The 57,671-nt window shown below is 33.0% G+C and carries 52 protein-coding genes (1 of these 52 running past the window's edge); 27 read left to right on the top strand and 25 right to left on the bottom strand.

Annotated features, from left to right (window positions below):
* The 3 genes from QZ659_RS04715 to QZ659_RS04705 form a co-directional block, all read left to right on the top strand.
* Positions 1-2,681, top strand: partial view of a hypothetical protein gene (locus tag QZ659_RS04715; protein ID WP_291722623.1) — the 3' portion only. The gene continues 580 nt to the left of window position 1, outside the view; 2,681 of the gene's 3,261 nt are visible here — the last part of the coding sequence; its start codon lies beyond the left edge, outside the window; it ends in the stop codon at positions 2,679-2,681.
* A 195-nt stretch (positions 2,682-2,876) separates the two neighbouring features.
* Positions 2,877-3,734: a hypothetical protein gene (locus tag QZ659_RS04710; RefSeq protein ID WP_291722621.1), complete on the top strand. Its 858-nt coding sequence runs from the start codon at positions 2,877-2,879 to the stop codon at positions 3,732-3,734.
* 56 nt (positions 3,735-3,790) lie between these two features.
* On the top strand, positions 3,791-4,567 hold the full coding sequence (locus tag QZ659_RS04705) for a TIGR02757 family protein (RefSeq protein WP_291722618.1): 777 nt from the start codon (positions 3,791-3,793) through the stop codon (positions 4,565-4,567).
* Between the two features lie 3 nt (positions 4,568-4,570).
* On the opposite strand, the gene QZ659_RS04700 is transcribed toward QZ659_RS04705, so the two are convergent.
* Positions 4,571-5,728: a 5-(carboxyamino)imidazole ribonucleotide synthase gene (locus QZ659_RS04700; protein ID WP_291722615.1), complete on the bottom strand. Its 1,158-nt coding sequence runs from the start codon at positions 5,726-5,728 to the stop codon at positions 4,571-4,573.
* Between the two features lie 119 nt (positions 5,729-5,847).
* On the opposite strand from QZ659_RS04700, the gene QZ659_RS04695 reads away from it, so the two are divergent.
* From QZ659_RS04695 to rplS, 3 genes are all read left to right on the top strand, one after another.
* Positions 5,848-6,255, top strand: coding sequence for a hypothetical protein (locus QZ659_RS04695; protein ID WP_291722613.1), 408 nt, complete (start codon positions 5,848-5,850; stop codon positions 6,253-6,255).
* A 149-nt stretch (positions 6,256-6,404) separates the two neighbouring features.
* Positions 6,405-6,941, top strand: a complete 537-nt coding sequence (locus QZ659_RS04690; protein WP_291722610.1) for a DUF2452 domain-containing protein — start codon at positions 6,405-6,407, stop codon at positions 6,939-6,941.
* Positions 6,942-7,231: 290 nt separating this feature from the next.
* The gene (gene rplS, locus QZ659_RS04685) at positions 7,232-7,618 is read left to right on the top strand and encodes a 50S ribosomal protein L19 (protein ID WP_291722607.1); all 387 of its coding nucleotides are present in this window, start codon (positions 7,232-7,234) and stop codon (positions 7,616-7,618) included.
* 60 nt (positions 7,619-7,678) lie between these two features.
* Here the strand turns inward: rplS and QZ659_RS04680 are convergent, their stop codons facing one another.
* From QZ659_RS04680 to QZ659_RS04660, 5 genes are all read right to left on the bottom strand, one after another.
* Positions 7,679-8,563, bottom strand: coding sequence for a hypothetical protein (locus tag QZ659_RS04680; protein WP_291722604.1), 885 nt, complete (start codon positions 8,561-8,563; stop codon positions 7,679-7,681).
* A 438-nt stretch (positions 8,564-9,001) separates the two neighbouring features.
* On the bottom strand, positions 9,002-9,940 hold the full coding sequence (locus QZ659_RS04675) for a DMT family transporter (RefSeq protein ID WP_291722601.1): 939 nt from the start codon (positions 9,938-9,940) through the stop codon (positions 9,002-9,004).
* 89 nt (positions 9,941-10,029) lie between these two features.
* The gene (locus QZ659_RS04670; protein ID WP_291722598.1) at positions 10,030-10,629 is read right to left on the bottom strand and encodes a hypothetical protein; all 600 of its coding nucleotides are present in this window, start codon (positions 10,627-10,629) and stop codon (positions 10,030-10,032) included.
* A 97-nt stretch (positions 10,630-10,726) separates the two neighbouring features.
* Positions 10,727-10,939: a 50S ribosomal protein L32 gene (rpmF, locus tag QZ659_RS04665; protein ID WP_291722594.1), complete on the bottom strand. Its 213-nt coding sequence runs from the start codon at positions 10,937-10,939 to the stop codon at positions 10,727-10,729.
* A gap of 198 nt (positions 10,940-11,137) precedes the next feature.
* Positions 11,138-11,743 carry a YceD family protein gene (locus QZ659_RS04660; RefSeq protein WP_291722591.1) on the bottom strand — a complete coding sequence of 202 codons (606 nt, stop codon included), beginning with the start codon at positions 11,741-11,743 and terminating at the stop codon, positions 11,138-11,140.
* A 181-nt stretch (positions 11,744-11,924) separates the two neighbouring features.
* Between QZ659_RS04660 and QZ659_RS04655 the strand changes: the two genes are divergently transcribed.
* Positions 11,925-13,349, top strand: coding sequence for a metallophosphoesterase (locus QZ659_RS04655; RefSeq protein WP_291722588.1), 1,425 nt, complete (start codon positions 11,925-11,927; stop codon positions 13,347-13,349).
* 42 nt (positions 13,350-13,391) lie between these two features.
* Here QZ659_RS04655 and QZ659_RS04650 read toward each other — a convergent pair whose 3' ends face one another.
* Genes QZ659_RS04650 through QZ659_RS04640 form a run of 3 tightly spaced genes read right to left on the bottom strand, consistent with a single transcriptional unit; the run spans position 13,392 to position 15,817 of the window.
* Positions 13,392-13,910, bottom strand: a complete 519-nt coding sequence (locus QZ659_RS04650) for a thiol-disulfide oxidoreductase DCC family protein (RefSeq protein ID WP_291722584.1) — start codon at positions 13,908-13,910, stop codon at positions 13,392-13,394.
* 11 nt (positions 13,911-13,921) lie between these two features.
* Entirely contained in the window at positions 13,922-14,860 is a 939-nt protein-coding gene (locus QZ659_RS04645; RefSeq protein ID WP_291722582.1) for a phosphatase, read from the bottom strand.
* 54 nt (positions 14,861-14,914) lie between these two features.
* The gene (locus QZ659_RS04640; RefSeq protein ID WP_291722580.1) at positions 14,915-15,817 is read right to left on the bottom strand and encodes a mechanosensitive ion channel family protein; all 903 of its coding nucleotides are present in this window, start codon (positions 15,815-15,817) and stop codon (positions 14,915-14,917) included.
* Positions 15,818-15,928: 111 nt separating this feature from the next.
* Here QZ659_RS04640 and cobC point away from each other — a divergent pair, with 111 nt between their 5' ends.
* On the top strand, positions 15,929-16,549 hold the full coding sequence (gene cobC, locus QZ659_RS04635; protein WP_291722576.1) for an alpha-ribazole phosphatase family protein: 621 nt from the start codon (positions 15,929-15,931) through the stop codon (positions 16,547-16,549).
* A 45-nt stretch (positions 16,550-16,594) separates the two neighbouring features.
* Here the strand turns inward: cobC and QZ659_RS04630 are convergent, their stop codons facing one another.
* A complete protein-coding gene (locus QZ659_RS04630) occupies positions 16,595-16,933 on the bottom strand; it encodes a hypothetical protein (protein WP_291722574.1) in 339 nt (112 codons plus the stop codon).
* A gap of 375 nt (positions 16,934-17,308) precedes the next feature.
* On the opposite strand from QZ659_RS04630, the gene QZ659_RS04625 reads away from it, so the two are divergent.
* The 4 genes from QZ659_RS04625 to QZ659_RS04610 all read left to right on the top strand — a co-directional run bounded on the left by QZ659_RS04625 (position 17,309) and on the right by QZ659_RS04610 (position 24,870).
* Complete coding sequence (locus QZ659_RS04625) at positions 17,309-18,157, top strand: hypothetical protein (RefSeq protein ID WP_291722570.1); 849 nt, start codon at positions 17,309-17,311, stop codon at positions 18,155-18,157.
* 295 nt (positions 18,158-18,452) lie between these two features.
* Entirely contained in the window at positions 18,453-21,164 is a 2,712-nt protein-coding gene (locus QZ659_RS04620; RefSeq protein WP_291722567.1) for a DUF5686 and carboxypeptidase regulatory-like domain-containing protein, read from the top strand.
* 501 nt (positions 21,165-21,665) lie between these two features.
* Complete coding sequence (locus tag QZ659_RS04615; RefSeq protein WP_291722564.1) at positions 21,666-23,828, top strand: hypothetical protein; 2,163 nt, start codon at positions 21,666-21,668, stop codon at positions 23,826-23,828.
* Between the two features lie 19 nt (positions 23,829-23,847).
* Positions 23,848-24,870 carry a hypothetical protein gene (locus tag QZ659_RS04610; RefSeq protein ID WP_291722561.1) on the top strand — a complete coding sequence of 341 codons (1,023 nt, stop codon included), beginning with the start codon at positions 23,848-23,850 and terminating at the stop codon, positions 24,868-24,870.
* 146 nt (positions 24,871-25,016) lie between these two features.
* On the opposite strand, the gene QZ659_RS04605 is transcribed toward QZ659_RS04610, so the two are convergent.
* The 3 genes from QZ659_RS04605 to QZ659_RS04595 all read right to left on the bottom strand — a co-directional run bounded on the left by QZ659_RS04605 (position 25,017) and on the right by QZ659_RS04595 (position 28,324).
* Positions 25,017-26,549 (bottom strand): GH3 auxin-responsive promoter family protein, encoded by a 1,533-nt coding sequence (locus tag QZ659_RS04605; RefSeq protein WP_291722558.1) that lies wholly within the window; start codon positions 26,547-26,549, stop codon positions 25,017-25,019.
* 215 nt (positions 26,550-26,764) lie between these two features.
* The gene (locus QZ659_RS04600; protein ID WP_291722555.1) at positions 26,765-27,991 is read right to left on the bottom strand and encodes an NAD(P)/FAD-dependent oxidoreductase; all 1,227 of its coding nucleotides are present in this window, start codon (positions 27,989-27,991) and stop codon (positions 26,765-26,767) included.
* Positions 27,992-28,051: 60 nt separating this feature from the next.
* Positions 28,052-28,324 carry a hypothetical protein gene (locus QZ659_RS04595; protein WP_291722551.1) on the bottom strand — a complete coding sequence of 91 codons (273 nt, stop codon included), beginning with the start codon at positions 28,322-28,324 and terminating at the stop codon, positions 28,052-28,054.
* 133 nt (positions 28,325-28,457) lie between these two features.
* Between QZ659_RS04595 and QZ659_RS04590 the strand changes: the two genes are divergently transcribed.
* From QZ659_RS04590 to QZ659_RS04580, 3 genes are all read left to right on the top strand, one after another.
* A complete protein-coding gene (locus tag QZ659_RS04590) occupies positions 28,458-29,993 on the top strand; it encodes an AAA family ATPase (RefSeq protein ID WP_291722548.1) in 1,536 nt (511 codons plus the stop codon).
* A gap of 96 nt (positions 29,994-30,089) precedes the next feature.
* Positions 30,090-32,321, top strand: a complete 2,232-nt coding sequence (locus QZ659_RS04585) for a 7TM diverse intracellular signaling domain-containing protein (RefSeq protein WP_291722545.1) — start codon at positions 30,090-30,092, stop codon at positions 32,319-32,321.
* A 106-nt stretch (positions 32,322-32,427) separates the two neighbouring features.
* A complete protein-coding gene (locus tag QZ659_RS04580; protein WP_291722534.1) occupies positions 32,428-33,330 on the top strand; it encodes a histone deacetylase in 903 nt (300 codons plus the stop codon).
* Between the two features lie 223 nt (positions 33,331-33,553).
* On the opposite strand, the gene QZ659_RS04575 is transcribed toward QZ659_RS04580, so the two are convergent.
* Both QZ659_RS04575 and QZ659_RS04570 read right to left on the bottom strand, forming a co-directional pair.
* Positions 33,554-34,423 carry an alpha/beta hydrolase gene (locus QZ659_RS04575; protein WP_291722531.1) on the bottom strand — a complete coding sequence of 290 codons (870 nt, stop codon included), beginning with the start codon at positions 34,421-34,423 and terminating at the stop codon, positions 33,554-33,556.
* Positions 34,424-34,508: 85 nt separating this feature from the next.
* Positions 34,509-35,144 carry a TetR/AcrR family transcriptional regulator gene (locus QZ659_RS04570; RefSeq protein WP_291722529.1) on the bottom strand — a complete coding sequence of 212 codons (636 nt, stop codon included), beginning with the start codon at positions 35,142-35,144 and terminating at the stop codon, positions 34,509-34,511.
* A gap of 254 nt (positions 35,145-35,398) precedes the next feature.
* Between QZ659_RS04570 and QZ659_RS04565 the strand changes: the two genes are divergently transcribed.
* Both QZ659_RS04565 and QZ659_RS04560 read left to right on the top strand, forming a co-directional pair.
* Positions 35,399-36,535 carry a tetratricopeptide repeat protein gene (locus QZ659_RS04565; protein WP_291722525.1) on the top strand — a complete coding sequence of 379 codons (1,137 nt, stop codon included), beginning with the start codon at positions 35,399-35,401 and terminating at the stop codon, positions 36,533-36,535.
* Between the two features lie 176 nt (positions 36,536-36,711).
* Positions 36,712-38,286 carry a PglZ domain-containing protein gene (locus QZ659_RS04560; protein WP_291722522.1) on the top strand — a complete coding sequence of 525 codons (1,575 nt, stop codon included), beginning with the start codon at positions 36,712-36,714 and terminating at the stop codon, positions 38,284-38,286.
* A gap of 91 nt (positions 38,287-38,377) precedes the next feature.
* Here QZ659_RS04560 and QZ659_RS04555 read toward each other — a convergent pair whose 3' ends face one another.
* From QZ659_RS04555 to sufC, 3 genes are all read right to left on the bottom strand, one after another.
* Positions 38,378-38,869, bottom strand: coding sequence for a hypothetical protein (locus QZ659_RS04555; protein WP_291722519.1), 492 nt, complete (start codon positions 38,867-38,869; stop codon positions 38,378-38,380).
* 119 nt (positions 38,870-38,988) lie between these two features.
* On the bottom strand, positions 38,989-40,323 hold the full coding sequence (sufD, locus tag QZ659_RS04550) for a Fe-S cluster assembly protein SufD (protein ID WP_291722517.1): 1,335 nt from the start codon (positions 40,321-40,323) through the stop codon (positions 38,989-38,991).
* An 89-nt stretch (positions 40,324-40,412) separates the two neighbouring features.
* On the bottom strand, positions 40,413-41,192 hold the full coding sequence (gene sufC / locus QZ659_RS04545) for a Fe-S cluster assembly ATPase SufC (protein WP_291722514.1): 780 nt from the start codon (positions 41,190-41,192) through the stop codon (positions 40,413-40,415).
* Positions 41,193-41,431: 239 nt separating this feature from the next.
* Between sufC and QZ659_RS04540 the strand changes: the two genes are divergently transcribed.
* Positions 41,432-41,974, top strand: a complete 543-nt coding sequence (locus QZ659_RS04540) for an NUDIX domain-containing protein (RefSeq protein WP_291722511.1) — start codon at positions 41,432-41,434, stop codon at positions 41,972-41,974.
* Positions 41,975-42,340: 366 nt separating this feature from the next.
* Here the strand turns inward: QZ659_RS04540 and QZ659_RS04535 are convergent, their stop codons facing one another.
* The 5 genes from QZ659_RS04535 to QZ659_RS04515 all read right to left on the bottom strand — a co-directional run bounded on the left by QZ659_RS04535 (position 42,341) and on the right by QZ659_RS04515 (position 46,232).
* Complete coding sequence (locus QZ659_RS04535; protein WP_291722508.1) at positions 42,341-42,901, bottom strand: TerD family protein; 561 nt, start codon at positions 42,899-42,901, stop codon at positions 42,341-42,343.
* Between the two features lie 55 nt (positions 42,902-42,956).
* Entirely contained in the window at positions 42,957-43,592 is a 636-nt protein-coding gene (locus QZ659_RS04530; protein WP_291722505.1) for a TerD family protein, read from the bottom strand.
* Between the two features lie 157 nt (positions 43,593-43,749).
* Complete coding sequence (locus tag QZ659_RS04525) at positions 43,750-44,310, bottom strand: TerD family protein (protein WP_291722502.1); 561 nt, start codon at positions 44,308-44,310, stop codon at positions 43,750-43,752.
* A 102-nt stretch (positions 44,311-44,412) separates the two neighbouring features.
* On the bottom strand, positions 44,413-45,483 hold the full coding sequence (locus tag QZ659_RS04520) for a hypothetical protein (protein ID WP_291722499.1): 1,071 nt from the start codon (positions 45,481-45,483) through the stop codon (positions 44,413-44,415).
* A 245-nt stretch (positions 45,484-45,728) separates the two neighbouring features.
* Entirely contained in the window at positions 45,729-46,232 is a 504-nt protein-coding gene (locus tag QZ659_RS04515) for a hypothetical protein (RefSeq protein WP_291722496.1), read from the bottom strand.
* 31 nt (positions 46,233-46,263) lie between these two features.
* Between QZ659_RS04515 and QZ659_RS04510 the strand changes: the two genes are divergently transcribed.
* A complete protein-coding gene (locus QZ659_RS04510; RefSeq protein WP_291722493.1) occupies positions 46,264-47,046 on the top strand; it encodes a tetratricopeptide repeat protein in 783 nt (260 codons plus the stop codon).
* A 160-nt stretch (positions 47,047-47,206) separates the two neighbouring features.
* The gene (locus QZ659_RS04505; RefSeq protein WP_291722489.1) at positions 47,207-49,204 is read left to right on the top strand and encodes a PP2C family protein-serine/threonine phosphatase; all 1,998 of its coding nucleotides are present in this window, start codon (positions 47,207-47,209) and stop codon (positions 49,202-49,204) included.
* On the opposite strand, the gene QZ659_RS04500 is transcribed toward QZ659_RS04505, so the two are convergent.
* On the bottom strand, positions 49,201-50,481 hold the full coding sequence (locus QZ659_RS04500) for a M16 family metallopeptidase (RefSeq protein ID WP_291722486.1): 1,281 nt from the start codon (positions 50,479-50,481) through the stop codon (positions 49,201-49,203). The genes QZ659_RS04505 and QZ659_RS04500 overlap by 4 nt on opposite strands.
* A 311-nt stretch (positions 50,482-50,792) precedes the next feature.
* On the opposite strand from QZ659_RS04500, the gene QZ659_RS04495 reads away from it, so the two are divergent.
* The 7 genes from QZ659_RS04495 (at position 50,793) to QZ659_RS04465 (ending at position 57,031) form a co-directional block, all read left to right on the top strand.
* Positions 50,793-51,629, top strand: a complete 837-nt coding sequence (locus tag QZ659_RS04495; RefSeq protein WP_291722483.1) for an FkbM family methyltransferase — start codon at positions 50,793-50,795, stop codon at positions 51,627-51,629.
* A 1-nt stretch (position 51,630) separates the two neighbouring features.
* Positions 51,631-52,299 (top strand): serine aminopeptidase domain-containing protein, encoded by a 669-nt coding sequence (locus tag QZ659_RS04490; protein ID WP_291722481.1) that lies wholly within the window; start codon positions 51,631-51,633, stop codon positions 52,297-52,299.
* A gap of 61 nt (positions 52,300-52,360) precedes the next feature.
* The gene (locus QZ659_RS04485) at positions 52,361-53,380 is read left to right on the top strand and encodes a hypothetical protein (RefSeq protein WP_291722478.1); all 1,020 of its coding nucleotides are present in this window, start codon (positions 52,361-52,363) and stop codon (positions 53,378-53,380) included.
* The gene (locus QZ659_RS04480; protein ID WP_291722475.1) at positions 53,338-54,072 is read left to right on the top strand and encodes an ABC transporter ATP-binding protein; all 735 of its coding nucleotides are present in this window, start codon (positions 53,338-53,340) and stop codon (positions 54,070-54,072) included. Before QZ659_RS04485 ends, QZ659_RS04480 begins: the two co-directional genes overlap by 43 nt.
* A gap of 72 nt (positions 54,073-54,144) precedes the next feature.
* Positions 54,145-54,903: a superoxide dismutase gene (locus tag QZ659_RS04475; RefSeq protein ID WP_291722472.1), complete on the top strand. Its 759-nt coding sequence runs from the start codon at positions 54,145-54,147 to the stop codon at positions 54,901-54,903.
* A gap of 153 nt (positions 54,904-55,056) precedes the next feature.
* Positions 55,057-55,683 (top strand): outer membrane beta-barrel protein, encoded by a 627-nt coding sequence (locus QZ659_RS04470; RefSeq protein WP_291722469.1) that lies wholly within the window; start codon positions 55,057-55,059, stop codon positions 55,681-55,683.
* A gap of 109 nt (positions 55,684-55,792) precedes the next feature.
* Positions 55,793-57,031 carry an HD domain-containing protein gene (locus QZ659_RS04465; protein ID WP_291722466.1) on the top strand — a complete coding sequence of 413 codons (1,239 nt, stop codon included), beginning with the start codon at positions 55,793-55,795 and terminating at the stop codon, positions 57,029-57,031.
* Between the two features lie 5 nt (positions 57,032-57,036).
* On the opposite strand, the gene QZ659_RS04460 is transcribed toward QZ659_RS04465, so the two are convergent.
* The coding region (locus tag QZ659_RS04460; protein ID WP_291722463.1) for an SDR family oxidoreductase at positions 57,037-57,671 on the bottom strand (635 nt) is incomplete at its 5' end.

The raw sequence follows: 57,671 nt of genomic DNA, 5'->3' as shown, positions 1-57,671 counted from the left end.
GTAATTTGATGGCTAAAAAATTTCCTTATCCAGAGAGTTTTAAGGGAAAAAATGCACAACTGGTAGGACAGTCTATTTGGAATTTCATAGTAGAGGAATACGGACAAACTACAGTTTCCAATATTTTGAATCTCACACGCATTGTCAGAAGTGAAAAGGAAGGCATACAAGGAACTTTGGGCATCAATTACGCTACATTTTTAAAAAGATGGGAAGCCTTTTATAGAAATCAGTACAAAGAACTAGACAACTACTCTAAACTTGAATCTAATAATCCTGTGGCAACATCTGTTGAATCACAGTACATTCATCATCCTCGTTTTAGTCCAAATGGAAATTATTTGGCTTATGCTCAAAATAATCAAGGTAAATTTAAAATCTATGTAGAAGAGACTAACAATATTTCCTCAAAAAAGAAGACAAAGAAGTTTATAAAAGGAGGTCTATATGTTATCAATCAGCGTTATGACGAAAACTCGCCTCTTATGTCTTGGAAAAGTAATGAGGAGCTAGGAATTTTATCATATTCTAAAAACAAATATTTTCTCAAAATTTATAACTTGAATGGAAAAGTAACCAATAGTTACCAAATCAAGACACTAGAAAATATTCAAAGTTTTAGCTTTGATGAGCAGGGCAGAAGCATTGTTTTGAGTGGAACACAGCGAGGACAATCCGATATTTTTACTTTTTCTTTAGGTTCTAGTCGTCTTTCAAAAATCACTAATGATAACAGTGATGATATTGACCCCTCTTTTTTAAAGGGAAATAACAATCAAATTGTCTTTAGTTCTAATCGAAAAAGTGACTCTTTAAAGGTTTCTCCTTCTGCTGAGCAATCTCCTTACTTTAACCTTTTTATCTATAATCCATCAGAAAAAGAACTTCTAACACAGCTTACGAATCAAAATAGTATTGCACAAAAGCCTATTTCTATCGATGCCACTCGTATTCTGTATATCACCGAAGAGTTAGGGATTCGTCATTTATTTTTACATACTTTACCAAAGGATGATGTAAAAACAGGCGTAAATGCACAAGTTTCAACCTTTTTTATTGGTATTGAAGATTATGATTATGATATAAAAAAGGAAAAATTAGCTTTTGTAGTTCGTGAACAAGAACAATTAGAATTATTAATGACTACTCTTGCTCCAAAACATGAGACTTTTACTGGAAAAACAGCTAGAAGTCAGATTTTAAATGCTCGTGTTTTTAAAGAACTGAAAAAACAAGAGCTAGAAGAAGAAAATCAGAATACAGATAATAGCAAAGAAGAAGACAGTTCTGAAACTAATGAAAGTACAGAGGACGAAAATGGTAAAGAAAATACAGAAAAAGATAACTACGAGTTTGACACCTATAATAATAATGAAGAGCCAACACGAAAAAAACGTCTTTTAAAAGATTATGATTACTTTGCACAGCGAGCCAAAGACAGGGAAAATAAAAAAATTACTGTCAGAGGACCTTTAGAGTATGAAAATAAATTTGCCTTTGAGAGAAGTGTTACCACGATTGCCCTAGACCCACTGCGTAATTTTGGAGTTCTTTTAGAAGTTTCGATGAGTGATGCTTTGGAAAATCATAAACTCAATGCTGGACTTTTCAACCGTGGTTTTTTTGATATTCAGAGTGGGATGCTCTTTGCCGAATATAAATATTTGAAAAACAGAATTGATTATGGAGCAAGGTTTGACCGTCAGGGCTATGAACTCCTCACACCATTTTTTATTCATAGATATTATTTGAGTAAACTTACAGGAGAAATATCCTATCCACTCAATGTTACGACAAGAATTGTAGTTTCTCCATTTTTAGCTCAAAAACAGTTCTTTGCCACAAGCGAAATCAATCCTGCGGTGCAAGCCTTTCCAGATAAGATTACTCGCTATGCAGGTTCTAGTTTAGAATTTGTTTTTGATAACAGCACCATTACAGGACCAAATACATTGGAAGGTTCAAAATTTAGAGCTACTATCGACCACTATCAAGGCTTGAATTTCAATGATGAAACCTTTACTAATATTTCTATTGATGCTCGCCATTATATTCCGTTAGGTAGAAAGGTCACACTAGCCACTCGTTTTGCTTATGGAAAGTCATTTGGAAATGCACCAAAAACATTTCGTTTGGGTGGTGTAGATAACTGGATTTTTCAACAACAACCTTCACCTGATGAACTCTCACAGCTAGACCCATTTTATTTAGACCCAGATGAGCCAACAGCTTACGTGAACGATTATAGCGATTACTTATTTTTGCGCTATGCAACGCCAATGCGTGGTTTTGATTACAATAAACTTTCAGGAAGCAATTTCTTACTGACAAATATTGAACTTCGTGTTCCTGTGGCACAGCTTTTATACAGAGGTACGATTCGTTCTCCATTTTTCCAAAACTTACAATTTATTGCCTTCAATGATATTGGTTCAGCTTGGACAGGAATTAGTCCTTTCAACAGAGAAAATGCACTCAATACAGTAGAAATTGGTGGGCAAGCAGGAAATCCATTTTTTGCAAAAGTATCTAACTTTAAAGACCCTTTCCTTTGGGGATATGGCATTGGAATACGTTCCAAAATTTTGAACTATTTTACTCGCTTTGATACAGCTTGGGGAGTAGAAGACGACGAACGAGGCAGAGCAAAATTTTATTTGAGTATAGGATATGATTTTTAAGTTTATATTTTGATTTTGTTCTAGCAATTATTTCTGTATTTTTATAAAAAACACTAAGTACTCACATGAACAAATATTTGTTGTTCTGTGTGAACACGGAAAAAATACCGTTCGTTGGTGTTTTAGCGTAGCAACACCAACAACTTTTATGTCATGTCCATTACCTAAAAAAACACTTAACTTTTTACTAATTATATGACAGAACAAAATACACTAGACGACCTCCAAAATTTTGGTTTTACTCCAACAGATGAGTTTGCTAACCTCCGAAGTCAAGGGTATAGTGTAGAATTTGGAAAAACAATATCTAGTGCCTGGTCTTTTATTAGACCCTATTTGGGAGTATTAGTACTCTATACGCTTTTTTGTTTTTTTGCTGACCTCTCTTTATCTTTCTTTATCTCACAAACAACAAGTATGTTAGGCAACTTAGGCTACGTTGCAGGCGCAATAGTAAACCTAACACTTATTTCTGCGTTGTTAGCTGGTTTTTATTCCTATTACCAAAAAATATACTTGAAAGAGGAGTCCTCATTTCAAAATCTACTGGATGGTTTTCAGTTTATCGGACAGCTTGCCTTACACCAAATTGTAGTTGTTCTGATGCTTGTTTTGCCTTTTGTTGGAATATTTCTTCTTGCTCAAGAGTTCGGAATAAACAGAACGGTAGATATTTTTGATACGAATACTTACGAAACTTTTACAGTATTTTATTATCTGCTTTTTATCATTCCATCTCTCTCCATCTTTACACTTTATATTTTTACTCCAATAATTATTGTAGTTTCAAAAACAAACTTTTGGCTGGCAATGGAAATAAGTAGAAAGTTGGTGTTAGCAAACTATATTGGTGTGTTTGGTTTTGTACTCGCCTTTATTGTTATAAATATTTTGGGCTTGCTATTTTTGGGAATAGGAACACTTTTTACTATCCCTTTTACCTTTGCAGCTACTTTTCTTCTCTATGTAAAATTATTGAAAGAAAACGGACATTCAACTAATTTTAGTGGTGATTTTTACAGTGATGAGAATGCTCCTTTAGATGCTTTTTAAAAACCAATTTAGATTTTGGTAGGTCAAACGGCTTGCCTTTGACACACAAAATATCAATGAACCTAAACACAAAAAATTTCCAAAAAATAAAAGAATTTTTAGATGAAAAACACGAAAAATACAACCACACCGACTTTATAGAAAACGACCCTATCCAAATTCCTCACAGATTTTCTAAAAAACAAGACATTGAAATTTCAGCTCTTTTTGCTGCTACACTGGCGTGGGGACTTCGCAAAACCATCATCAATAAATGTAACCTAATTATGGAGTTGATGGATGAATCTCCTCACGACTTTATATTGAATCATAAACCCACAGACCTTAAAGACAAAGGTTTTCAAGAATTTAAACACCGAACTTTCAATTCTACCGATTTACTTTATTTCATAGATTTTTTACAGCGTTTTTATACAGAAAATGATTCTTTAGAAATTCTTTTTTCTTCAAAATCTACCCAAAAAGAAAATTTAGCTCATTTTCATAACTCGTTCTTTGCCATAGATTATGCCCTACAGCGAACAAAAAAACATGTCAGTACGCCAGAAAGAAAATCAGCTTGCAAGAGGTTAAATATGTATTTGCGTTGGCTCGTAAGAAAAGATGACAAAGGCGTAGATTTTGGAATTTGGGAAAACATTTCTCCATCAGTTTTGATTTGCCCGTTGGATATTCATGTCGAAAGGCAGGCAAAAAAACTTGGACTTTTAGAACGAAAACAAACTGATTGGAAAGCAGCCGAAGAACTTACTCAAAACCTAAGATTATTTGACCCAAAAGACCCTGTAAAATATGATTTTGCCCTTTTTGGGTTAGGAGTGGAGAGTAAGTAAAAGTTAATCTTTCGTAATCACATGAATACTTCCTTTTACTTTCTCAACTGTTTCTTTTAGTTTTTCTATGTCATTTCCTAAAACAGTAATGTGTCCCATTTTGCGTGCTGGTTTGGTTTGCTTTTTCCCATAAATATGTGGATAAACATTTTCTAACTCTAATAATTTATCCAATCCATCATAAAAAGGTGTTCCTGTGTGATTTTCTTCTCCAATCAGATTCAAAATAGCAGCCGAACTTCTTAAAGTTGTCTTGCCTAGAGGCAGATTTAAAATAGAGCGCAAATGTTGAGCATACTGCGAAGTTGTACAGGCTTCTATGGTGTGGTGTCCACTGTTGTGTGGGCGTGGCGCAACTTCATTGACCAAAATATTTCCTTTTTTATCGATAAAAAGTTCTACGGCCAAAAGTCCGACCATTCCATTTTCTCCTAATTTTTCAATGACTTCAATAGCTAATTTTGTAGCTTCTTGTTTTTGATTTTCTGAAATTCTGGCAGGCGCAAGCAAATAATCTAATAAATTATACTTTTCATTAACAACCATCTCCACAGCATCAAAAACTGTTGTTTCACCGTTCTCATTTCTTGCTACAATTACAGAAATTTCCTTTTCTATTTCTACTTTGTCTTCCAAAAGAGAAGGAGCTTCAAAACCATTTTGTTTTGCGTCTTCTAAGTCCTTCAAAATCTGTACGCCTTTTCCGTCATAGCCATCTTTTCCTAGCTTCTGAACAATCGGCAATTTACCTTCATTTTTTTCTAAATAATCAATTAGTTCCTCTTTATTATCTATCAAAACAAAATCTGAAGTAGGGATTTGATTATCTTTATAAAACTGCTTTTGTAATCTCTTATCTTGAATAAGACGAATGATAGTAGGCTGTGGAAAAACTTTTTTGCCTTCTTTTTCTAGCTGTTCTAGTGCATCTGCCGAAACCTTCTCAATTTCTATGGAAATTACGTCCATTTGTCTTCCAAAACTCAAAACATCTTCATAATTCGTAATATTTCCTTGATGAAAATTCCTTGAAACAGTTGAACAAGGCGCATTCGAATCATTTTCCAAAAAATGAAGTTCTATATCCAAATCAATAGCTGGAGAGAGTAACATTCTGCCAAGCTGTCCACCACCTAAAATTCCGATTTTTTTCTGTTGCATAAAGAAGTTAAAATAGTTTTTGATGTCAAACTCTTTTAATTGTGTAGAGTTGTGTAATTTCGTATCTCAAAACTAGCAATTATCCAGTAGAAAAAATAGCCATTTAAAAAATTATCACAATGGAAAACTCAATCATCTATAAAGAATCTCACATAGAAATTCACTTTGAGGAACAAAAAAAATATCTGCATTGCCACTGGAGAGGAACTGTCTTGACAGAAGAAGCTCTATCTGCTTACAAAACAGGCTTACAGTTTATGCGAAAACACAACGTATTGATGTGGATTGATGATTTTACTGAAATAAACCTTCCTCCAGAAGAAGCTCTGATGTATATTGAACACATGTGGTATCCAGACGCAGAAGAATATGGAATGAAAAAACACGCTTTTTTGGTAAAAAATATGGGCTTTGAAGCTGAGGTATTTAAAGATGCTGTAATGCTTGCCAACCGTAAGAGTAAGATAAAAGTAGATTTTTTTACAGATATTGAAAAAATAAGAGATTGGTTAAATAATTCAGACTAAAAGTTTGAAAAATTACCAAAACAAAATTAGCATTGAGAAGTTGATTTTATCACAAGTTGTTTAACTTTGTAGCTGTAAAAAATAAACAAAAATATTATAGTCATTTTTAATAAGACGAGAATTATAAACTTGTCAGAATTACTGTACTTATGAGTGATAAGGAAAATTTAGAAGAGCATAAAGAAAAGCAAAAAAAACAATCTATTTTTGATAAACATCAGAAAGAAAAATTTGAAAATATCATCAATCCAATAGATGCTGATAAAACAGCCAAAAATCCAGGACTTTTGCCGTATGCCCATACTGTTGGAGGTGCTATAATTATTCCTACTGAAAAGGGGATTATGAAGAGTAAGGCTCTTGCTGCAATGGAACAGCAAACTGAAATGCAGCTTAATCAAATAAAAGAACAAATAGACCTGCTTGCCAAACAAGCCAAAGAAATTCAATCTAGAACACAGATTTCGATGGAAATTTATAATGCAGATATGGGTTTTGAACCTCTTGTAAACCACAACTATTTTCTTTACGAGCGCACCAAAACAGGCGAAAAAGTTCTTTCTATGATTGCGCCAGACCAATGGGGCAGAAGTTCAAAGCTTCATTTTATGGCAGAAGTACAACTCCTTGCCGACCGAACGTGGAAAGTAATTAGAGAAAATAGTGAAGATAGTATTGATATTTAGATTTATATAGCACTTTTAGAGGAGTTGTTTTTTGTAATGCCAAATAAAAAAACTACCTTTGTGGTTCGTTTTGAAATGTACAGCCTCCAACATTTTCACTTGTCTTGTTTTCATTAACAAGAATAATAAAATCTAGCTTTGGACTGTCTTTATTTAGACAATGACTAAATAAATGATTCTGACAATCATTCAAAACTCAAATTATTTTTAACCCAAGTTTTTGAAATATACTTTGAAGAATTTAATTGTCTGTCAAACTCTTTATTTCAAACTTACCAATTTAATTTCTGATGAGAAATAAATTAATCCAAATGGTAGAGGCTTCTAACGCAGAAGCTCGCAAGAAATTTCCTGAATTTCGTGCTGGTGATACAGTAAATGTAAAAGTACGTATCAAAGAAGGCGATAAAGAGCGTATTCAGCAATATCAAGGTGTTGTTATCCAACGCAAAAACCCAAATACAAACGGTGAAACATTTACAGTTCGTAAAGTTTCTAATGGTGTTGGTGTTGAGCGTATTTTCCCACTTCTTTCTCCAAACATCGAAGGAGTAGATTTAGTTCGTCGTGGTAAAGTACGTAGAGCAAGAATTTACTACTTACGTGGTCGTATGGGTAAAGCTGCTCGTATCAAAGAACGTCGTGGTAACTATGCTTCAGCAGAAGCTGCTAAATAATCTATTTAGTAAAAGAAAAAATAAGAAGCCAATACTAAAATTTAGTATTGGCTTTTTTGTTTATCGGAACATGCTCTTTCCTATATTAGTTCTAGGATAAAAATGAGTTAAGTATTCTTGCGTTTCGTCTAGCAGTTTTCTTGTATAATCAGCAGTAACTTTTTTTGCATCTTTTTCACGCACTGTGTTTGTCTCTTCTATTTTATTTAAAAAATTTGGAGTATAGCCCAAATCTAACATATCACAAATATCTATGAGTGTTCGGTCTGGTGTTTCTCTAAAATCTTCATATCTAAAAAATAGCCAATCAGGATAGTTTTGTTGATAATATAATATGGTTTCAGCAAAAACAAGCCATATTCTCATCGCTTTTTCCCACTCTTGAAGACTTGAAAAAATATTTTCCTGTTGTTCTAGTTGTACACGTGCAAAAGCATTGGGGGCATATTTAGCCACTTTATCTGAAAACAGTTTATCAAAATCTGTACTTTCTTTTTTTTCTATCCACTCAAAGACAAAACTTAAAGGATGTTGAATCAAAATTACTACATCTGTTTTGTAGTGCCTGTGAAGCCACTCTGCTAAAAAAACACCATATTTATCATAAATAAGAGGACGAATTTCTCTCTTGATTTCCTTATTAACTTGATATTTTTCTCTAATGCGCTGATAAAATTGCTTAAATCCACTTCCAAAAGCATTTTTTGAGGTTTCTTCAGTTTTATCACTAAAAAACTCTTTAATAAATGACGCATACGGATTATCCTCCTGTGGATGCATACAAGGAAACTTGTGTTCGAATGAAAACACTTCTGTTGTTTCTGTATGAGATGAAAAAAAATAAGGCAGATAATGAACAAAAGGAAAAACAGATAAAATAGGTTCTATCCATTCTTGTTCAGAGTAAAATGCGCCTGTAAATAAAATAGGTTTCTTTGTTTGCATTAAAAAATAAATACAGATGTTGAGAGTAAAATGTTTGGCTTTGAAAGTTAAAAGTTTTTTTGATATTATAGAAACAACTAAAACTTAACTAGAAAGTTGTTTAAGAGTGTATTTTTCAACCGTAAACGAGGTTTAAAACCATCGTTTAGGGGAGTTTATCCTCGTTGACGGCTGTATTTTGAGCCTCAACGACGGTTATTTTTTCATTCTTAAACAACTTCTAGACTAATTTATCTATGTTTAAAAAATATTTTTTAGCCATACATGAGATTTAAAAACTTAATTTGCTTTTAGATTTAGACAACTTTATCTATGTGAAGATTAATATACAAATGATTTGTAATATAATAAAAATAATTACTTCATTTATCTTACATCTCTGCGATTTTATTAAGTCAAAAAATAGAGTATTAGACTTCTAGTCAAGAAGTGTAGCCATTATTTTTTCATGACACTACTTTTCTCATCATCTTTAGCATATACTTCAAAATACCAAGTTACTAAAGGGCGAGCTACCACAGCAGCTACTACTATAATTCCACCTGCATAAAAATAAATATCCATTGGAGTAACTTCTACTTTTGCAACAAAGTAAGACAAAACAATAACACTTAAAATTCCATATAGAGGAACTAAATTTCCTACCATCGCTACTGTAAAAGGATTTAAGTATTTCATTAGTCGTACTGATTCGCTATATGCATACACAGAAACACCCAATGCTAAACCAAAAATAAGTAGGAAACTATTCCAAGTCATGCTCCACTTTACAGGTATAAAATCTGCTACCACTCCTCCAAAAAAAGTAGAGAACAGTAAGAGTAAAAATGCTGTCAGACTAGCTCCTCCCATCTGATAAAACGTAATGAGCAGAGGAGCTTCTTCTTTAACTAAGTCAGCATTGAAAATAGTAACTAATGCGCCAAAAAATGCACCCAAAAGAGCCAAAAAAAAGCCCAAGCCATAATCAAAATCTGAACTGTATATGATATAGATTCCAAAAATTGCGTTTAATCCTGTGATAATTTCCCCAACAGAAAGTTTTCCCTTTCCCAAAATGGGTCGTAGAATACTGACAAAAAGTGGAATAGTGGCTAGTCCGATAAGACAGACAGCTTCATTAGATAACTTTGTAGAGACGACAATCAGTGTCCAGTAGATAAATGTCAAGATTCCTGTTCCCATCAGAAAATAGGTTTTCTTTCCTGCCCACTTAAACTTTTTTATTGCTACAAGCCAAATGGCTAAAAAAGCAACAGCCATAAGTGTCCGATAAAAGACAAGTTCAGTAGCTGACAAATCAATCTGATTGACAACTAAAGGAACAAGACTAGAAAGCCAAATTACAAAATGAAGACGAAGATGATATTTAAACAAGGAAAATTTATCATTTTGAATGCTACAATGGATAAACTACAAAATACGAAAAAGTCTTCATTTTTTTAGAATAAAAAATTTCACTTTGATTAAATACTACTAGGATATTGTTCCAAAATCCAGATAAAAAAAATTAATAATACAGGAGAAATAATAGCTACGATTTGATAATACTTCAAAGCCTTAAGTTTTTGTCGCATCTTCTTTCTATTTCTAAAAAGAAAAACTAAAGATAAAATCAAAACAGGAATAGTAATAGGAAATAACATGATGAGTGGAAAAAATATGTATAAAATACTACCATCTCCCCCATCGTGCCAACGTGTCCAAATTTTGGGATGTAGTCCATTACCATTCAAAAAAGCGTTCCATTCACTCTTTTCCTCAAAAAAATGTGTTTCGTGAGTTGTTTCATTGAAAACAACATAATTGCCTAACTCTTGTCTTTCTTTATTATCAAAAGGAGCAAAACATCTGCACTTTCCTACAATAAAACCTTTATAATAATACCACTCTTTTAGTCCTGAAAAATGATGCTTTCCTCCAGTATGCAAATCATTCCCCATCCAATTATCTATCTCGTTGCCATAAGGAGTAATATATGTTTCATCTCCTAACCCAAAAGCATAAATATGATGACTTTTTAGCAAAATGCCCAAAGTCAAAACCAACAGGATATATTTTTTCATAGCACTCTTGTTTTAAGAAAAGTCCAAAACTAAAAAATCTCTTCTTTATCGCTTGGATAAAAAAGAGATTTTTATTCATTTTTCAGAAAAATAAAGATTAGTCTTCATCTTCTTCAATAACTTCTTCTTTTTCAAATTCTGCAATCATTTTACCTTTGAAAAAAAGATTGCCTTCGTGATAGTAAGCACGGTGCATCAAATGTGCCTCGCCAGTGTTCTGACAAGTAAGGATTGTTTTTTCTTCACATTTGTGGTGTGTACGACGCTTATCACGGCGTGATTTAGAGATTCTACTTTTAGGATGTGCCATAAGATTTTTACTAAATTTTTAAAGAAAGATTGCAAAGATGCTTATTTTTTGCGTAAAAACAGAATTTAGCCTACAATTTTTTAAGTATTCTGCCAAAAACAGTTTTTACTTTACTCTTCTAGTTCTTTCTAATTTAAAGTTCAACAATATTTTTAAAGACCTGTTTCTATATTCTAAATTTTTCTTTTAAAAAACGCTCTAGTTCTGATTGTTTTTCAAATTTTTCAAAATATTCCAACGTGGGTCTGTTTTTTCCTCTTCAGAAGATGTTTTTTTAGTATCATCTTTCTCTTTATCAGAGGAATAGATAAAATTGATTTTTGCCTTCTTGTTTGGATTCTCTTCGTCTAAGTTGCCGAAGTCTTCGCTTTCTGCATAGTCTTCATCCTCAAAACGAGGGTGTAACCTTTTCATAGGAATATCCAAGACCAAAAACTCATGTAAAAGTTCACCTACATTTATGCTCGGTGTTTTACGAGTTATCAAGATAATCTCTTCGGTAAGCTCTTTTTCTTCTTCGCTATACTTGTAGAGAATAGTCTCTTCTACATCTACTTCATAATCAAATTCGTCTAAAGAACGGTCGCAGACAAGTTCTACAACTCCATTGACAATAAAAGTAGCACGAATAAGTTGTTCGTTTTTGTCAAGAATGACTTCTGCTTTACAATTTCCTTTTTCAATAAATCCATTCTGATTATTTTTAAAATAATCAAAAAAATCATTGTCTAAGTCAAAAGTAAAAGAATGCGAACCCAGTTTGAGTGCAATAATATCAATTTCGAAAGTGCGTAAGTCTTTCACTTGCTTTTAACTTTTTGGTTAAGACCACAAAGGTAGCGTTTTTTACTGAAAAAAAGGAGTGTTTCTATAGAAAAAAGAATAAAATTGTTTCAAAATTAAATTTGTGAAGTTCAGTTTATTTTTGGATTTTACAAATAATTACTCTCATTTATGTATATACTAAACTAACCACAACTTACCTATGATAAAATACGTTTGTGTTTCTGACCTACATTTTGGGGCAGCTACTAGCCTTATGACTTACCTTCATCCAGAAAGTCTGAAAATTGACCCACAAAAATCTAGTGCTGCACTTATAGAATGGGTAAAATGTTTGAAGGAAATTCTTTCTAAAACCAATTCTAAAGATAGCCCAAAGCCTACACTTATTTTGAATGGAGACATTATGGAGCTTGCTCTTTCTAACACGAATGAAACAGCCATGTCATTTGACCAATTTATTAGATTGATTTTTCCACCTAATGAAAGTCAAGAAAACTGGATGTTTGACCCTCACATGGTTTTCTTACCTGGTAACCACGACCACCACCTATGGGAAAAGGCTAGAGAAACACAATACACAGAACATATAAAAACACTGCCCGTTGATCAGCGTTTGCCTATTCCTTGGCACGTAACCAATATGTATAAATCGCCTCCTTCTATTCCTTGTGAATTTATGAATGGAGTAATACACAGGCATGCACATCTTAGAGAAGCCAATGTGCGTGTATCGACGATGTATCCAAACTATATGGTAACCAATGAAAACAAGACAAAAGGTATTGTATTTTCTCATGGACATTATATAGAATCTTTATATATGCTGATGAGCGAACTCAAAACAATGATTTTTCCAAATCGTCTTTTACCTCAAAATATATGGGATATTGAAGCCGAAAATTTTGCTTGGATAGACTTTTTTTGGTCGACGATGGGACGTTCGGGAGAAGTAGGTAAAGATGTAGAAATTATCTACAACAAGATGCAAGACAAAGAGGCTTTGTTGGGGCTTACCAACAATATGGCTGAAAGCATTGCAGAGCGTATGCAGAAAAATGCCGTAAAAGAAATGATTACAGAACATTCCTTAAAATGGATTTTGGGCGAAGCAGCACAAAAGGTTGCTAACTCCGAACGTGGGTTTTCTACTGATGTATTAGATGAAAAGACTAAAAAAGGACTTAAAGAGTTTGTAGAAAAACCTTTATTGCTGCAAATGAGAGGGGAAATAGGGCAAGTACCTTCTGATTTGAGTTTTATTTTTGGACATACACATAAGCCTTTTGAAAAGATGATGGTTTTTGATGGTTTTCCTCAAGCTGTAAAAGTATATAACGATGGAGGTTGGGTCGTGGATACCATGCAAGAACAAATATATCACGGAGGAGCAATCATTTTAGTAGATGATAATTTGGACTGTGTTTCGGTACGAATGTACAATGAAGGAACATACAAAGTTTCAACAACTGAAGCTAAATATGATAGCGATAGTCATTCAGAATTTTTCAACATGCTCTCAGAGCTGATAGATTGTAGCAAAGAGCCTTATGCAAGTCTTTGTAAGACGTTCAATGAAGAGGTAAGACTTCGCTACAAATATTTAGACAAAATGGTAAAAGGATAGATTTAAACAAGCTCTTAAACAAAGATTGGGCAGTGAGAAGAATTACTTCTTTCTTCCCAATCTTATCGCAAGAGTTCCTCCTATAACTGCTCCTAAACCAGCCCATACCCACACAGAAGGGCATATTTTTTTAGGATTTTCTCCTAAAAAGAAATGAGAAACATCATGCAAAAACGGACGATTATCGGCTACTTTTTCATACAACCACTCTGTAAGTTCTGCAAAAGTAGGGTTTTGATTGTACCAACTCATAGGCAAATGAGTTGCACCTCCAAGCTCTAAACTTTTAAAAGCTGCCGAAGCACCCGAATAAACAATACCTTCTGGAGTAATAAGACGAACAGCTTTTTTAAACAATTTTTCATCCAAATCTGGAAAATCCTTTGCAACTTCTTGATACGGACGTAAATCTATATGTTTGTTGTCTGTAATCATTTCCCATTTGGTAATCCAATATTTACAAAAGCCACATTCTCCATCCCAAACTAAAAGTGTTTTTTTGGGAGGAGATGATGTTTTGATTAAACTTTGAAATTCAGAATGTTTTGAAACAGTATTCATTTTACAAAAATTTAGTTTTGGGCTATATTATTTTTATCAAAAAGATGTTGAATTATACCTTCTCTTAACCCTACTTTGGGAATTATTATCTCTTTTATTCCTGCTGCCTTCATCACTTTTAGATAAATTTCTGTAGCAGGAACAATTACATCAGCCCTATCGTCATTCAATCCGAAATCACTAATTCTCTCTTGGTAGTTTCGTTTGCTTAACTCTTTATACAAACGTTCTATCTCTCTAAAACTTAATATTTTATTTTTCGATTGTTTAGACAAATCGTAGAGTTTATTGATATTCCCACCTGTTCCGACAGCATTTACAGGACTAGAAAGAGGCTTTATTGCCTTTTGCACCCAGTCTTTTAAAATTTGATTTTCTCTTTCTATATATTCTTTTGTTACATTTTTTGTATCATCGGCAATCGAACGCACCGAACCCATATTGAAGGAACGAGCATCTATTTTTTGAAGATTATGATAAATATTTACTTCCGTACTTCCTCCCCCCACATCAATATGAACAAAATTGTTTGTCGAAACATAATTTAAAATAGATTTATTGATAAGTTCGGCTTCCATATCTCCACTGATAATATCAATAGAAATTCCTACTTCTCTTTTTACTCTTTCTACAATATAATTGCCATTCTTAGATTCCCTCATTGCAGAAGTAGCACAAGCCATATAATCATTGACTTCAAAAACTTCCATAACATTCTTGAAAGCATGCATCACTTCAATAAATTTTGCCTCATTTTTAGGGCTAATCTTATGCGAAAGACTAAAAACATCTGTACCCAAGCGCAACGGAAAGCGTACTTGTTCTATTCTTTTAAAACTAGGATAACTGTCTTTTTCAGAAAAACGGACTCTACTAATATGCAGACGGAGTGCATTTGAGCCAATATCGATGGCAGCCAAACGCAAATCTTGATTGGATTTATTTATCATAACTCAAAGAAAACAGATTTTGAAGATTTTTACTAATTATTTTTGATAATTAGATTAATTGTTTTCTGTGAACTTGATAGCATCGCTTTCTTTCTTGAGAATAATAGGAATAGGTTCTGGCTTATACATCTTGATTTCTTGAATATTGGCAGGCAAACCAAATTTATTTTCAAGAAGATAGTTTTTAACCGTTCGCATGATTTCTGTCTTTGTTTCAAGTGCTGAAACTTTATAGTCTAAAGTATTTACCCAAAACATCACTTTCAGATTTACTGTACTTGCTGCAAACTCATCTATCAAAACAATCGTTTTTTCATTCTTCAAAACTTCTTTGTTTGTATTCACAATTTCTGTAATTCCTTTTATAGCTTTTTGTATATCATCGTCGTAATCTATGCCTATAACAAAATCTAGGCGCAAAAACCCATCTTGTGTATGGTTATATACCTCATTTGTAATAACCAAAATATTAGGAATATATACATCTCTTCCGTCGAAGGTTTTCATTTGTGTGGTTCTGAAATTTAGTGAGACAATCTTCCCCATATTTCCCTCTACCGTAACGGTGTCTCCCAAGTTGAAAGGACGGTCAAAGACTAAAATTACTCCAGCTAAAAAATTTTCTCCAATCTCTTTAAAGGCAAAACCTAAAATAACTGCACCTGCGCCTGCACCTGCTAAAAGCCCTCCAGCCACTCCAGTAAGTCCCATTGTGTGCAAGCCTAAAATAATGCCTGCCAAGATGAGGAAAAACTTTACTAATTTGACTACATAATCTACCACTAATTTATTTTGTGCATTCTGCATCATTTTCTTTCGGAAGAGCTTGGTCAGTCCGATAGCAATGAGAATAAAAACAGTAGTAATAATAAGTGAAATAGCAATGCGTGGAATACTTTCAATGAGTATTTCCCAATAAGATAAGAGTTTTTCTTGTAGAGTTTCTGCTATATTCATAGTAAAAGTATAAGATTAAAAAATATGAGACATTCCGAATGCCTGCTGTGTAAACAACTCTTTCTTTTTTTTGTTCCAAAATAGTGTTTTTAACTTCTCATACATAAAAAAATGGAAATTTACCTCATCCGACACACCATACCAAAAATAGAAAAAGGAGTTTGTTATGGCTTTTCAGACCTAGAATTAGCTGATTCTTACAATGAAGAATTACAAACTTTGTCAGAGAAGATGCTTCAACTCTTACACAAAAAAAAATCAAAAAATAAAGAACAAAAGGAGCTTCTCATCTATACAAGTCCACTTCAACGTTGTTCTATTTTGGCAAAAGACTTGAAAACAGCACTAAAAGATTATTTTCATTCCATTATAAAAACAGATAAAAATCTAAAGGAAATGAATTTTGGAGACTGGGAGCTACAAAAGTGGAGCGATATAAAAGAAAAGGAACTTAAAAAATGGACAGACAACTTTGTAACTGCTTTTACGCCTAACGGAGAGAGTTTTGAAAATCTACACGAGCGAGTAACTCATTTTTGGCAGACAAATATAAAGTCAGAAAAAGGCAAAATAGCTTTTATTATCTGTCATGGAGGAGTTATTCGTTCTATCTTGTGCCATGCTTTAGAAATTCCTCTGTATAAAGCCTTTTCTATTTCTATTGATTATGGAAGTATTTGTAAACTAAAAGTTTTTGAAACACACACGCAAGTAGAATTTACCAATAGATAAAATAAAAAAGTCCATACGATAATAATGTTGTATGGACTTTTTTGATTAAATATCTTTTTTTTCAGCTAGTGCTTCTCGTACTGTGTAAGTAGCAATCATAAATTCCTCTCCTTTGTGCTGTCTAATTTGTCCAATTATTTTTTCCTGCAAAGCAGCATTACTTTTTAGCTCATCATATAGATTATCTTCATTAGAGATGAGCGAGCCAGAAAGGGCAATTTTCACTTCTGGATGTATGGCTTCACATACATAATGAAAGCTGCTATACCCTGATTTGTAATTTACATCACAAGGTTTCATTGGTTTTCTTGTGATGGGACAAATATTTCCTCTCAAGAACTCATCTAATCGTTCTGCAAATAGTTTTGAATTATAATATCCCATAATTTTATAGTTTTTCAATGATTTTCTTGACGTTGTATTTGCTAATAAAGATACAATTTTTACACCACAATCCAAAACCTTAATTAAACAAAAATATTTTACTGTGAGCTTTTAAAGCACTACAGTTTACGTTTTGAAGACAAAACATAAACAAAAATAATATCTTGTTGAAATTTAACAAACTTTGTGTGTTTATCTCTTCCTAGTAGAAGTGTCAGATGCTAGTTCTGTCGTCTTACTTTTATTAGATTCCTTATAAGAAACGTTAAATAGAAGTTCTAAACTTTCATTTTTTTTATTGTTATGTGCAACCCTTTACCAAGATAGCTGTCTTTGTTTATAAATTAGAACTATATCACATAAATAAATACCCTAATGAAATCACTTATCACTCCCATTGTATTTTCAATCCTTTTCTTATTTCCTGTACTAAGTTTTGCTCAAGACGTTGAGATTGAAATAGAAGAATCAAGTAAAGAAAAAAACAAGGACGAAAAACGTCGAAAAAAACGTTCAAGAGTTATTGTTATTGAACAAGATGAGCTAGACGACATCAAAGAAGAAATCAGAATTGACCTCAAAGAATTAAAAAGAGAACTCAAAAGTGCTTTCAAGGAAATTGAAGGCGTGGACTGGGAAGAAGTAAACGAAGAAATTGAAATCGCTATGGAAGAAGCTAAACAAGGACTTGCAGAAGCTAATAGAGAATTAGCTAATATCAGAATCGAAATTGATGAAGATTTTGAAATGGAGATTGAAGAAGAACTAGAAGAAATCAGAGAAGAATTTGAAGGTATGGAAATAAATGGAGGCTCTCCACGTATTCGTATCATGACACAAAATAGCCGTCCATACAAAAGAAATATAGAGCGCAACTTTTCTGACCTTACTGTAGATTCTAATACAGAACTTTCTGATAAAATGAAGAAAGGCACAACCACAACATTTGATGAAACTGTACAAAACTCCGTAAAAGTAACTCCCAAAACAAAGGAAGGAAAGTTTACTCTTAGCTTTGCTCTTTCAGCAGCTAAAGCTGACAAAAAAACTACCTATATTGAAGTATATGACTCTAATGATAATGTAATTTACTTTGAATCTTTAGTAGATTTTTCTGGTGCATATCAAGGCGAAATTGATTTGGCAGTAAATGGAGCAGACAATTATACACTTGTGGTAAGACAAGGAACAAAATATATGAGTAGAAAAATTAGCCTCAAATAAGTAATCTAACTGGACTTACGTAACATGCTGCTCTGTTTGAGCAGGTTTGTAAAATTTGAAACTGTGTCCTGTGACACATAGGACACTAATCTACGTAACTCCAGTAATCTAAATATTCTCACAAAAAGAGTTTAGAAAATGAAGTCTAAACTCTTTTTTTATTTCCTAATTTTCCTTAAAAATCAAAAACAATACGCAACGCTTGTAACTTCTTTGTAGTCTAAAGGACAAATTAACAAAAAGCAGAATTTTAAAAACTATATTTCTGTCTCATAAACTCAACAAACTACCAACAATGCGTTCTTTACTAACTTTATTACTGTTTTTTATCTCTTCTTTTTTTTCCCTCAATGCTGATGCAGCTCGCCTTTTTGGTAGAGTAACTTCCTCCGATGGAGAAGCTATGCCTTTTCTGACCGTCTATGAAGAAGGTACAACGTATGGCACAACCACCAACGCCGAAGGAAATTATTTTTTAGAATTAGCAGAAGGAACACACCAAATTGTATTTCGTTATGTAGGTTTTCAATCCCAAACACATACCGTAATTATAAAAAATGGAAAAAATGTAGAACTAGATATTGTGATGAAATCTTCGACGATAGGTTTGAAAGAAGTAGTCGTTACGCCAGACGGAGAAGACCCAGCGTATGCTGTCATTCGTGCTGCTCAAAAGAAAAGAGAATTTTACAGAACGCAAAACAAAGCCTTTTCTTGCAATGTCTATATTAAGAATGTACAGAAATTAGATGAGTTTAAAGTTCCAAAACTCTTATCAAATGATGAGGTAGAAGAATTTCGTAAGGAATGGGAGAAAAACAAAATTGTCTATTTTTCTGAATCTGTATCAAAATATTATTTTCTTGCTCCAAACAAACGCAAAGAAGTTGTTATTTCATCGAAAGTAAGTGGCGATAGTCGTGGTTTTTCTTGGAATAGTGCCTTGTATTTGAGTTTTGATATTTATGAAAACACGATTGATGCTCCTGTGGGCGACCGTTCATTTATTTCTCCAATTGCAGCAGGTGCAATGATGTATTATGAATATCAGCACGAAGGCGAATTTGAAGACAAGGGAGTAAATGTACATAAGATTCGTATTTTTCCTCGCTCAAAAGGGCAGCCTTTGTTTAGTGGACTTATCTATATTCAAGACAGCACTTGGCGAGTACATAGCACCGATTTAGAAGTTTCAAAAGATGTTGGACTAGAATTTATAGACAAACTAAATATCAAACAAACTTTCGTTCCCGTTACTCCTAACAAAGATATTTGGCTTTGCAGTACAAGAGCTTTTTCTTTCAGCTACTCTGTGTCAATGATGGGGGCAAAAGTAGCAGGACATGGAAACTATACAGGTAGTTTTTCAAATTATGATGTAACACCAAACTTCACAGCATCACAGCTAAAAGCCGATACACAGGGGCAAAAATTACCTACTCAATCTTTTTCTAAAAAGGAAAAAAAGAAACCTACACAAGAAAATAAAGAAAGTGACGATAAAGACGAGAAGAACGAAGATATAGCAGAAAATATCGTAGAAACAAAACAAAATTCATTGTCAGAAGAAAAAAATGAATTAGAAAAGCTGGTTTTGGAGCGTAATTTTTTTGATAAAAATATTTCTGTTATTTCAGATAGTTCGAATCTAAAAGATGCAGAATATTGGGAGAGTATTCGCCCTGTGCCTCTGACAAGCGAAGAGAGTGGACATTATACTAAAAGCGACAGCGTAGAGAAAGCCCACAACGACCCTGTCTATTTGGATTCAATGGACAGAAAAGCCAATAAATTTAAAGCTACCGATTTGATTTTGGGCTATACGTATAGAAACAGAAAAAAAGAACTTACTTTCAACTTTGGCTCACTACTTGAAAACTTGCAAGCCAATACAGTAGAAGGATTTGTCATAAATCCATCCGTAAATATTACCAAGTTTAGGGAACGTAATTTTAGTACAACACGATTCGGAATAGATGGGCGTTATGGATTTAGCAGTAATAAGGTTTATGCAAAAGCTAATTTTTTCCATCGTTTTAATCAGATGAGTAGCACATATATTCGTGCAGAAGGAGGTTCTTTTGTAGAACAATTTGATAAAAATGCCATTACGCCTTTTGCTAACGAAATCTATACGTTTTTTAGAGAAGAGAATTATATGAAACTCTATGAAAAACGTTTTGCCATGCTCACTGCTGGAACTCGTATTTTTGATGGAGCATTTTTTCATATTCAAGGAAGTTTTGAACAGCGTGTTCCTCTCCAAAATACCAACCCAACCCTAAAACCTCTCATCGATAGGGACAATATTACTTTTTCACCTAATATTCCCCTTGATTTTAATGCAAATGAAATATTTTTTGAACAACACAACGCCTTTATTTTGAAAGCACAGTTGCGTTATCGCATTGGAGAAAAATATATGTTGCGCCCAAAACAGCGTATTACTTTAGGTAGCAAATATCCTACTTTTACGCTAACGTATCAGCAAGGTATTCCTTCAATTTTTGATAGCCAAACAGACTTTGGACAGCTTACTTTGAATGTAAAAGATAATCTAAATTTGGGAATCGTTGGAACATTAGACTATGAAGCAGAAGCAGGCACGTTTCTTTGGAACGATTATACTTCTTTTGTTGATAATTTTCACTTTCAAACTTCGCCCATACTTTTTGCACAAAACCGTTTGCGTCAGTTTTTGCTCTTGCCTTATTACCAATATAGCACAACAGATAATTTCATAGAGGCACACGCAGAGCATCATTTCAATGGTTATATTATGAATCGTATTCCACTCATAAAAAAGTTAGGATGGCAGTTTGTGGCTGGAGCGCATTATCTTCATACACCAAATACACCCAACTACACAGAAGTAAGTATAGGTTTTGAGCGTGTCTTCAAAATATTGAGGGTAGATGCTGTTTGGGCTGTAAATCCAAGTTTACAGAATGAAATCAGAACAGGATTAGGCAAAAACTTTGGAGTGCGCTTGAGGTTTGGTATTTAATCCTTATGACGACAAAATAATATTTCATGGCACTTTTTTAAAAGTAAAAATTGGTTTCAAATTTGAAATTCATTTGAGTTAGAAAAGTTTACTTACAGTTTATTACAACTCATTTTTTTACTTTTTATTTGTCAATAACTATGAAGTCTTTTAATATTTTCGCCTTCGTATTTTTACTATTATTACTTCTGTGCTTCCTTAGCCTCAATTCTTGTATGGATTTTGACAAGCCAACACAAGATTCTATATCTGAAACTCTACCTACATCAAATAGATAAATAGTATAACATGCTCATCAGTAGAGTATGTCATAATGAAAAAGTTTTAGCTATTTTGAAAAACAAAACAAAGAAGATAATTTAAAGAAAGGTTATCTTCTTTGTTTTGTATAAGCATATTTTTAGACTTCACTTCACGTTTGCCATATAAGTAGAACAATCTTTTCGTATCTTTGAAAGATATTTTTTCAATAATTTTTATTTTCTGCTTTAGATATTTCGCATGGATACGCATTCGTCTTCTACTATTTGCTTTCTCATTACTGAAGAATATTGTAGTGCTGCTTTCTATAATTCTCAAAACTTACTTTCTATTCCTTATGAAGCAAAGGAACGTGTAGAACTTTTTTTTGAAATTGATACTCAAATAAAACCTATTTCAAAGAAATATTATGAGAGTTTGCCTCCTTCTGTCAATGCTTTAAGGCATCCTGCGTATGGAATGGAAAAAGAAAAGACCTTTGACTGGCTTGGAGCTTCGCACCCTTACGAAAAGTTATTTGACAGTATTATTGAAAATATAAAATTAGAATTTGAACGTCTGTCTCCCAATTTTCAAGGAGTAATTCCTATTCTATGCGTTTTTTCGCCTGCTTTTTCTCAAAAAATAATAGATAAGTTTACAGCTTATTTTATAAAGAAAGGATTTCATCCACTTGCTCCACTATCTTATTTAGATGCTATCATAGATGGAAAAAATCTTAGATTACAAGCCTCTAAATCTCCTCTTACTTTTATAGAAAGCTTTGGAGAAAGAATTATGCTCACTCGCACAGAAGACAGCACATTTATCCAAAACAAACTACAAGATGTCTCTGATTGGGATTTTGAAAGAGAATTAGTAAAGTTTGTTCTTCAACGAGCGATGAGACAAGTCCCGACAGGTGTAGATTTGGATGAGCAAGTTGCGCTACATTCACACAGAGCAGAAGAATGGCTCAATCAGATTAGAGAGGAAAAACAAAGCTTTATTACTGTACGGCTTTCCAACGGAACAAGTGCAACAGCAACCATAAACTCTCAAGAAGTAGAACTCTTACGTATTCAGAGCCGAGAACTTTCGGAAAGAGTGGTAGAACATGCGCCCAATGATTCAGAAATCTATCTTATTGGAGACTTGATTTTACAGTCAGAATTAAAAGCACTGCTTACACATAAAGGCTATATAGTACATACTCTTACTGATGAAGAAGCCACACGCTTTGCTTTGAGGGGAATGAAGAGTTACTTAGACAAACAAGAAAAAGATGAGCCTATGGTGGTAGAAGAAACGCTCATAAAAGAAGCCATTCCAGAGTTTTTGGTCTATCAATATTATTTACCAAAAAAAATATGGACATTACACATTAATTCTCAAGACTGGAATCAAGAAACAGTAGATAAAGTTATCAAACAAAATGGCTTAGAGGTCTTGCCTGCTTTAGATATTTTGCTACAACATGCACAAGAACTTGCTAAAGATGGACTACTTTCTACCGACCAAATGAAAAATTTGCGTCTTAAGGCAAGAGAACTTGACATTAGCGAGGCTGAACTAGAACAGCGTTTACAAACTGTAGGCATACGAGTTTTGCCTCTTCGTGAACTTTTAGAAACTAATGTAGATAGGCGCAAAGTAGGGCGTTTTTTTCCTAGTGAATACTATCCACAACTTTTGGCAGTAGCAGAACAGAACGGTTTTTCTGAAAAAGAACTCAATATTTTTTTCCGTCAGAGAAATTTAAAATTACAAACAAGAGAGGAAATTCTAGACTTTGAGCTTCAAGACCGACTAAAAGGAAAAATGCTCTCTCAAGAACAGTTTCAAGAAATTTTGGAAGTAGGCGATAAACTCCATTACTCAAAATCAGATATAGAAATTCTCTTAGACAAACGTAAAATAAAAATCAGTAAACCTAAAGGAATAGGAGCTTTTTTGGTAGCAGGGATTATATTTGCTGTTTTGGCTGTCGGAATTATTTTAATGACACAAATTCCTAACTCTCCTATTTCATTTCCTAGCATGAGTTCGAAGACAAAGCAAGAAGATTTTAGTAGTGATAAAATAGAAAATGTAGAACAGCTCATTGGAAAGTATGCAGGAACAGTATATCATACAGAACTTCAACGAGTAAAAAACAGTAGAATAGAAATTTTAGCTGTTAGGGAAGAAAATGGAGAATATATTTTTACGTATTCTATTCCTCAAGACCGTTTCACGACGTGGAAAGGCAAGATAAATTTAGAAGAAAAAATTATTGATTTTATGCCTCCTGAAAATGCTCGCCACCGAGTAACTAAATATAGATTTTATAGGAAAAGTTATAAAGAAGCTGATGGAACAATCCGAAGAAGCGACATCGTACTTGAAAACTTGAAAGATAGTACACAGGTTTTTGTGAAATAAACTATTACTAAAATAACTCATGACTAATTCAAAAAATATAATATCTTTCTTGATTCTAATTAGCTGTTTGTTAGCTTCTTGCCAACCTAAGAATAATTCAGATAGTACAATAGAGAAAACAAATGATACCATTACTTTTCAAGATGTTGAGAGAGAATATGAAAAGTCTATTACAAGAGTAGCAGCAGACACTAAAAAAATAAAGGAAAAAAGTCTCATCATTGATACTACAGGTAATATCTGTGAAAAATACAGGAAGTTACATTATCCTTCTCAAGAAGTCATTTCAAAATATTTAGATAATATTCTTGAATCAAATCAGCTAAGTGAGAATAATAAAGCTTTCATTGAGGAGCTAAAGAAAATCAATATCTCAGAGCTAACTATTGAGCAACCGATATTTCCAATATTTCGTCTTGATAAATCTCATATTGGAGTAGTTGCAAATATAGTCTTTAGCGATAGAGACCACGAGAAGCCTTTTACAGATATTTCATTAGAAGGACAGTTAGTAAACGGCTTAGATACAGATTATATTCCAGACGAAAACCAAAAAATTATATTTTATCCTACCATTTTAGATTCTATTTATGAAGGCAAAGGTACACCTACTATTCATTATTACACTACAAAAGGACACAAATCAGCCAAGATAACAAACTTTGGTGTTGGCATAGACCAATGTGAACCATATTATTTCTATCCTTTTGATGCAAAGCCTAATCTAGCAGATAGTGTTTTGCTTGGAAGTAAACTCAAAATAGACTTGGTATATGAAAGAAATTTGCAAATAGACAGTCTGCTTAGAAACAGTCTTTCTCCTAAAGAGTGTTACTACGATTGCCCTAGTAGCTCACACTTATCAAAAACGTTTGCACGCCTAAAAGGAACAACAAATGTATATTTCATTTATGCAGACACTTTTCCAATAAATGATAAACTAGATACACCATCAAGAGGCATAATTTTTATAAATCAAAATGGGGATTTCGTTTATCTATGGAAAGATAGTATGGACTTATTTGGTTGTGCTTGTTTGTAAAAGACACTATCAAAAAATGGCTCTCGCTCGGCTCAAGCCGAGTGAGCAATATGTATTCGGCTTCCAGCTGTGTATTGGTTTTTTAGACAACTATTGTCAGAGTTATTTTGGATTAATAAAACAACTACTGACAAAGTTTTTGTTTTTTACCTCTCCATCATCTCCAAAATAGCATCTACATATTCTCTGTCATTAGAAAGACGTGGAACTTTGTGCTGCCCTCCTAGCTTTCCTCTGGATTCTAGCCATTTATAAAATGTGTTAGGCTCTGCAAAATGCACTTTTGGCATTACGAGTGCAATATTTGCCTCACGCTTGGCATCGTAGTCTGAATTTATTTCTCTTAATTTCTTATCTAATGTTTCTACAAACAGTGTTTCATTTTCTGGCTGTTTGTCAAATTCTATAATCCATTCGTGTCCCCCTTGTTTATGGCTTCCATTTTCTTCGCCTTTGATATACACAGGAGCAGCCGTATAGTCTTTGAGTTTTGCATTTGTTTTTTTACAGGCTTCTGCCAGCGCAATATCAGCATTTTCTACTACGACTTCTTCTCCAAAAGCATTGATAAAATGTTTGGTTCTGCCAGCAATTCGGATTCTGAAAGGACTAAGCGAAGTAAATTTAATAACATCTCCAATATTGTAACGCCAAAGTCCAGAATTGGTAGAGATAATCATTGCATATTTTTCTCCTAACTTTACATCTTGAAGGTTTACCGTTTTTGGATTTTCTTTGTCCCACTCATCCATCGGAATAAACTCATAATAAATTCCGTAATCTAAAAGAAGCAATAAATCTTCGCTATTTTTTTGGTCTTGCAGCGCAAAAAATCCTTCAGAAGCATTATACACTTCCATGTAGTTCATTTGGTCAGAAGGAATAAGCTCTTTGAAAAGCTGACGATACGGCGTAAATGAAACTGCTCCATGAAAAAAACATTCTAGGTTAGGCCAAACCTCCAAAATTGAGTTTTTGCCTGTAACTTCTAATATTTTTTTGATGATAAAAAGTGTCCACGTCGGAACGCCTTGAATGCTTGTAACATTTTCTTTTGAACTAGCTCTTGCCATTGCCTCTGTTTTTTCCTCCCAGTTTTCCATCAGTGCAATATCCAAACTTGGTGTTCGGAGATATTCAGCCCACGCTGGCAAATGATTCATAATCAAAGCCGAAACATCACCACAATTTTTCTCGCCTGTAATTGGATTGGGCTGCATACTTCCACCTACTCCAAGTCCTTTTCCAGAGAAAAAACCTGTATCTGGATAATTATTAGCATAAACAGCAATCAAATCTTTGCCTGCTGCGTAATGGTTTTTGTCTAGTCCTTCTTCCGAAACAGGAATGTATTTACTTCGTGCATTAGTTGTTCCAGAAGATTTTGAAAAGCCGATAATAGGCTTGTTCCAAAGTAGATTTTGTTCTCCCTTCAAACTTCTTTCTATATAAGGATAAAATTCTTCGTAACTAGAAATAGGAATTCTGTCAGCAAACTGTCCTTGTGTTTTGATAGAAAGATAATTGTGTTCTTTTCCCCAAACTGTGTTTTTTCCTTCTTCGATAAGATATTTGAAAACCTTTTCTTGAACTTGAAAAGGATTTTTCTTAAAATTTTCTATACTATCCAAACGAGTAGAGAATATTTTTGTACCAATCCAATTAACAATGTTTTTCATGATATTATGTAATTTGAGTAAAAATAGAACAAGTTAAAAAAATGTGAATTTAATAGATAGTTTGATAATGGCTAATAGACCGTTAAAAATTATTTTGCCTTCTTCCTTATCATAGAGAAATTTTTACATCTGTGCTGATTTAATTACCATATAACTTAGTATTTGTTTGAGTTCTAAGAGAAATAAAAATTATCCGTTTTACATTATTCATTATTTCAAATGTTTTGCGAAACAATCCAAGCCGTCGTCCAAGCAGCTTGAAAGTTGAAACCTCCAGTAATAGCATCAATATCCAAGACTTCGCCAGTAAAATACAAATTAGGCAAAATTTTGCTTTCCATTGTCTTGAAATCTACTTCTGACAAAGAAATCCCTCCACAAGTTACAAATTCATCTTTATAGGTGCTTTTTCCCACCACTTGAAACTCGCCTTGTGTTAGCTCATTTGAAAGGCTTTCTAGTTCTTTATTAGATAGTGAAGCCCAATTGGTAGTGAGGTCTATGTTGGAAGCTTCAACCAATTTTTTCCACAGACGGTTCGGAATTTCGAAAGGCGATAGCGTTCCAATTTGCTTTTTGCGCCATTCTTCTCTGTGAAACTTTAAAGTTTTGAGGGCATTTTTCGGTTTTTCATCTATCCAATTTACACCCATCTGAAAATTGTAGTTTTTATCTGCCAGTTCTCTTGCCCCCCACGCAGAAAGACGTAAGACAGCAGGCGCAGAAAGTCCCCAATGCGTAACTAAAACAGCTCCATTTTCATCAGAGAGTTTTGTATCTTTTGCCCAAACCGTCCCATTATTTACCGAAACGCCAGCCATATCTTTCAAACGGCTATCATTTTTTATCGTCATCGTAAAAAGCGAAGGAACAGGATTTGAAATCGAATGTCCTAAAGTGGTTAGCATTTTCCATGATTTAGGCTGACTTCCTGTTGCCATCACAATCGCATCGGCTTCCAAATTAGGTTTATTTTTTATTTGAACTTGCCATTTATTATGATTTTCTTCTATTGGAGGAATTAGTTTTTCAACTGGAAAACCTGTTTTTATCTGAATGTTCAGTTTTTTAGCTTCTCTGAGAAAACAATCTATAATCGTTTGGGAATCATCTGAAACAGGAAACATACGTCCATCAGCTTCTGTTTTTGTTTTTACGCCTCGCTTTTTAAGCCACATTATCATATCTTTTGGCTGAAACTGATAAAATGCACCTAAAAGCTCTTTTTCTCCTCGTGGATAATTTTTGGTCAGTTTTTCTGGCTCAAAACAAGAATGTGTAACGTTACAGCGTCCACCACCCGAAATCTTTACTTTTTTGAGTAGCGTATTTGTTTGTTCTAATATCGTTACGTGATAATTTGGATTTTTTTCTTTGATATTGATAGCTGCAAAAAAACCTCCTGCACCTCCTCCAATAATGATTACTTTTTTATTTTGCATTTTTAATATAAAAATCGTCGGTGGAGACACCAACAATGGCACTTCTCCCTAGTTTATTTATCATTTACAAGTTACATTCAACAATTCGTCTATTGGCTCATCACCTAAAGGTTCAGCTTGTCTTCTAAACTCTTGATATGAAATAGGCTTATAATTTTGTTCTTCCAAAATCTGCTCAAAACTCACATTTTCTCTTATTGGGCGTACTCCTTCCATAAATTTAGGAGCAGAGTAAGATTTGAGTTGAGCATTAACTTTGTTTAAAAAATCAAAATCTCTCAGCATCATAATCATCTTGATAGTATCATATTTTAATTCCTCTAGTTTTTTCATAATCTTGTTATTTATTTTCCATAATTAAAGCAAATTTACAAATACTTTCTCAAAACCTTATTCTATAATAAAAAGTTAGGCAGTTTTAAAATTATTCAGACCCTTAGGGTCTAGGCTCTGAAAAACTCATCAAATGCAACGCAAAGAACGAATCAAAAACTTACTTTCTGCTCTCAATAAAAATCTTTACGAACGCCAAGAACCCATACAGCTTGCTCTTCTGACAGCCGTAGCAGGTGAAAGTCTTTTTATGCTTGGCGCACCGGGGGTTGCAAAAAGTTTAATTGCACGAAAACTTAAATTTGCCTTTACAGCAGGACAATCCTTTGAGTATTTGATGAATCGTTTTAGTACGCCAGACGAAGTTTTTGGTCCTGTTTCTATCAAAAAACTCAAAGATGAAGATAAATATGAACGCCTCACAGAAAAATATTTACCTGGAGCGACAGTCGTTTTCTTAGATGAAATTTGGAAAGCAAGTCCATCTATTCAGAATGCACTTCTTACGGTTTTGAATGAAAAAATTTACAGAAATGGCGAAGAAGATGTAAAAGTAGAACTCAAAGGCTTGATTGCAGCCTCAAACGAACTTCCACCCAAAAATGAAGGTTTGGAAGCTCTTTGGGATAGATTTTTGGTGCGTTATATGATTTCTGAAATAAAAGAAAGTGGAAACTTTTTGAAAATGCTTACTTCTTCAGAAGATGTTTATGAGGATACTGTTTCGGAGGAACTTAAAATCACAGCAGAAGAAAATGCTACGTGGAGCAAAGAAATTGATAAAGTAGAGCTACCCAATGAAGTTTTAAATACGATTCAACTTGTCAAAAAACAGCTTGACGAGACAGATAGCCAAATTGGAAATATCTATTATATTTCAGACCGAAGGTGGAAAAAAATTATACGCCTTCTCAAAACTTGTGCTTTCTTAAATGGAAGAAAAAAAGTCAATCTGATGGATTGTTTTCTCATTACACATTGTGTTTGGAATCAGCCAGAACAGTTGGATAAAGTTCGTCATTTAGTTTCGGAAGTGATACGCAAACATGGTTATTCTATTTCTCTGAACCTATCTGGACTTAGAGAAGAAATAAAAGAACTGGAAAGCGAAATTGAGAAAGAAACAAAAGTAAAGCACGTTACGACACGAGAAGAACTCTACCCAGTAGAGCAAGAGTTTTATCAAGTTTTGAACTTAGAGGCTTCAATGGATGGAAAGTATATCAAACGTGCAGATTTTGATAGGCTTACAAAAGACGAAAGTACGATTAATGTTTATGATGATAATTTTAAACTAACTTATAAAGTAAAAGCTAAAAAACCAGCGCAACAGCACGAAATTCATCTGTATCATAATGCACAGCTTTTACCTCTTCGCCTTCGCACACACAAGGTAGAAAAAGACGAAATTATTTATAGAAAAGCGCATCATCTGATAGAAAAATATTGGAATGAAAAACTAGAGGAGCTTTTAGCTTACGTTAATGAAAACTTAGAAAAACTGGACACTGAAAAGCCAGAAGAATGGTATGAGCTAGACCAAAACTTGTTTGTAGATGCTCGTCTTGCGCCCATCGTGAAGGCAAACCTTAATGATTCTATAAATCAGCTAAATGATATTCAACTTAAACTAGAAAAACTCAAATATTATTATAAGAATTTAGGCTAAACGAAATAGTCCAAATATTATTTTGATATAAACTATTTTTTTAGGAAATTTAAGAAGATAACATTCCCCAGTTATTTTTCCCTTTATTGCTAAAACATGTCTAAAAAAATAGTTCTTTTTCTAATTTTTATGGGTTGTTTTTTTATGACAATCCCTAAAATAAATGCTCAATCTGTATTAGATTTAGCTATTACAACTACTACTGACCTCACTCAAAATAGACTTTTTTATGAAGACCAAACAGGAAATCTTACTTTTGAGGAAATACAAAAAGAAACATTTGCTTCAAAGTTTGAGTCTTCTACAAAAGAACCTCTCAACTATGGCTTTACAGGCTCTGCTATTTGGCTAAAAATCAAAATTAAAAATACCAATCTTCAAAAAAATGATTACTTGGCTTTAATGGATTTTGCTGTACTTGATGAAGTAGATTTTTATTTTGTTTCGCCCCAAGAAACGGTCGTTTATAAAACAGGAGATATAACACCTTTCACAGAAAGAATGGTAGATTATCGTAAATATATATTTCCACTCTCTTTCCAAGATACAAGCCTGCATACGCTCTATATAAGAGCAGCTAATAAGGCTACTCTACAATTACCTTTTAAGATTATTACGACATCAGAATTCCAAAAAAAAATAACAGCAGAAGAACTAGGCTTTGGTATTTTTTATGGTATTTTGTTAATAATGATAGCCTATAACTTTTTTATCTTTGTTTCCCTAAAAGACTTCAACTACGTTTACTATATCATCAGTATTAGTGGTTCATTATTATTATTTTTCTCATTAGCAGGTCACCAAAGTCAGTATCTACTTCCTAACTCTCCTCTTTTTGCTAATCAGCTTGTACCCTGTGGTTCTGCATTTATTATGATGGGCATATCACTCTTTACTGCTTATTTTAATGAAGTAAGAAAGCACCATCTTATTTTGTATTACTTACTTTGGTTTGCTTTTTTTGTAGGAATAGCGACACTACTAGCTAGTCTGTTGTTACCTAATTTATATGGTAGAGTAATTTTTTTCACTAACCTATTTGGACTCTTCTTATCAATTATTGTATTGACTTCAAGTATTTATTGCTTTAAAAAAGGACACAAGGCATCACGTTTTTTTATTGTAGCATTTTCGTTTTACATTGTTGGTATTGTGGTTCTGATTCTCAAAAATTTAGGTGTTATTCCTTCAAACTTCCTAACGAGTAATGCAGGTGAAATAGGTGCTAGTTTGGAGGTTTTATTTCTTTCTTTTGCTCTTAGTGATAGATACAACATCTACAAAACACAAAAAGAAGCTACACAAAAAACGTTTCTTGAAATGGAAAAAAATGCAAAAGAAACACTAGAAAAGAAAGTAACAGAAAGAACCAAAGAACTCCAACAAGCCAATAACGAACTTGCCACATTGAATCAAGAAATACATCAAAAGAGTGAAGAAATTAAAGCACAAAGGGATGCCTTATCAAATACAACAACAGATTTAGAGAAAACTGTTAAAGAATTAGACAAGCAAAAAACAGACATTCTCTCTAGTATAAATTATGCAAAAACCATCCAAAGAGCAATGTTACCTTTTCAAGAAAGGATTTCTCATGCTTTAGATGCATTTTTTGTTTTTTACAAACCTCGTGATATTGTAAGTGGGGACTTTTATTTCTTTGAGGAGAAAAAAACACATATAATTTTTGGTGCATTTGATTGTACAGGACATGGCGTTCCGGGGGCATTTATGTCTATGATAGCTCATCAAATATTGAGCGATATTGTCAATGTAAAAAAAATATATTCTCCAGACTTAATTTTAGAAGAGTTACACAACAAAGTTTATTCGTCCTTACAACAGGAACAAACCCAAAACCGTGATGGAATGGATGGAGCAATTGTATCTATTAAAAAAAATAAAACAGAGAAGGGTAAAGCAAAATTTGAAACACTAGAATATGCAGGAGCTATGAACCCTTTTTACTATGTTCAAACTCCACTAGATGCAAGTGTAACAACTGAACTTGTTTGTACATCTATAAAAGCAACCAAAAATACAATAGGAGGAAAAACAAAGCAAAACGAAATACGAAAATTTGAAAAACATACTATACAATTGGAAGGATATAAAACTAACTTTTGGCTTTGTACAGACGGTTTTCAAGACCAATTTGGAGGAGAAAAAAATAAAAAATTTATGGTAAAAAATTTCAGAGAGTTACTCTTTTCTATGCACGATAAGGACGTTAAAGAACAATACAAAATTATTCGAAACACTTTTATAAACTGGAAAGGATTCAATAAACAAGTAGATGATGTGTTAGTGATAGGAGCAGAAATTTAAAAACAAAAATACAATGTCTTAGTTTTGTTTAGATTCTATGAGAAGAGAGAGCTTACTAAGCTACATAATTTTCCATTGTTAATTTTTAACTGTTCATTTTCGAAGAATGCTCAAAATTGCCTTTGCTCCCATTTATGCTCATCCTTTGCCAGCAAATCATCGCTTTCCAATGCAAAAATATGAGCTTTTGCCAGAGCAACTTATCTACGAAGGAACAGCAAAAGAAGAAAATTTTTTTACACCAATACCTCTTTCTGAAGATAAAATTTTAAGAGCGCACACATCTGAATACTGGAAAAAACTAAAAAATCTTTCCCTTACAAGAAAAGAAGAACGAAGAACAGGCTTTCCTCTTTCTGCCGAGCTAATAGAAAGAGAAATTACGATTGCTGGAGGAACAATTCAAAACACAGAATTTGCCTTAAAATATGGTGTTAGTATGAATATAGCTGGAGGGACACACCATGCTTTTACAGAACATGGCGAAGGATTTTGTTTGCTCAATGATATTGCTCTAGGTGCATATCATTTGATAGATGAACATAATTTTGATAAAATTTTGGTCGTAGATTTGGATGTACATCAAGGCAACGGAACGGCAGAGATTTTTGAAAATAACGAGAGAGTTTTTACATTCAGTATGCACGGAGAAAAAAATTATCCCTACAAAAAAGAAAATTCAGATTTAGATATTGAATTAGAAGATGGAACAGATGATAAAACCTATCTCAAAATTCTGAAAGAAACCCTACCTAAACTTATTGAAGAACAAAAACCTCAATTTATATTCTTTCAATCAGGTGTAGATGTTTTAGAGACTGATAAGTTAGGACGTTTAGGAATGACTTTACAAGGCTGCCGAGAGCGAGATTTATTTGTTTTTACAGAATGCAAGGAAAATAATATTCCTGTTTCGGTTAGTATGGGAGGTGGCTATTCGCCTAAAATTGCTGATATTGTAGAAGCACACGCCAATACGTATCGTTTGGCACAGAATATTTATTTTTAAAGTTGATGAGATTGTAACAAAGTATGATAGATTATATTGGTCGTTGGTGGAGACACCAACAAAGGCTTATTTTCGCCATTGTTGGTGTCTCACCTACGATAGTCTGTACCAAGCTATAAAATATAAATAGTCATCATATTCTGTGTAACACCACCTTAAAGTTTATAAAAAAAATCCTCCTACCCTGCGTTAAACAAGGTAGAAGAAGCAAAGAATATACTTACTAATAAGTAAGTTCGGTATCAAAATAATACTCTTCAGAGCGAATAGTATTTGAAGGAGCAAAAGTTGTATCAAAATGATTCACTACTTTTTCAAAATAAAGCCCTTGATATTTTTTAATAGGTTCTAAATGTGCTGCATTTTCAAAAATAAAAAGTTCTGTATCTACATTTGCCTTGTCTTTAAAGCGTTTTCCCATTTCAATAGGTGTATGAATGTCTTTATCGCCATACATCAAAAGTATATTTTTGAGATTTTTTAGATGTGAAATCTTATTGATGGGTCTTAATTTTTCTTTTTCTGTTACAGGGTCTATAAACTGCATCACTTTCAAGACTTTTGCAGCTAAAGGATAATGTTTCCAAAACTCTGGAAGAGAGGTAAGAGGAGCTTCAAAAATAGCCGTTTCGAAACTATGAGTAGGGTTTGCTAAAGCACAAATTCCCCAAGCTGCTCCCTGCGATATACCAAAATATCCCAAGGGCAAAGATGGTGTAAGCTCTTCTAAAACTTTTGTTGCAGCCAAAACATCAGCTGGAAAATCAAAACTTCCATTCTGACTTTCTCCAAAGCCGTTCAAATCAATTAAAAAAACATTGTAACCATTTTTTCTTAAAAAATTGGCAATACCACTGCTCAAAAAATAGCCTTTTGAAGATTTAAGCATTGGAGGAACACACAAAATACTTGCCTTGGGTTCGTGTGTAAGAGCAGGAGCAAACAGACCTTTCAAAATAAATCCGTCTGGATTTAAGAAATTAATTTCCTTCCATTGTTCTTGTTCTATGCTTGGTAATGGATTTTCCCAATTCTGAACAAAGAAATTACCAAAAAAAGGCTTTTTAAGTAGCTGTTGCAAAATGATATTCATAGATTTTTAAATTTATACTTACTAATAAGTAAGTTGATTAAGAAAAATTTATTTGAACGTGTCGTTTGTTATAAAATCCTTGTGTTTATTTTTTAGCCTTCAAATTCAGAAAAACTTGATTTTTAGCTATCTGATATACTTCTTTGCCATGTAGTCTGGCACTCAGTAAAGAGCCTTGAAGTGCAAATAAAATATTAAGAGCTTGATGTTTAGGCTCACCTTCAAAATAAAACTCATTGTTCTCTCTACCTTCTTTCAATATTTCACTATACATATTACGTATAAAATATCCTAAAGATTGAGCTTTCTCTTGCATTGTTGGGGGAATAGAAAAAAAATCTGTTCCAGAAGCAGCCATCAAACATACTCTGTTTCCTTTGTCTATCTGCCAACCATACATACCATCAATATATTTTTCCAGTTTTTCAGTAGCAGAAATAGGTAATTCGTCAGTTTTTGTTTTCCAACGTTGTAACTTACCTCTTGCATGTTCTATGATAGCTATTCCCAAATCTTCCTTCGATGGAAAATGATAATGAATGGCAGCATTTTTAATTCCTAATTTTTGGGCAATATGCTTATAACTAAAACCATTGTATCCGAACTGCTGAAACAGAGCTTCTCCTAAATAGATTATTTTTTCTCTAGTATCTAGTGTAGCTAGTTTATTATCCAAGTAATCTAAAGAATAAGATTGAGATGCTATAACAATATTAGACATAAAATAAAAAGATGTTTTGAGTTAGATATAGTATCATAACGCAAAACTACAAAAAATATTTTACTTACTACTAAGTAAGTATGTTTTTTATTGTCCTATCTGATGAACTGACCTAAATAAACCAATGTTAGACAGATAGGTCAGTACCGAATAACATAGCTTCTTAAACATTAAACAACTTCGGATACAAAATAAAAAGTAGAACAAAAAATTGATTATATTTATCAATACTCCCTTACTTTAAAAGTCATGTTATGAAGAAATTATTTTCGCTGTTATTAATACTCTGTATGCTTTACAATCCTTCTATGGCTTGTTTAAATTATTTTTATGGCACAGATAAAGACGGACATACTCACGAGATGACTTATGTTTTGAAAGATTTTTTTTATAAAAATTTCAATACTCAAAAACACCTTAATAGTCTGCGTGAGCTTAACAAAAAGTTAGAAAAAGAGCATTCTTATAAATATTTATCTGATTACTCAGTTACCTTAATGAAGCTAGGAAAAACTGATATTGCTGTAGATATTTTACAAGTATTGCATTATCACTATCCTAATGATTATAAAATTGTAGCAAACTTGGGAACAGCGTATGAACTCAATTCAGAATTAGACAGCGCATTGAAGTATATAAAAAAAGGAATTAAGCTCAATCCTAACTCACACGGAGGAAGCGAATGGATACACGTAAAAATATTGGAAGCAAAACAAAAAATTACTCAAAATCCTTCTTACTTATCTCAAAATTCTATTTTAGCACTTTCAGAAACTCAAAAAAATGATAAAGAAGTTTATACACAGATTAATATTCAACTTCGTGAGCGTTTTCCTTTTAGTTCTCCACCTAATGATGTAATGGCTCATCTTTTAATAGAACTAGCCGAATGTTCAGAAAATGTAGAATCAGTAGAGTACGCTAATGCTCTATACAAGATGGTCAAAAATTATTACAAATATGATTCAGATTATCTTGATGAAAAAATAAAAGAAACTCAAAAATTGAAACAAAAATATGCTAAAGAAAAGATAGAAAACCCTGCTGATACTTCTAGGGAAACTAATCACGACAGACTAACATATCTTTCTTACAAACAATTTCTACAAGAATTTCCTCAAATAAAGATAAATTGGAATAAAATTAATACTGATACAGACTCTTTACTTTCTCTAGCTAAACTAAAAAAAATGCCAAAATCTATTCAAGATAAAACCACTACAACCGAAAATAACGAACCAAAAGATGTTGAAATAGACACAGATAAAAATAAGTATGAACCTGCGATAAAAGAGAAATTTATTCATGGAGGAATCAATTATCCATTTTTAGGGCTTTTTATAGTCGTTATTGTTTTACTTATAATTTATTTTATTATCAGAAAAAACTAAAACCCAGTTTTATCGTTCTTTAAATTGCTATGCGTTCAAAAAAATGTATATTTGCTAGACTTTATAGGATAATAACCCCACTTCAAATACGAAATACTTCTACCCAAAATAATTTATTAAACTTTCATTCAATTATTCATTTTTAATTGTCCATTATCAATTAAAAACCATTTTTTATGCAACGATATTCCATCCTTTGGGCAGACGACGAAATAGAACTCCTCAAACCTCATATTTTATTTTTAGAAAAGAAAGGCTACGATGTAACGGCAGTCAATAGTGGTACAGATGCGTTAGAAGCAGTAGAAGAAAATAACTTTGATATTGTATTTTTAGACGAAAATATGCCAGGTATGTCTGGTTTAGAAACCCTAACAGCAATCAAAACAACTCGTCCATCACTTCCAGCTATTATGATAACTAAGAGCGAAGAAGAGCATATTATGGAAGATGCCATTGGGGCAAAAATCGCTGATTATCTTATCAAGCCTGTTAATCCAAATCAGATTTTGCTTTCTATAAAGAAGATTTTAGACCAAAAACGATTGGTTACTGAAAAGACAAATCTGAGCTACCAACAAGATTTTAGGAATCTTTCCATGACCTTTCAAGATGATTTAGATTTTGATGAGTGGGTAGAAGCCTATAAAAAACTGATTTATTGGGAACTTGAAATCGAAGACACCGAAAACCAAAGTATGCAAGAGATTTTGGAATCTCAAAAGGAAGAGGCTAACATCAGTTTTGCTAAATTTATTCAAAACAATTACGAATATTGGCTCAATGACGCTACTGAAGACGAATACCCAATGATGTCTCACGATATTATGGGCGAATGGGTTTTTCCACTTTTAGAAGACAAAAAACTCAACGAAGAACGTCCTCTATTCTTTATCTTGATAGATAATTTACGCTACGACCAATGGAAAATAGTAGAATCGCTTTTAGCTGAATACTTTACAGTCAAAGAAGAGAAAGTATATTGTTCTATCTTGCCAACCACTACGGCTTATGCTCGTAATGCTATTTTTTCTGGACTTTTACCTTTGGAAATGGCAGAAGACCATTCTGATATTTGGGTAGAAGACCAAGATGATGAGGGTAAAAACAACCACGAAGAAGAGTTTTTGCGCCGACAAATGAAAGAATTTGGTTTTGGAGACACAAAAACAACTTACAACAAAATCCTTAGAAATCATCAAGGAAAACAACTGGTAGAAAACTTTAGTAATCTCCAACAAAACGAACTCAACGTCATCGTCTATAACTTTGTAGATATGCTCTCACACGCACGTACGGATACTGCTTTTGTGCGTGAACTTGCGCCAGACGAAGCAGCTTATCGTTCGGTTACAAAGTCGTGGTTTTTACACTCTCCTTTATGGGATATGTTGAAGAAAATTGCAGAGGTAAATGGTCGTTTGATTATTACTACTGACCACGGAACAATTCGCACGAAGCGTCCTTACAAAATCATAGGAGACAGAAACACAAACACCAATTTGCGCTACAAGCAAGGTAAAAACCTAAATTATAACCCTAAAAATGTTTTGGTAGCCAAAGACCCAGAAAAATTCTTCTTACCTCGCCAAAACGTATCGACGAGCTTTGTATTCACAACAGAAGATTATTTTTTCGCTTATCCGAACAATTATAATCACTACGTCAAATACTACAAAGATACTTTTCAGCACGGAGGTATCTCGTTAGAGGAAATGATAATTCCGTTTATTGAACTAGAGGCGAAATAGAAACGGTAACCAGTAAGTAATTACCAGTAATCAGTTTTAAAAACCTTTTTGAAAGAACTGTTTTAAGCAATTTATTCAAAAAGGTTTTTTCTTATTTTTGACTTTCTGCAAAATCAAGAAGTTTTTGGATAACCTTTGACGTATAAAAATAGGTTCTTGATTCTCTTTTCCAGCTATTTTGTTGCTTATGTTTCGATTTTACTCTATCCGTTGGCTCTAGCACAAAATCAATATTTCTCAAACTTATGTCTTCTGTTGTTAAGAGATAAGATTTTTGATTTTTTTGGAATTCTATTTTTGTAGGTGCAAGCGTAAACTCTAACACCTCAAAATTATTTTTTTGTAATTGTTTCAATATATCATTCAAAACATAATTTCTATAAAAGAAGAGAACTAACGTCCATATTATTATCAAAATCAAAAAAGCAATACTCAATCCTAGAATATCCGTTGTTGTAGAAGTTTCTTTATTAAAAATTAGAATAATACCAATCGTTCCTACAATAATCAATATTAAAACTTCAAAAGAAAGGATAGTATTTTTTAGTAATTCTGTTTTAGAAAAATAGGTCTTGGGCTTCATAAGCAAAAATTGATTTGTGTTTTTAAAATTAGCAAAAAAAATCCTTTTTGTATAAACTGTTTTAGGCAATTTATTCAAAAAGGATTTTTCATCTTCTATTCTTAGTGTTTAGCAAAATACTACACACTCAAACGATTTTCAATTTCACTTACTAAAAACTCCCTCAAAACATCAATTTCTATACTTTCCAAAACCTCTTCAGCAAAGGCTTGAAGAAGTAGTGATTTTGCTTTTTGTTTTGGAATACCTCTAGCTTGTAAATAAAATAGAGCTTCTTCGTCTAGTTTTCCCGTCGTTGCGCCGTGCGAACATTTTACATCATCTGCCCAAATTTCTAATTGTGGTTTTGTATTCAGAATGGCATCATCTGAAAGTAAAATATTTTTGTTAGACTGAAATGCATTCGTTTTTTGAGCTGGCTGACGAACAAATATTTTTCCATTAAAAACAGCTCTTGATTTCTCATCCAAAACGCCTTTATAGATTTCATTGCTGTACGAATTTGGCTTTTGATGGTCAATAACAGTATGATTATCTACATGTGTTTTTTCATTCAAAAGATAAAGACCATTCATATACGATTCACAATGTTCACCCGAAGTGATTCTCAAATCGTTACGAATAAGTTTTCCTGCAAGAGAAATAGTTGTATTGGTAAAGCTACTGTTATCAGCTTGTTTAGCGTGCGTGCTACCTACTTGAAACTGACTTTTTGCATCTGCCTGTATTTTGTAATGCTTTACATTTCCATACTTCTCAACATTTACAGATGTTACAATATTAGTAAGGTTAGGATTTTCTCCCTTCGTAATGTAATTTTCTACAACTGTACAACGGCTGTTTTCTCCTACTGAAATATAATTTCTGACTTGAGTGAGCGTATTCTTATGGCTTGCATCATTTACAAAATACACAAAAACAGGAAGCTCTACTTCTTCATTATTTGCTACTTCAATAACATAACCGTCGGTAGCAAAAGCTGTATTTATGTCTGAAAAAATACTGACAGAATCGTTATTCAAATCAATGAGAAATTTTTCAAAAACTTCGTCGCTTGGATGTGTTTCTGTAAGAGGTTTTATAGAAATTTTACTACTTGTTTCTTTAATAGATGAATGTTTTGCAGAAAAATAGCCATTTATAAAAACCAATACATGAGACTTTAACGCTGTATTTTTATTCAAAAAATAATCAAAGTCGTTTAAATCTACATCTGCATTTAAAGAGTCTTCTCTACTTTGCAAATCAAATTTATTGGAAGTAATTGGTTTTATATCTGTATATTTCCATTCTTCATTTTTCGTAGTAGGAAACTGATTTCTTTTAATGGCTTCTAAAGCTGCCTTTTTGCCTTGAGAAATTTTGTCTGTATTTGTATTATCGCTCAACTTTTCAGCCAGTTCTTCAAAAGGAGCTAAAAAAGTAGATTTTATATCGTCTAGTAGTGTTGTCATGAGGTAGTGATTAGTGATAAGTGATTAATTATTAATTGAAATACACTTTATCATAAGAAAGATAAAACAGAATAAAAACTGGTAACTGATTACTGATTACTGGTAACTGAATCCACTTCTTCTTTTATCCAACCATATCCTTTTGCTTCTAGCTCTAAAGCAAGCTCTTTTGTACCCGATTTTACAATACGCCCTTTATATAAAACATGTACAAAATCTGGTGCTATATAATCTAGCAAACGCTGATGATGCGTAACTATAATTACAGCATTATCTTTGCTTTTGAAGCGATTTATTCCACTGGCTACAATTTGGAGTGCATCAATATCTAATCCTGAATCTGTCTCATCTAAAACAGCTAATTTTGGTTCTAACATAGCCATTTGGAAAATCTCATTCTTTTTCTTCTCTCCACCAGAAAAACCTTCGTTTAAAGCTCTTGTCAGAAGTGAAGAATCTAATTCCATTTCAGCAGCTTTTGATTTCATCAATTTTAAGAATGAAACTGCATCTAGTTCTTCCTGTCCTTTGTATTTACGAATTTCATTGACAGCCGTTTTCATAAAAGTAGCATTGCTCACTCCTGGTATTTCTATTGGGTGTTGAAATGCTAAAAATATTCCTTCGCCAGCACGCTCTTCAGGAGCAAGTTCTAACAAATCCTTTCCTTCAAAATCGATGCTTCCTCCTGTAACTTCATAGTCTTCTCTTCCTGCTAAAACTGAAGCTAACGTACTTTTTCCAGAACCATTAGGTCCCATAATAGCGTGAACTTCGCCAGCCTTTACTTCAAGATTAAGTCCTTTCAAGATTTCTTTTTCGCCTGCACCTGTATCGATACTAGCTTGTAAGTTGTTTATATTTAGCATTGCTGTTGTTTGTTTCTTTTCGATTTTATGTTTGTAACAAAATATCTAACTCTGATAATCTGAAATTATAACTAATTGTTTGAGATTATTTAGACTAATTACAAACTAAATAAATTAGGCTGCAAAGTTCGTAAAGAATTGAAGGAAATGCAATTTTTGTAGTTTAGATAACCAAAAAATCTATGGTATTTCCCTCTGTGGTACTATGTTTCTATGTGTTATAAAAAAAATATAAGTTTATGAATGAAAAAAACGACTGGAAAACACTCTCTACGGAAACGGTTTATGAAAACAACTGGATTCATGTAGAAGAAAATAAAGTCATTAATCCAAGTGGAAATAATGGAATCTATGGTGTAGTACATTTTAAAAATGCAGCTATCGGAATTGTGCCCTTAGATAAAGACAACAACACCTATTTGGTAGGACAATGGCGTTATGCCCTCAACGAATATTCTTGGGAAATTCCGATGGGAGGCGCACCTACAGAGGATTATTTATTGCACGCTCAACGAGAACTAGAAGAAGAAACAGGATTAAAAGCAAAAAAATGGCAAAAACTTATGAAGCTTCATACTTCTAATTCTATTTGTGATGAAGTAGGATATGTTTTTTTGGCACAAGAACTAGAACAAGGAGAAATGCAGCCTGAAGAAACAGAAAATTTAGCTATCAGAAAACTACCTTTTGAAGAAGTCTATCAGATGGTTTTGAGAGGAGACATCACAGATGCGATTAGTGTTGCAGGGATTTTGAGAGTAAAAATAGCACTAGAGAAGTGAATAAAATTTTCTTTTTTTACTTCATTTTGAAAAAAATCATTTTCATTTTGGATAATAATTAAGCTAATGCTTCAAGAGATAAAAACAACAAATCACTGAAAACAAGCAGTTTAGTGTGTTTTATTAAAATAAATTAAAAATTGGATTTAGTTTTGGAATTGGAATGATATAAAAATTATTGCCAAAAAAATATCATATTCCTATGCTAATTTATATCCTATTCTTTTTTATTGGTCTTACCATACTATTTAGTTTCTTTAAGGGACTTGAATTTATATCTCGTTACAACTACAAGAAACAAACTGAGTCCAAAACAAAAAACAGTTTGTAGAATCAAAACACTACAAACTGTTTCTACTCATTTTTTTAAGCATATCTATCCACATACCCTTGTAAACCTTCTTTACCTCCTACACCAGAAGCCACAAAAGACCATTCGTTATTTTGTTTTACTAACCTTCCGAACTCTACATTTGTATCGGTTGGAAATTCTTCATCAAGGTCATAGATAAGAACCTGTCTGTCAGTTTTGACATCCACAATTCGAATATAAGCATCTTTCAATAGTCCAAAGTTATGGCGACGTGTTTCAGCTTCATGAATTGTAACAGCCAAAATAAGTTCTGTTACGGCTGGGTTTATAGTGGCTAAATTTACCAAAATCATTTCATCGTCTCCATCTCCGTCTCCTGTTCGGTTGTCGCCCAAGTGTTGCGCCGCACCATCTGGAGATTTTAAGTTGTTATAGAAAACCAAGTATTCATCAGAGATAAGTTTTCCATTTTCTCCAATCATAAACATAGAAACATCTAAATCTAATTTGTTGGAGGTTTTCATTTCCCAGCCCAATCCTATCATTATTTTTTCTAGGCTGGGTTCTTTTTTGGTAAGGTTGAGGGTGCTTCCCTTTGAAAGTCTTATTGACATAATTTTACGAGATTAGTTATTGAAATAATAATTAAATGGCTATAATTTGACTTGGTTATAAATATTCGTTGGCAATAATATCTAAAGTTTGGCTCATGTGTGGCGCACGAATCGCTTCTCCAATGGCTTTAAACTCCCATTTTCCAGATGCATGGCGCATCATTTTTCCCATTACCATAGAAGTATGTCCTGCAAATTTGGGTTCAGAAGAAAGATTAAATGTTGCCAAAACTTCTCTTACCTCTCTCTTATTACCTTCAAAAATTCGGATTTTAGAATAAGGAATTTCAGCAAAATCTTGTCCTTTATAGGAATTTAGGAAAAAGATTAATTGGGTAGCACGGACATCAATTTTGTTGAGTTCGATTTCAATAACTTCATTATCAAAATCATCAGCCTTGCTATCGCCTTGTCTGTCGTCGCCACTATGCACAATGGCTTTGTCTTTTGAAATAAGTGAAGAATAATATACCAAATCTATTCGGTTTCCTTCTGCATCAAAAACGGCAACACTACCATCTAAATCTACACTTTCATTGCTAGAAACTAAACCAAAAAGTTGTTTTGTTTTTATCATCCCCCAGTTTACGCCAATACAAATTCGGTCATAGGTTTTTCCTGCTTTTTCTAAAGAAATTGAACTTCCTTTTTTAAGATTGATGCCTGTTTTTTTATTTAGTGATATGCTCATTTATATAAATTTAGAGTTGTGATTTAAGATTTTAGAATTGAAAACCAATTTAGAATTAATCGTAGGTCAAACGGCTTGCCTTTGACTATGAAGTGTAGATTTTAGAATGAAATATATATCTAATCTAAAATCTACATTCAAAAATCTGAATTGAATTTTATGCGTACTTATCTACAAAGGTCTGTAAACCTCCATTTTCGCCCATTCCAGACGCTACAAACGACCATTCTCCATTTTCTCTAACTAACCTTCCAAACTCTACATCAGTGTTTGAACCAAATTCTTCATCCAAATCGTAACGCAAAATTTCTCTGTCCGAACTAACATCTACTACTCTGATATAAGCATCTCTCAAAAGTCCGAAGTTATGACGACGAGTAGCTGCTTCGTGGATAGAAGCCACAAAAATAAGTTCTTTTACGTCAGAAGACACTAGAGGTAAGTTTGCCAAAACCATTTCATCATCTCCCTCTCCATCGCCTGTTCGGTTGTCGCCTGTATGTTGTATAGAGCCGTCTGGAGATTTTAAATTGTTATAAAAAACAAAATATTCATCAGCAGGAAGTTTGCCTGAAGCTCCGACCATAAAAACAGAAACATCTAGGTCTAGCTTTGCGCCAGACTTCATTTCCCAGCCAAGTCCGACCATTACTTTTTCCAAACTAGGTTCATTTTTAGAGAGGTTGAAACGTCCTCCTTTTTTTAGCGAGATTGCCATTTTTTTCGTGGTTTTAAAAATTAAAATAGTTTACTGTCGTACGTTGTTAAATATTAAAAAATTTTTGCTCCTGTCAGCCTTTAGCATTAAAAGCTAATAGAATTATTTCCCAAAAAACTTTTTCATTTGTTCTTCTTTAGTTAGCTCTTGTTCTGTTTTCTGATTTTTTTGTTGGGTTGGTTTTTCACCCTGTTGTTTTTCATCTTGATTAAAAAAATCATCAATAACAGATTTTTTTGAAGTATCTTCTTTTTCTGTCTTTTCTGTTTGAGAAAAAAAATCATTCAAAACACTGCTTTTATCTTCTTTTGCGTTAGCTTTCTCAAAATGAGCTTTTATGTCATCTTGTAGCTTTTGGTTGTCGCTTTCGTTTACCGTTTTGTGATGCGTTTCTTTAAACTGTTCTAAAAGTTGTTTTCTTTTTTCTTCCAGCTGTTTTTTTTCATCAGCTTTCTGTGCTTGCGTTTTATTCTCATTTCTACTAAAAATTTGTTCTACCCTTTTGCGTTGTTTTTCTTGAATTTTGTCTTGTTCTTTTTGCTGATAGGCATCAAATTTTTTATCTAGTTCGTCTAATGAATTTGCTTGCAAGCCTTCCATTTGATTTTCGATGTCTAATACGCCATCTACCAAATCAACTTCTATTTGTGCTTGATTTACTTTGTCTTCAAACAAATCTATCTCATCAGAAATTTCCAAATCATCTAAAACAAGCTGTAATTCCCTTTGATTTTTAGCATTTTGAAGTCTGTTGGTTAGCAAGACTTCCTTTGTTTTGAGTTCTTGAAGTTGAAGTGTTAGTTTTTGCTTTTGAAGCTCCATCTGTTGCCAAGTTTGTAATACTTGGGCATATAGAGCTTCAAATTCTTTTTTCTGTCTTTCTAAATTTTCTTTTTGAAGAATATGCGAACTAGCCAGCGATTTATTTTTACTTCTTAAAGCATATTGTAAGGCTGTTTCTTCTTGCTCAATAGCATACTTTATTTGTTCTATTTTTTGATAGAGTTCTTCCTTATTTTTTCTGACATTTTCCCAAATTCTAGTGTTTTTATAAATTGCTTGCTCAATTTTTACCATAGCCACCTTGAAGATTTCACCTCTTTGAGCTTTCTCTTCTTCCCTACGAGCATGATTTTCATTGGCTTGTAAAATTTTGCTAATTCTTTTCCACATAGTTTTTTATAGATGACAAAATAAAAATAAGTTTGTACCGAAATATAAAACAATTTCAGAAGTTTGAAAATATTTTTGAAATAGAACTATTTGAAGTTCTTTACTTTTCTATACGGAGAAAATGTTAAAAAGGATAAGGTACTTTTAACGTTTTTTCTTCATATTCTATTTCTAAGAAGATTAACAAACTGACTTATAAGCAGTTGCGAGTTGTTATTTTTTTCAAGAATTTATTTTCAAAATAGTTATTTTTCCTTCGGAATTAGTAATTTTGAAATTTTTGAAACAGGACCAGGGCATTGCTGTTGGTGGCATTGTAAACAACTTTGAACAAATAAATTAAAACCTTCTACTTGTACACTTTGTTCTTTTCCTGTATTTTGATATACTCTATCTAAGCGTTGGAGCATTATTTTTGCCATAGCATCAAAACTTGGCTTCTTGGTATGCTCATCTGTGGGTCTGGCTATCAAAATATCATCAAATTTGGAGCGATATTCTGACAAATCTTGTGAGGTAGAATCTAAAATTTGCATTTTCATGGTATCGGCATATTCCCACATATTTCGCATCGCTACTGCTAATTCGCTACTAGGGTTGGGAGAACGAGGGTCATTAATGAGATGATTATTGTTTTCTTCTATTCGAAGTATGCCTTTTTCTTTATCTACTGATACTTCTTTGTTTCTCTCATTTAAGCCACAAGAAAATAGACAAAACACTAGCATTACAAAAATTACTTTTTCCATTAGTAAAATATACTGTTTAAAATTATAAAAAATGAATATTCAAACTATAAATACAGCCATTCAAGCAGGTAACTTCGACAAAGCTGTTAAGGTTTCTACAAATATATTAAATCTGTTTACTCAAAACCCAAATGCCAAAGAATTAGAATCTATTTCAGAGGGAGAAGTATTGTTCCGACGTGGATATGCATATTTCAAATTGCAAGAATTTCAAAAAGCCTTAGCAGATTATAATCTTTCCATTCAAAAGGCTGAAAATCCAAATGCGTATAGCGAACGTGGCGTACTTTATTTTACTGTTGGAAAACTATCGGAGGCACTTGTCAATATGAATATTGCCTTAGAATTAGAGCCAGAAAATCCGTATCGTTATTCTAGTCGTGCTTATATACGTGCAGCAGCAGGAATGAATGTTTTGGCAATGCAAGATTATAGAAAAGCGATTGAACTAGACCCAACAGATGCCATTGCTCACAACAACTTAGGACTCTTGGAAGAAAAAGTAGGCTACCAAGAAAAAGCTAATAAAAGTTTTGAGAAAGCTGATAGACTTAGAGAAGAACAAAGCAAAGAAGACAAAATGCTCAGTAAAAAAACAGATACAGAGATAAGTCCAAAAGAAGAAAAAGAAGCTCAAAGCAAAGCTAAAAAAGAAGAAACATCTGCCTCAAACCCTATCTCTAATCAAGAACAAAATCAGCCGTCAGAAGACTCTCCTAAGACATATCAGAGTGCTTTCAAACAAATGTTTTCGTCAAAAAAAGCCTTTGGTGATGCTCTAAAAAAAGCTAGAGAGGTTTACTTCAAAAAATAATATTGGTAAAAAAGCTATTTTTCAAAATAAAATGATTCTTTATAGTCTTTTTTTATAGGTAGATAAGTGTAGATTTTATATATTTGAATGGTAAAAGCCAACTTTAGAGTTTAGATATTTGAGATTTATACTTTAAAATTATCTGTCCTACTTACTATTTATGCTATCCAAATTGAGTTTTATTTCACTAAATACTTTTTACTTTACTCGCTTTATCATAAATCTTGTTGTTTTTTTGTGCCTTTTGCTTTGCGTTTTCAACTCTGCTTTCGCACAAACAAAAATAATACTAGGTACAACTAAAGACACAAAAGGCAGTCCAGTCGAAGGAGTTTCTGTTATTCTTCCCAATATTGGAAAAGGGGTAAGTAATAGTAATGGAGGTTTTACCATAGAATATCCAGCCGCCAAAGGATTTCCAAAGAAAGTAAATGTAGAGAAAGAAGGCTATTCTTTAGTAGATTATGAAATGACAAGAAATGGTCTGAATATTCAGCTAAGAGAAGTAAACAGAACGCTGAAAGGGCAAGTCTTTGCACAAAGAAATGCTCCACTAGCAGGAGCAGAGGTAATTTGGAAAGGTGTAAATTATGAAAAATCGGTTAGAGCAGATGCTGTGGGGAATTTTTATATGGAAATTCCTAATGACAAAAGTGTGAGTGCTTCTTCTAAGTTCATTATCAACGGAAAAAGTGTTAATGGGAAGTTTTTTTCTTATGATGCTAAAAAAAATGAAGTAAAAATTGTCTTATCAGGAGATTTGGCAAATCCTGTCTTAAAAGAAAAAAAACCAAAAGAAGACAAAACAAAGAAAGAAGAAACTAAAACAGAAATACCTGATACCACAGCTACTGAACAAGAACGCATCAACTTAGAAAAGGTAGTAAATGACTTGGAGCTACAAAAAAGTTTGCTTGCCGAGCAAGGCTATAAAATCCGTGACCAAATGGAAAAAATAGCTAATCAGCTCAACGGAAGCAATGTTACACCACAAGAAAAAAGCAGACTACGAAGAGAATTGGAAGCCTTAGCCAATAAACTTATAGAAAATGAAACTGCTTTTGAAGCAGCGCAAGCCGAAACTAGGAAGCTAATGGACAAAATTAGAGGACTTCTCTATGAAAAAGATTCTATTACCACAGCTTTCACAGAAAAAATAGAAGAAGTAGAAAAAGAGAAAGAAATGGCTCGTCTTCAAATGATTATTGCAGGGGTGGTTGCCTTATTGCTTTTGGTAGTGGCTGGAGGTGCATATTTCTTTTCTCGCAAGATTAATAAGCAAAATGAAGATTTAGAAAAATCTAATCACGACCTCAACCAAGCCAAGGGAGAACTAGAAACTAAAATTGATGAAATTCAACAACTGAATAAAGAAGTTACGACCAAAAACCAAAAAATTACAGACTCTATTCGTTATGCTCAAACCATACAAGAAGCTATTTTACCTCAACACATAGAGTTTGAAAAGGGATTTGCAGACCATTTTATACTTTACTCTCCTAAAGATATGGTTTCTGGAGATTTTTATTGGATGGCAAACCACTACACCACCGAAGGACAAAAAACAGTTGTGGCAGCAATTGATTGTACAGGACACGGTGTTCCAGGTGCATTTATGTCCATGATTGGCAATACACTTTTGAATGAGATTGTTAACCAAGAAAAAATATTTGATACTTCACAAATCTTAACTCGTCTGAACGAAGGTGTAAAAAAATCTTTACAACAAAATGACCTCTCCAACGATGATGGTATGGATGTTTGTATTTGTACGATTCATTTCAATTCAGATGAGACAGCACAAGTACAATTTACAGGAGCAAAACGTCCTCTTTATTATTTCCAAAACTCATTTTTACAAACTTTGAAAGGAGATACAAAATCTATTGGAGGACGAGACAGAAAAAACAAACCTTTTACCACACAAGATTTATATCTTATGAAAGGTGATATACTCTACTTAATGACAGATGGTTTTAGTGATCAGCAAAACTCTGACAATAAAAAGTTTGGAACAACAAAACTTTTAGAATTTTTAGAAAAAAGAGCTACTCTTCCACTTTCAGTCCAAAGAGAAGAACTTTATGACGAACTAAAAACATATAGCTGGGGAGTAGAACAGCGAGATGATATTACTATTTTAGGATTGAAAATCTAACCCTCTTCTTCTGTTCCATCAGGCATATAAATCAGACGATGTAAATTCTCTTCTCTGAAAACTTCTCTTGCAATTTCTTGTAAATCAGCAATAGTTAGTGCGTCTATTTCATCAAAAAACTCTTGTAGTGTAACCATTCTACCAAAGTCTAAAAATGATTTCCCCATTCCTATCATCAATCCAGAATTACTCTCACTTGCCATAGCTAGTTGTCCTTTAAATTGCTGTTTGGCTGTATGAAAAAGTCCACTTCCTAACGGTTTTTCTTTTAGTAAATCAAGTTGTTTTAATACTAAATTCAGACTTTTATTCAAATTCTTTTTTTCTGTAGCAAATGAAATAGCAAACATACCCGAATCGCTATATGCAGAAAATCCAGCATCGACAGAATATACCAAACCATATTTTTCTCTAAGCGAAAGGTTGAGACGAGAATTAAGGGCAGGACCTCCCAAGTAGTTTATTAGAAGAGCAAAGGGAATACGTTTTTTATCATGTAAATTATAGGATGCTCCTCCAATCATACAATGTGCCTGTGAGATAGATTTTGGCTTGATAATATGTTGTGCCTTTACAAATGGAGCAGGCTTTCTATATAAAGTAGAAGAAAAGACTGGAATATCAGCAATATACTTTTCTACCATTTTCTTGACTTTCTCAAAAGATAAACGACTTACAGAAGAAAAAACTAAACGACTTGTATCCAAATTTTGACTCACAAACTCTTCAAAGTCAGTACGTTTGAAACGCTTTACGCTTTCTGCCGTACCTAAAATTTGTTTTCCTAAAGCATGTGTTCCAAAAACAACCTCATCAAACTCATCATCTAATAAATCTACTGGATTGTCTTTATACATCGCCATTTCTTCCAAAATAACACCTCGTTCTTTTTCAATTTCTTTATCTGGAAAAATAGAACGGAAAGCAATATCAGAAAGAATATCAATGGCTTTTTCTGTGTGTTCGTCTAAAACAGAGGCATAAAAAACAATTTTTTCTTTTGTTGTGAAGGCATTGAGTTCTCCCCCCACAGCATCCAAACGATTGATAATGTGAAAAGCTTTGCGTTTTTGTGTTCCTTTAAATGCCATGTGTTCCCAAAAATGAGCAATTCCTTCTTGGTGTGCCTTCTCATCTCTACTTCCTACTTCCAAACTAAAACCACAATGTGCTATTTTTGTATGATTGACTCTACAATGCACCAAACGAATACCGTTAGGGAATGTATAAACTTGATAATTGTCTAATGTATTTGCTGAATTATTTTCTAAACTCATCTCTATTTTAAATCGTCTTTTATTTTTCAATTTACAAAGTAACGAATAAGTATTGGTTTTGTCTAATCTTCTAAGTCATTTCAGTGTTGCATAAGTATTCGTAAAGTATTTTATGTACCTTTATCAAATTAAATATTTCCAAATAAGAAATGTTATCACGGTTAATTTTGTACACCAGTCTGGAAGACTGGTCTGTAAAATCCAAAACATAAGTTTTGGATTGAAATAAAGTCTTTTTAGTCTTTGTCGTCAGACTGGAAGTCTGACCTACGTAAATAACCGTGATAACCTTTAAGCTATTTCATTAAAATATGAGTAAAAAAATAGTTGAAGATATATATCATCCAATAGCTTTATTGTATGATATATATAACGAACAAGACAAGCTAACTATCTTTGATATTGGTGCTTGTGAAGGAGAAAGTTCCATTTTTTATTCAGAACATTTTCCAAATGCAACCTTGTACACTTTCGAACCTGTTCCTTCAAATTTTAGTTTAGTTAAACAAAATACAGCTTCGTACAACAACATTAATCCCTTTCAAATTGCTTTGAGTAATGAGAATGGTACAGCAACCTTTCATGTTTCTTCAGGAACTCCAGAAGGTAAAGATGATAATGTGAATTATGGAAATAAATCTAGCTCTTTACTTTCTCCAGAGCTTCACACAGACACTCACAAGTGGCTGAAATTTGAAGAAAAAATAGAGGTCAGAACTCAAATTTTATCAGATTTCTGTCAAGAAAAAAATATCTCAAAGATAGATTTTATTCATATAGATGTACAGGGAGCTGAATTGATGGTATTTGAAGGAGCTAATCAAATTATCAATGCTATTGATTGTATTTGGATGGAAGTCGAAGAAGTTGAGTTATACAAAGGGCAACCCTTAAAGCCCGATGTAGAAAAGTTTATGTATGCCCGAGGCTTTTTTAAAATTTTAGATACTACAAATGGTCTTTCTGGTGATCAGTTTTATGCTAGAAAAGAATTTTATATAGCAAAAAGAGGCAAAATAGCATTTTATTATACTTTTTTGAAAGCCTATACTGCTGAAAAAATAAAAACCTTTAAAAGAACACTATTTTACAGACAAGCTAGTTATTTCAAAAATAGAATCTTAGAACGTTTGGGATTGAAAAAGTAAAATGTCTGACATTAATAATACTACCATCTACCTTTTCTCTGGCTTGGGGGCAGACAAGTCTGTATTTGAAGGCTTTTCTTTTCTTAATAATCGAAAACACAAATTCATAGAATGGGAAAGACCAAAAAGTAAGGTTTTAGAAGAGTATGCTTTACAACTTTCATCGCAGATAGACACAACCCAAAAAGTAATTTTGATAGGTGTGTCTTTTGGAGGAATGTTAGTGTCAGAGCTATCAAAGCACATTAAAACTGAAGAGGTTATTTTGATTTCTAGTGCATCTACCCCAAAAGAGCTTCCATTTTTGTACAGGGTATTAGGAAAGTTGAAACTTTATTTTTTCATTCCTACACTGCTTCTCAATAAACCTAACAGATTGCTTAGTTTTGCTTTTGGAGTAAGTATCAAAAAATACATAAAAGAACGAAAACAACTTTCTCAAATCATCAAAAATACAAACCCAAAGTTGGCAAAATCTTTTATAAAGATGATTATGACTTGGAAAGACAACCATTTGGAGCGTACAAACTCTATCCTTAGAATACATGGCGATAAAGATATGATTATTCCTGCTCCAAAAAATTGTCATTTTATAGTAAAAGATGGAGCACATTTTATGATTCTGACACATTTAAAAGAGATTGATTTATACCTTCAAACAGTTTTGTAATTAAATCTAGTTTTTTACTACTGATGAGTTATCTATAATACTATATTTTGATCAGTTTTCTATGATTTTGTTTTTGGTAAAATTACGTTTCAAACAGCTTTTCAGAGTATTGAGTGAGTTTGGACTGGTAAGGGGCATTATACTATTACTTTTAGTTGGTGTTGGAATAGGCTATTTTTATGAAAAGTTTTTTGTTTTAGAGTCTTATCAAATTGAACTGATTTTCTTAGCACTTATTTTCTCTCTTCATCAAAATAGAAATGACTATCATTTTCTATCTTATCTCTCAAAAAATCAAACTAAAAATAGTGGTTTCAGAATCCGTACTGTAGAATACACTTCTTTATTTTTCCTCTTCCACTTTCCATTATTTTTTGTATTGGAAATCAGTTGGCATCAGTTGATTTATTTTTTTATCTCTTTTATATTGTCTGTTTTTCTAGCATTTTACTCTCCAAAAAACGTAAAAAGCATCCATTTTGCGCTATTTTTCAAAAAAATAATCTTACTCATTCCACTAAGTGTTTGGGAGTGGCGCATGACGCTGCGTAAGAATACTGTTTTTTTCCTGCTTTACATTCTAGGATGTATCATTTGTGTTTTTTGGGCAGCATTGCCTTATATTTTACTTTTTTATGCTCTTTTTTTAACTGAAATCTACAATCATTTAGAGCCGAAAGAACTCATACAATCCTATCAAACCAAGCAAAAATTTTGGAACAACCGACTTTCATCAGCTTTTCTATTTGGTAATCTAATTTTTCTACCTCATTATGTAATCACTTTTCTCAATCTTTTGGGTATCAAATTTATTTTTTTTGACATAAGTTATTCTACAGCTAACTTTCCACCTCTTGTATTTTTAGGCATACTAGCTGGTTGTTTTATTCTCTATAATTTGATTTTATTTCAGTTGATAGTTTACAAATATTCTAGCTTAGATAATCAAAATGGAAAAACTTTGAATATGTTTCCCATCACTATCTTCATTCTTATTTCTATCTTTTTACCTGTTTCACTTTTTATTTTTTATCAGACATGGAAGAAAGCCAATCGGAAAGTAGCTTTGCTATTGAATTAGAAAATATTAATTTTCAATATCCTAACTCCAACAAAAATATTTTAAATGAACTTTCACTTTACGTAGAAAAAGGAACTATCCACGGAATTTTGGGAGACAATGGAGCAGGAAAAACAACACTTTTTAATCTTATTTTTGGATTTTTAGAGCCTACAAAGGGAGTATCTCTCATTCAAAATAGTATTGCATTCCTGCAAACAGAAAACTATTTTTATCCCTACATCACAGGGAAAGAACATTTGTTTTTAAGTATTGATTTTGCTAGTCAGAACAAAGAAAAGCAAAAAGAAATAGAGCAAAAAATAAAAGATTGGAACGAGCTTTTCGAACTTCCTTTGCAAGATTTTGCTCACAGTTATTCGACAGGAATGAAACGCAAATTAAGTCTTTTGAGTATTTTACTTTTGGAGAAACAAATCATCATTTTAGATGAGCCTTTCAACGGTTTAGACTTACAAACTTCTGAAATTGTACATCTGATTATTCAAAAACTCAAAAACACAGGCAAAACTGTATTACTTTCCTCACATATATTAGAAACAGTTTTTCGACACGCAGATAAAATTAGCTTTTTGGAGAAAGGAAAAATCATTCATTCTTACTCCCAAAATGAGTTTGAAAGCTTAAAAGAATTTATAGAAAATAAATTTGGCAAAACTAATCAAGAAAAAATTGATACCTTGTTAAGGTAAACTTTTCAAAACTATTTGATTGGTATTTGGATTATAGAAATATCAAACTACAACTATACTCTATTTTTTTTTATGGACAAACGTACTTTTCTCAAAACAGCTAGTTTAGCTACTATCGGAATCATATTAAATCCTCTTTCTGCTTGCGACTCCTCTAATAAAGATACTTCAAAAGTAAATGCAGATTCGACAGCAGTCGCCACAGAAAACGGTCTTTTTACACTCAAATCTCCGTTTGAGTTGCCAGCACTACCTTATGAATTTGCTGCTCTTGCTCCCAATATTGATAAGCAAACAATGGAAATTCATCATGGAAAACACCATCACGGCTATGTAAACAAACTCAATGCAGCTATTGAAGGAACAAAATTTTCTACCCAAAATCTAAGAGAAATCTTGGAAAGCATAGGCGATAACGATACAGCCGTTCGCAACAATGGAGGGGGACACTACAACCACAGTCTTTTTTGGGAATCCTTATCTCCAAAAAATCAAGTTCCGACAGAAAATCTGAAATCTGCCTTGGAGAAAGATTTTGGTTCGTATGAAGCCTTCAAAAAAGCATTTACAGAGGAGGCAAAAGGTGTTTTTGGCTCAGGTTGGGCGTGGCTTTGTAAAGCTGGTGATGGAAAACTCTTCATTACTTCGACACCAAATCAAGATAACCCACTGATGAAAAATCTAGTAGATGAAACAGGAACTCCAATCTTAGGGCTAGACGTTTGGGAACATGCTTATTATCTCAACTATCAAAACAAACGTGGAGACTATATTGAGAATTTCTATAAAGTTATTAACTGGGAGAAAGTAGAAGAGCGTTTTAAGGCTTAATATGTAGCTCACTCTTCAGAGTAAGAAGCATTGTCATAAGCAGATACAAATGTAACTCGTAAGAGTTATTAGAATTTTATTTTGTACTTTGTAAAGAAATAATAACCTTTTCGGAATACTATAGCATTGACTTATTTCTTAATTCATTTAAAAATGAAAAAGTATTTTAAATTTATTTTCTTAACTCTATTTTTCAGTTGTGTATTTGTATCTGTTTTTGCTCAAAAAATTCATGTAGGCATCCAAACAGGCATAAACAGTGCTAATCATTTTCCTAATGTCGAATACTCAAAAGATGTTGTCAGATTCAATTTAGGTAGTGTTTTGACCTATCAGCTAACTCCAAAAATTAGTTTTTCACTAGAAAATGGATATTCTCAACAAGGAAATAGCTGGCAGGAAGGAAAATATGAAACCTTTACGCACTTAGAATACTTTAGAAATGCCATCTTACTAAACTATTCGTTCTTTAAAGAAAATGTAAAAATTCGCCCTCTTATTCAAACTGGTTTTTATTATAGTTTTTTACTAGATATGCGTTCGGATGGAGATTATAGAGAAGGTTTTTTCAACTCTACTGACAAAGGAGTAGTTTTTAAAGTAGGTACAAGAATAAAATTAAGCGATAAATTTTATATCGCTCCAGTATTTATATTCGAAAAAGGCTTTGATGGAATTGTAAATCCTTTACCTAATGAATGTTTAATAGCTATGCCTCAAAATAGAACACTATCAGCAAATATTTCAATAATGTATAAAGTTCCTACAAGAAAAAACTAAATTATTTCACACTAGCCTTTTTGAAAAACTCTTTGAAGCCAAAAACTTCGAAGAGTTTTTTTGTTTGTATTTTTACAGTATAATTCTATTCCGACTTATCCATTTTCAGATGAACGACTACCCACAACAACGCAAAATCATCAACGACCCTGTTCACGGTTTTATTCGTATTCCTTCAAAACTCATTCTCCAACTTATCAATCATCCATACTTTCAACGTTTGAGAAGAATAAAACAGCTAGGACTGACAGAATTTGTCTATCCAGGTGCGCTTCACACTCGTTTTCATCACGCTTTGGGGGCTATGAACCTTATGCGAATGGCATTAGATACTTTGAGATTAAAAGAACACAAAATTTCTCATAAAGAATACGAATCTGCTCTTATTGCCATTCTGCTGCACGATGTCGGACACGGAGCTTTTTCTCATGCTTTAGAATGTACTATTCTGAAAGACTGCCATCACGAAGAACTTTCTCTCTTGATAATGGAAAAACTAGATAAAGAATTTAATGGAAGACTTCGAACAGCCATCGATATTTTTAAAGGGAATTATCATCGTCCGTTTTTTCATCAGCTAGTTTCTGGGCAGTTAGATATGGACAGGATGGACTACTTGCAAAGAGACTGCTTTTTTACTGGTGTTTCGGAAGGGACAATCGGAGGAGAAAGAATTATCAGAATGCTGAATTTGAGTGATGATAAATTAGTTGTAGAAGAAAAAGGAGTATATAGCATAGAACACTTTTTAAATGCTCGTAGAATGATGTATTGGCAGGTGTACCTACACAAAACTACCGTTTCGACAGAACAAATGCTTATTCAGACCATTCGTAGAGCAAGATATTTGACACAAAACGGAGAAAAACTATTCTCTACGCCTTCGCTTTCCTTTTTTATTCAGAATGAGATTACGCTTCATCAGTTCGAAAAGCAGCAAAATGTATTAGAAAACTTCATTCAATTAGACGATTATGATATTTGGGCAAGTATAAAAGTTTGGACAAACCATAGCGACAAAATTCTATCTTCTCTTAGCAATATGCTTGTAGGTCGTCGTCTTTTCAAAACACACCTTACAAGCGAGGAACTAGACCAAAATTTTAAAAATGAGATAAAAGAAAAAGTAAAGGCTACTTTTGGAATAAAAGATGAAGATTTATCTTTTTTAGTCTGTGAAGGAAATATTACCAACTCTGCGTATGCTCTTGGCACAGGCGAAGAGATTTGCATTTTGAGGAAAACAGGAGAAGTCATTGATATTACCAATGCTTCTGATATTCCTTATCTTCAATCGTTTACACAGCCTGTTACAAAAAACTACTTTTGTTATCCTAAAATGAAATAAATTTATCAAAAAACACTCACACTCATTCCACCATCCACAGTAATATTCTGTCCTGTGAGGTAAGACGATTTGTCCATTGCTAAAAAGGCAATAACAGCAGCCATTTCTTCTGCTTCTGCAATTCTTCTTAGAGGAGTAGCAGAAATTATCTTATCTAATTTCTCTTTATTCTCAAAAACAGCTTCTGTAAGTGGCGTTTTGGTGTACCACGGCGAAACTGTATTGACACGAATATTGTCTTTTGCCCATTCGGTGGCTAGGCTTCTTGTTTGCTGGTTGATTCCTCCTTTCGTCATGGCATACGGCAAACCACTATTTACGTCTTGGTTTCCTGCTACCGAACCCACATTTATCACGGAAGCCTTTCCAGACTTTTGGAGATACGGATACAATGTTCTTGCAACTTCAAAAGGCGCAATCAGATTAATTTCTACTATTTTTCTGTATTCTTCTTCGCTATATTCTAAAGCTGATTTTCTGATATTTATTCCAGCATTATTTACCAAAATATCTAGTTTTCCGAAATTTTCATCTATCCAGTTAGCTACTTTTTCTCTGTCTGTTTTATTTGTAACATCTGCTCTAATTCCTTTGACAGTAGCATTTGGAAACTGTTTTTTGAGTTCTTTTTCTAGCACAC

The organism is Bernardetia sp., assembly GCF_020630935.1.
Classification (GTDB): Bacteria; Bacteroidota; Bacteroidia; order Cytophagales; family Bernardetiaceae; genus Bernardetia.
The sequence above is the reverse complement of the archived record's forward strand: the minus strand, read 5'-3'. Positions and strand labels throughout refer to the sequence as shown.

Excerpts from the sequence above, each read along its gene's own strand:
- QZ659_RS04710 (WP_291722621.1), top strand. The coding sequence starts at position 2,877 with ATGACAGAACAAAATACACTAGACGACCTCCAAAATTTTGGTTTTACT.
- QZ659_RS04705 (WP_291722618.1), top strand. The coding sequence starts at position 3,791 with ATGAACCTAAACACAAAAAATTTCCAAAAAATAAAAGAATTTTTAGAT.
- QZ659_RS04700 (WP_291722615.1), bottom strand. The coding sequence starts at position 5,728 with ATGCAACAGAAAAAAATCGGAATTTTAGGTGGTGGACAGCTTGGCAGA.
- QZ659_RS04695 (WP_291722613.1), top strand. The coding sequence starts at position 5,848 with ATGGAAAACTCAATCATCTATAAAGAATCTCACATAGAAATTCACTTT.
- QZ659_RS04690 (WP_291722610.1), top strand. The coding sequence starts at position 6,405 with ATGAGTGATAAGGAAAATTTAGAAGAGCATAAAGAAAAGCAAAAAAAA.
- rplS (WP_291722607.1), top strand. The coding sequence starts at position 7,232 with ATGAGAAATAAATTAATCCAAATGGTAGAGGCTTCTAACGCAGAAGCT.
- QZ659_RS04680 (WP_291722604.1), bottom strand. The coding sequence starts at position 8,563 with ATGCAAACAAAGAAACCTATTTTATTTACAGGCGCATTTTACTCTGAA.
- QZ659_RS04670 (WP_291722598.1), bottom strand. The coding sequence starts at position 10,629 with ATGAAAAAATATATCCTGTTGGTTTTGACTTTGGGCATTTTGCTAAAA.
- rpmF (WP_291722594.1), bottom strand. The coding sequence starts at position 10,939 with ATGGCACATCCTAAAAGTAGAATCTCTAAATCACGCCGTGATAAGCGT.
- QZ659_RS04655 (WP_291722588.1), top strand. The coding sequence starts at position 11,925 with ATGATAAAATACGTTTGTGTTTCTGACCTACATTTTGGGGCAGCTACT.
- QZ659_RS04650 (WP_291722584.1), bottom strand. The coding sequence starts at position 13,910 with ATGAATACTGTTTCAAAACATTCTGAATTTCAAAGTTTAATCAAAACA.
- QZ659_RS04645 (WP_291722582.1), bottom strand. The coding sequence starts at position 14,860 with ATGATAAATAAATCCAATCAAGATTTGCGTTTGGCTGCCATCGATATT.
- QZ659_RS04640 (WP_291722580.1), bottom strand. The coding sequence starts at position 15,817 with ATGAATATAGCAGAAACTCTACAAGAAAAACTCTTATCTTATTGGGAA.
- cobC (WP_291722576.1), top strand. The coding sequence starts at position 15,929 with ATGGAAATTTACCTCATCCGACACACCATACCAAAAATAGAAAAAGGA.
- QZ659_RS04630 (WP_291722574.1), bottom strand. The coding sequence starts at position 16,933 with ATGGGATATTATAATTCAAAACTATTTGCAGAACGATTAGATGAGTTC.
- QZ659_RS04625 (WP_291722570.1), top strand. The coding sequence starts at position 17,309 with ATGAAATCACTTATCACTCCCATTGTATTTTCAATCCTTTTCTTATTT.
- QZ659_RS04620 (WP_291722567.1), top strand. The coding sequence starts at position 18,453 with ATGCGTTCTTTACTAACTTTATTACTGTTTTTTATCTCTTCTTTTTTT.
- QZ659_RS04615 (WP_291722564.1), top strand. The coding sequence starts at position 21,666 with ATGGATACGCATTCGTCTTCTACTATTTGCTTTCTCATTACTGAAGAA.
- QZ659_RS04610 (WP_291722561.1), top strand. The coding sequence starts at position 23,848 with ATGACTAATTCAAAAAATATAATATCTTTCTTGATTCTAATTAGCTGT.
- QZ659_RS04605 (WP_291722558.1), bottom strand. The coding sequence starts at position 26,549 with ATGAAAAACATTGTTAATTGGATTGGTACAAAAATATTCTCTACTCGT.
- QZ659_RS04600 (WP_291722555.1), bottom strand. The coding sequence starts at position 27,991 with ATGCAAAATAAAAAAGTAATCATTATTGGAGGAGGTGCAGGAGGTTTT.
- QZ659_RS04595 (WP_291722551.1), bottom strand. The coding sequence starts at position 28,324 with ATGAAAAAACTAGAGGAATTAAAATATGATACTATCAAGATGATTATG.
- QZ659_RS04590 (WP_291722548.1), top strand. The coding sequence starts at position 28,458 with ATGCAACGCAAAGAACGAATCAAAAACTTACTTTCTGCTCTCAATAAA.
- QZ659_RS04585 (WP_291722545.1), top strand. The coding sequence starts at position 30,090 with ATGTCTAAAAAAATAGTTCTTTTTCTAATTTTTATGGGTTGTTTTTTT.
- QZ659_RS04580 (WP_291722534.1), top strand. The coding sequence starts at position 32,428 with ATGCTCAAAATTGCCTTTGCTCCCATTTATGCTCATCCTTTGCCAGCA.
- QZ659_RS04575 (WP_291722531.1), bottom strand. The coding sequence starts at position 34,423 with ATGAATATCATTTTGCAACAGCTACTTAAAAAGCCTTTTTTTGGTAAT.
- QZ659_RS04570 (WP_291722529.1), bottom strand. The coding sequence starts at position 35,144 with ATGTCTAATATTGTTATAGCATCTCAATCTTATTCTTTAGATTACTTG.
- QZ659_RS04565 (WP_291722525.1), top strand. The coding sequence starts at position 35,399 with ATGAAGAAATTATTTTCGCTGTTATTAATACTCTGTATGCTTTACAAT.
- QZ659_RS04560 (WP_291722522.1), top strand. The coding sequence starts at position 36,712 with ATGCAACGATATTCCATCCTTTGGGCAGACGACGAAATAGAACTCCTC.
- QZ659_RS04555 (WP_291722519.1), bottom strand. The coding sequence starts at position 38,869 with ATGAAGCCCAAGACCTATTTTTCTAAAACAGAATTACTAAAAAATACT.
- sufD (WP_291722517.1), bottom strand. The coding sequence starts at position 40,323 with ATGACAACACTACTAGACGATATAAAATCTACTTTTTTAGCTCCTTTT.
- sufC (WP_291722514.1), bottom strand. The coding sequence starts at position 41,192 with ATGCTAAATATAAACAACTTACAAGCTAGTATCGATACAGGTGCAGGC.
- QZ659_RS04540 (WP_291722511.1), top strand. The coding sequence starts at position 41,432 with ATGAATGAAAAAAACGACTGGAAAACACTCTCTACGGAAACGGTTTAT.
- QZ659_RS04535 (WP_291722508.1), bottom strand. The coding sequence starts at position 42,901 with ATGTCAATAAGACTTTCAAAGGGAAGCACCCTCAACCTTACCAAAAAA.
- QZ659_RS04530 (WP_291722505.1), bottom strand. The coding sequence starts at position 43,592 with ATGAGCATATCACTAAATAAAAAAACAGGCATCAATCTTAAAAAAGGA.
- QZ659_RS04525 (WP_291722502.1), bottom strand. The coding sequence starts at position 44,310 with ATGGCAATCTCGCTAAAAAAAGGAGGACGTTTCAACCTCTCTAAAAAT.
- QZ659_RS04520 (WP_291722499.1), bottom strand. The coding sequence starts at position 45,483 with ATGTGGAAAAGAATTAGCAAAATTTTACAAGCCAATGAAAATCATGCT.
- QZ659_RS04515 (WP_291722496.1), bottom strand. The coding sequence starts at position 46,232 with ATGGAAAAAGTAATTTTTGTAATGCTAGTGTTTTGTCTATTTTCTTGT.
- QZ659_RS04510 (WP_291722493.1), top strand. The coding sequence starts at position 46,264 with ATGAATATTCAAACTATAAATACAGCCATTCAAGCAGGTAACTTCGAC.
- QZ659_RS04505 (WP_291722489.1), top strand. The coding sequence starts at position 47,207 with ATGCTATCCAAATTGAGTTTTATTTCACTAAATACTTTTTACTTTACT.
- QZ659_RS04500 (WP_291722486.1), bottom strand. The coding sequence starts at position 50,481 with ATGAGTTTAGAAAATAATTCAGCAAATACATTAGACAATTATCAAGTT.
- QZ659_RS04495 (WP_291722483.1), top strand. The coding sequence starts at position 50,793 with ATGAGTAAAAAAATAGTTGAAGATATATATCATCCAATAGCTTTATTG.
- QZ659_RS04490 (WP_291722481.1), top strand. The coding sequence starts at position 51,631 with ATGTCTGACATTAATAATACTACCATCTACCTTTTCTCTGGCTTGGGG.
- QZ659_RS04485 (WP_291722478.1), top strand. The coding sequence starts at position 52,361 with ATGATTTTGTTTTTGGTAAAATTACGTTTCAAACAGCTTTTCAGAGTA.
- QZ659_RS04480 (WP_291722475.1), top strand. The coding sequence starts at position 53,338 with ATGGAAGAAAGCCAATCGGAAAGTAGCTTTGCTATTGAATTAGAAAAT.
- QZ659_RS04475 (WP_291722472.1), top strand. The coding sequence starts at position 54,145 with ATGGACAAACGTACTTTTCTCAAAACAGCTAGTTTAGCTACTATCGGA.
- QZ659_RS04470 (WP_291722469.1), top strand. The coding sequence starts at position 55,057 with ATGAAAAAGTATTTTAAATTTATTTTCTTAACTCTATTTTTCAGTTGT.
- QZ659_RS04465 (WP_291722466.1), top strand. The coding sequence starts at position 55,793 with ATGAACGACTACCCACAACAACGCAAAATCATCAACGACCCTGTTCAC.